The following is a 57,671-nucleotide window of genomic DNA, read 5'->3' on the forward strand; positions in this document are numbered from 1 at the left end:
GAGCGCAAAAAACGAGTGAAATCATAATCAGCCTCAGTGCCGACCTTGTTTGAAACCTTCAGGCCCATGTTCTGTAAATCACGAAAAGTAACCACGGAATCCATAAAGGAGTTGCGCCGCTTGCCCTGCATAGTTTCAACCGTTTCTTTCAGAGCTGTCAAAAAATCACGAGTCTGCTTGTCAACGCCAGCAGGAACAGCAGGCAGGTTGGCGGACTTCTTTCCTTTACTGGCCATACTGCAACTCCGCTATGCCGGGAGCCATGCGCACTTCAAAAACATCGGCAGTGCCTTCTAGTTGAAATTCCCAGTCACGTCCCTTCATGCCCGCAGATAACCGGAACGGTTCATCATCAGTGATAACGCAAGAATCAACCAGCTCACCATCCAGATAAGTCTTAAACCGAACAGGACTTGCCTCAGACTGTTCGCCCATAATCCGGGCCGCACCCATATTTACCGGACGAGAACAAAAGAAATCTTTCGACCTCCAAACAAAACTTAAAGTAGAACTTGAACCTTCCCATTTCTCAATGCGGTAGGCCGTGTCGTAGGTCAGCAAATACAAGGCATCGTCCTCAGTATCCACATGACCGCCGTAGACCTGCTTTCCAGTCAGCGACACATTAACAATATCCTGCATCTCAAAGTCAAAAATAATCCCCGGCCAAGTGCCTTCAAAAAAGGCGATGTACTGACCGTCCTGATAAAACCCGATCAGCTTTTCAGGATTAAGAGCCCGCCATTGTTCCTTAGTGTAGAGAGAGCTGGTAAGCATGGACATACCGTTAGGACCAATCAACACCAGTCCATCCGGCGAGGCATAGATCACACCTGCAGGAGAGTTGACCACGGAACGTTTAGATACGCAGGCCTCGTTGTAAGAAAACTTATCGATAGAAAAAGACTCAGGGTCAACACCATTAATCAAATGGGCATGACCTTTGGTCAGCACAACCACAGTCTGATCAAAATAACCCAGACCAACCACATCATGCGGAACATTAAAAGCAAGATTCCACGGGAAAGCGTAAGCAACAAAGGACTCACAAACGTAAATATCCTTGCCACGGAAGCAGAAGAACATGCCGTTGCCGGTATGGATCAGCCCGGAAACATCATCCTTGGGACGGTTCCAATTCTCAGTAGGCAGCACCTCTCCAGAAAGATCGGAGTCAGCCACATTGTCAGTGAATGTATCAGCACTTGAAGGCATCTCTGCTGTCTCATTGGAATAAGGCACAAGCTGAGATTCAGCAGAGTCATCACCAGCATTCAGTCTATAGACGCGAAAAGACTTAACCGTTACCCCGTCCAATGTAGGCAAACGGAAATTAGTCAGTACACATTCCTGACCAGTTTTAACGTCAATTGAGCCTGTAGGGTCAGAAGGTTCGGATTCCTCACCCCAATCAGTAACATAAGTATAAACGTAGGAGGTAGACCGCTCGATCTCGGCATCTTCATCAACAGAAGCAGGAGCAAGCTGCACAGTAAGCGGCTGATCAGGTTTCGGCAAACCAAAACGTCTGGTCTGAGTAGGATAGGTGAAAACAGAACCGGAAGTCGCCATCGCAGCGTCAGTCTGCTTAGGATAAACGTCGCCAGTAAAATGAATACGGCTGTTACTGTCCGTTGCCGCAGCTTCGCAAATATCCACCACATTGGGCCAGTAAAGCCAATCACCGGAACGCAGCTTGTAGATACTACGCAGATTCCCGGCCTTAGGGATTGGATTCGGAGCCTGCCCCTGCAAGTCCATGAGCGGAGAGAGTATCCCACGCTTCAGATTGCAGTTCATGGCAGTCTGAGAGTTTGTACTGTCTAAAAGCCTTGGAGAAATTCGAGGTTGAGTTCCACGAAAAATCGGGACGATGATGGACATTATTCGACCTCCAGCTTTGGAAATCTTCCTTTCACTTCCTGACACAATCGCACATACTCAGCTTTTTGTTCTTCATCTCCTTTAACTACCGCATCAAGATGCATTTCCATTGGCGGGTATGCTCCAGCGCGAAACATAGCGTAATTGTCATGTTTGAAATCAGTGATTTGCTCTTCACTGATTTCAGGCAGGGTGAAGTCTTCATCTTCCATCTGGCTTTTCAGCCACAGCGCAAAGCTCTGCTCGTCAAAGATCCCCTCTTCTTCAAGAGTTGTTTCGTACTGCTCACGCAGGCTCCGGCCCTGCAAATAACTGGTGATGAAAAGGTTCAAAACGTTGTCGGGCTTGCCGAAGGAAGCCACCATTTTTACATCATCGAATGATTTGAACATGAGTGGGCTCCTATGCTGCTACGGCTTGGCCTGTGTCATAGCCGTAACAACCGGCTAAAACGACATTGCCATTAAGATCAGTGGACGTGACTACGTTATCAACCACGTTGATTTTGCCATCATCGCCCCAGTCGGTGTCGTAGATGAGTTCTTTGGACCAGAGTGCTATGTGGTATGTTCCACCGGACTCGTAGAGACCCAAAAGGGCTACTGCCCCATTGGGCGAAGATGTAGTCAGCAGGCCATCAGATGTACCGTAGATGTAATACAAGAGCATTTCGGTAACCGGATTCTGCTTCTTGAAGAGTCCCCTCCGATTGAAGAACTGCGTACCTGTCGGGACAAAACATCCAAGCTCGTAAGCTAATGTAGCCCCTTGGCTTTCTACGTAAACATTGCTCAGCCAAACATCCCCCAAAACCTTCACACCACTAGGATTCGCAATCGGCCTTACCCTGCGCGCCTTGGTATTATAACGAACTTCAATTACACAATTTACCAGCATATCGGCTTCGGAGGTGTATCCAAGGATGTCGTAGGACTCAGAGACATTTACATAAAAAGCGTTCTCTGAGGCTATAAATCCGGCTCCAAGTGGTGCTGTCGCTCCTGTATTATTGTACTTTTGCCACAGACCGTCTGAGCGACGTACAGATACTACCCCTAGAGTAGATGATCCAAGAGCTGTACTTTTCCTGCCACCCTTTAAAACAATATACCCAGAAGTTACATCAACATCCCCCAACAACTGAGATTTCCAGCTCTTACCGTTCCAGTATCCGGGATTGTAAACAGCGTAATCCCCAACGTTAAAAATATCGGCAAGAGCAACATTGCTGCCTTTGAAGATTTCCACATGATCCAAATCGCCTTCCATCTGGTCTGCGGAGTCGGTGGATTCTTGAAAAACGATTACAGGATATGTGTTACCTGCGGTGAAGTCGGCGAGTACGTCTCCGTGTTTTGGATGGAGCCTCAATATAGGAGATGGGGAAGCTCTTTTTCCTAACACCTCATAGAACTCACCTGAGTTACCACCAACAAAACCTTTATGGCGGAGGTCAAACGTTTTTTGATCTCCAATATTTAAAGACCCAAAAGCTGTTTCCCCTATTAAATACGTGTTTTCAGTAACTCCACCTACCGTATTATACCCAATATATGATGGTACAATCGAAATACGTTCAACACACTTCCATCGTCCCTCAATCCCTTTAGTCACACCGGAAATAAGGTCATTAACGAACTTGCGAAGGATTGCTTCTTCATCGTTTGCAAACTCAGGCATGCCTTGAACTGCAGCGACAGCGGCATCCTTGGCACTGTTGACCGCATCAACAGCCAGTCCTTTCTCTGTATCAATAAGACCGGGGATAGAAACAACCTTGGCTTGCGCCTCATCCCGCGCGGCTTCAGCACCACCTTTTGCAAACACCGAAGCATCCCGCGCACTTTCAGCCGCAACCTTGGCAGTCTGAGCCTGACCAGCGGAAGTACTGGCATAAGTAGCAGAGGTAAGAGCTTCCCCTTTGCTCTGCTGTGCTACAGCTGCAAACTGAGAGGCATTATGTTCTGAAGCCAGTGAGTTGGCGGCAGATTGTGTGGCAACTTCTACAGAAGAAAGCACCTGATCTCTGGCTTCAAACACGGGCTTACTGAATGTATCGCCCACATATTCACGGGGATATGGCGGCACATTGGCGATCTCGAACAGATTGCAATCCAGATTTGGGATAACAGCAGGAAATTTGATTGATTTACCAGTTGAGGGATTCATTATCTTAAACTGATATTCGCTTCCTTCGCTTCCCAGTTCGTTAGGAAACAGAGCTAATACGGCAATCCCTGTACCATCAGAGACAGCATTCGTAGTAAGCGGAACCACAAACCCGTTGTATTTCTCGGCTGTACTGAGCTTGGCGGAAACCCTTGCGCCTTCAACCGGATTACCTTCTGAGTCGTTAATGGTGCAGGTCACGTTTACGGTAGGTACACTCATTAGAAAAAGCTCCTTGATCTGACACGCAGCGGTTTGTTCGTTCCGCCATGAAGTCGGGATAATCTGGCATCGGCAATGCCGTCATTAAACAGCTTCATTTTAATCTGCGCTCCGGTGAGATCTTCCCATTCCAGACCGCGCATCGCTTTAAGAGAGGCAATAGCCCCGTAGGCAATTTTAAGTCCCCAGTCTTCAATCAGTCCTTCGGGCATGCCGTCTGAAGACAAAGTCGGTTTAAGTAATGCTCTGACTTCATAGCTGGCATCAATTGACGGTTTCTCTCTCAAAGTAACAGTACTGGCAGTTGCATAATAATCGTGCCGTGGATCTAAAATACCATCCTTGCCTTTCAACTCAGTGACCAGAAAAACCCGTGCTCCGTGCGGTGCATCAAGGCCGGCGGTATCAAGTCCGGCAGGGAAAAAAAGCTGATCGAGCGACTCTTCCCATACAGAAGAACTTTCACAGAAAACTATAGCGGACCTGCGTATTTCATTAATTATGGTACCTTTAGGACATGTTGTGACCTCAGGCTGAACATACGGCACAAGAGTTTTCCATAATACATTGGCCATAAATTATCCTTTTACGAACTCAACCTGTTTCGGGTAGTAAAGATCGGCTTTAAGTTTCACGCCGAGAGCCTGATAAAATGCGGAGAAATGAAACTGTGCGGTACTCATATTTACCTCAGAACTGTCACCGGAAAGAATTTCATAAAGCATCCAGTGAACAACCGGACCACTGAATGTTGATGAAAGCGGAAGCTCATCGTCAGGCCCGGTTACAGCATCAGGTTCGGCAGAATAGGTCATAGAAACATAAACGCTTGCGCCGGCTTCTATGCCGGGCTGAACCCAGAATATTTCAGGATTTGTTCTGGCATCATAAGCGTAGTTGTCCACGTCATCGGAAGTTGTTGTCCACGGACCAAGACGCATGGAATCTTTAGAAGACAGAAATATGGGCTCACCGGGAACAGTTCCCAGCGACCCCATATTCTGAATTACTTCAATAAGCCTAAGAGCCTTCTTACTCGCTCCGCTCCCGTTGGAAGGATTTGGCAATAGCTGCTTAACCCCTTCCTGCAGTTTCACAGCTTCTGTCACCGCAGTGGCGTCAGGGCGCTGCAAGGCAATGTTGCGAATTGCCGAGTTGCAGACATCGGTCATGCTAAGCTTGCCCTCTGTAATTTCCCACGGCCAGCGGCGGCTATCTACTTTCATATCCTGCAGCTTGGCGGAAACCAGTTTAAAGACCTCTCTGGCTTTCATTTTTATTCAACAATCCTGAAGTTAAAACGCGGGACAAAGCGGGGAACGTATTCTACATCATCCCCTTCACCCACTTCATCATAAACAGTGTAACCAGCCGAGCTGAGCACCGAATACACAGACTCCGGTATTTCAACTTCCACACCACGTTTGATCTGATAAGCAACACCCTGAATCCCGATGAAAACATCACGTTTTCCATTCGGGCCATCTTCGGCAATAATAACTTTTCTGCGTTTTTCACTCTTCTGGCGCAGTTGTTCGGACTCCTCCATCTGCGCCGCATGCTCATCAAGTTTACGGTTTTCCAGAATAAGATCTTCACGGGCCTTTTTCTCTTCTTCAAGCCCTTGTTTAAGTTCTTGCTTCTCACGTTCAGAGCTGGTTAAAGCCTCCCTGCTTTCGGCAAGCAGTTTCTCAAGTTCAGCTACACGTTCAGGGTTGACTGATACGGCCTGATCTTTGGACAACTCTTTCTGTTCTTCACTATTTTTAGCCATCAGCGGTCTCCTTAGGCATCAGCAGGGGTTTCAGTTACACCTACTTCAACACGAACCATCCAGGCATCATTCAAAATGGCAGTGGCATAATAGGTTTTCCAGCCCACATGGCCCTTGCGGCCGAGCTTGTCACTTTTACTTGGTGTTTCAGGGTTAACCACCTTGGGGATAACAGAATCCTTGCCTTTGATGGCAACGTCACCATAAGCATCAGCACCTATGAAGTAGATGGGATAGACATCAGTCATAGTGCCGGACTGAGAAAGCATCTCTGCACCGGAAGCACCCTTGGCACCACCGGCATCAGCCATAGGCTCAATGGAAGTGGAAACCAGATAACGTACATCTTCCACTTTACCGATCTCATTTTCATACGGTGATATCTGTCCATATTTTTCAACCGGGACAAAACCCGGAATTTCCCTGATGTCGGATTCACAATCAGAATGAGTAATCCCGACATAAGCAGCTGCTACAGCTTCCGAACCATATTTGACATCAGATGAAAGCACTTTGGTGATCTTGCTGGCCTTCTGACGCTTTAAAGCCCTTGTTGCCAGCCGCTGAACACTTTTTGTAATCGGTTTTGTTACCGTGGCTCTGGTTGTTCCGCCAGAGTAGATGACATTTGTGCCACCACGCAGCCGGCCTTCCATAACCATATCCAGAGTCTGCCCGGCCTGATCGCCAAGAACTTCCATGGACTCGTTAAGAACCGGGTCTTCGTGTGTATCCACAATCACATCGGTGATTTCGATAAAGTCACCGAACACCTCAAGTTCTGCAGTAACATCCCGCCTGACCAGTTTTTTACCGGAAGGATTGACACCTTCAGCCAGCGGGGTTTTCGCCGGGGCAAGGGCTTCGTAGCCATGCCACTTGGCAACAGTGCTTTTATTTTTAGGCATCTTGATAGACTGCCCGAATTTACCGAAAATATTCCAGTTATCGGCCCGTCTCAGGAATCCCGGAACCACATAACCGGCAACATCGTCACTGATATCGCCATACATTGTTGTCGCCATTATCTTCTCCTGCGCTTTCTGTTTTCATCGGCTACAGCCGCATCAAAACCGGATTCAAAGGTTTTGCCCGTTGAAATGTCTCTGGCCGGCTTTCTTTTGCCGGGAACCGCTATGACATCCCTTGCCGACACGCGATTAACAGGGTTTTCCTTTGTCCGGGAAGTTGCTTCTTTATATCTGGTCAGCAAACCGGAAACTTCAGCGGATGTGCCTGATTTTATAATTCTGAAAGCCTCACTAGCCTCCCTGAAAGGAAGCTCTTCGGCCCACCCGGTCAGCTTAGTGCTGAATGATTTGAGTTCATCTGTTCTTTCCGGATCAAACAAAAGGTCAATATAATCAGGATGTTCTTTTCTTATCTCCGAATAGTGAGCTTTTAAACGCTCCCTTCTGCCGGAACTGACAACCGAATCAACACGGGAATCGGTCTGTCTGGAACGATATGCAGACTCCAGCTGACCGATTGCCGCTTCAGGACCGAATTCATAAAGATTGGCCCTGAAACGCTGTCCGTCCTCTGAATTTTCAAGAAGAAGGTTTTCATACTGAGGATTAACCTTGAGTATTTCTTTGGCTTCCGCCTTTATTTCCTCGGGTATTTCCACCAGCTCAAAAGCACTTTCAAGCTTTGAGGACTGAGGATCACTGCCGAAATACTGTTCTATAAAATCCCGGCTTCCATCTTTTTCCCCGGCGGGAGCTTCGGCGGCTTCACCCTGCGGCAGATCCGCATCGTCACCGGAATCCGAATCATCCTCATGATTATTTTCTTCGAAATCCGACTCGGAATCATTTTCAGAATTTTCATCTTCTAAATGCTGATCAGCTTCATCACCGCCGGCTTCAGCTCCCGAGTCTTCACTATCTTCGGCATCAGCTTCATTCATGGATTCCATCTCCGCATCATTTCCGGAGTCTCCAGCCTCAAATCCACGCTCAAAACCGCTTTTTTCCTGATCGCCATCAATCTGTGAATTTATCATTTCAACCTCCTCAATTATAAGGGTTCAGGCTTTCATGCTCTTCAACAACAGGGGTCAGGTCCGTTTTAAAATCACGAAAAGCCTTGATTCTGCCCTGCAACCGGGGAACATCATCCAGAGGAGCATTCACAAGATTTTCAGTTTCTTCCGTAATTTTGAGGTCCAGATACTCACGAATTTTGCTGAGTGTCTGACCACCGCTTTCCAGAAGTTCTCTGCATTTTTCGCTGCTAGTCATCATCAGCCTCTACTCCTGCGTTAAATCCATCCTCAAAACTTCCGCCTGAATCAATGCCCAGCTCCACAATCTGCAATTCAATGGACCTTTTCTTTCCACCGGGCTGGGCTCCGGCACTGCAAATAAATGCTTTTGCCTCCAGTCTTACAGTGGAGCCAACTTTAATATCCTTTGGTTTAAGTCCCAGTCTGGACACTGATTCATCATTAAAATGAAGACGCAGCCCCCACGGAAATTCTTCGTGTTCCGATTCGTCAACCGCTGTTATTTCTTTTGATTTCTTGTTTTTCTTCTCCGGCTTAAGCCGCATGTCCACCAGCTTCATCTGCCTGCCCTCCAGCCAGTTGAGTTGTCTGCTGTTTCAGGCTTTCAGAGAGAGCCTGCCGCACGTCCACGCCATTTTTTTCCAATTCTTCAACCAGCGCTTGAACATTTGCACGGGCCGAATCCAGCATTTTTTGATTATCCATTCGTTCCTTTTCCTTAGCCGAACGAAGAACACCTTCCGGCAGTTCAAGATTTTTGCTGATCTCCCGGATAAGTTTTTCATCATCAACCCAGCCCGCAAAACGCGGGTTGTCAGAAATGGCCAGAATAGTCTGCATACGTTCAAGCTGAACCTCCTTGGCCATCAGAACAGAAGTTCCGGTAGCGATAATTTCATAATCTCCCTTGATCTCAGACCGGGAGTTGAACTGCATATTCCAGAAATACATTTTACGGAAAAAAGGACGGGTGATGTTTTCGTCATGTGATTTGACAAGGTCTTTCAGAATCTGGTGGGCCGCACCGATGAGCATGGAAAGCCCTCTGGCGGTTTTACCTGCTCCGCGCATCTGCGAGCCGTCACCACCCATAAAACGGGGTACGGACATATCATCCACCATGTCATTGAAAACACGCACAAGAGCCATAAGCTCGTTGGTGTAGGAAGGCACTGAGAAAAATTTAAGAGCTTTGTTCATGTCTTCAACAGAGGAAAAAGCCCAGAGCTTGAAAGGATAGATATCTCTCGGATCTTCACCGGGCCGTATCGCACTCATGTTGACACCGACCTGCGGCCCGCATGAAACAGCAGCATTATCAAGCAGCATACGCATGGAAGCGTTGAGAGCCTTCTGAGGGTGCCGCAGCAGCTTTGGCAGACCGTCACCCCAGATTGAATCCTCATCCTTTACAAAGTAATCAAACTGATAAGGTATTGAAGAACCTTCAAGAGGATTGATAACCGCTTTAATTACCAGATCGCCGAGCATCCAGACATTGGCCGGAAAAACATCGGCGGCGTTTTCCTCCGGTATCTCAAGTCCCACACTGCTAAGCTGATTACCGCTGAGGCTTCCCCAGAATTCATACACACGGTAGCGTTTTTCAGTCCGGTGAGTGTTTTCGCCTGTTATGCCGTTTCCTTTAAAAGCTTTATATGAATCAAGGTCGCCGTCATTATGGTCTTCAAGATACCTGCGAATCAGTTTTTCCTTGAATCCGGGGTAAGCCAGCAGGTCCAGAACCTGCTGCCTGTTGTAAATATGATCCTGAATTATAAATTCGCAGTCACCGAGTGCAGTTGCATTAGGGTCGGGATAAATATTCCAGACAGAGACATCTTCAAAATACGGTTTCAGTTCTGTGGACTGCGATTTTTCAAGCCGCCATGAACCGTCCTGCTGAACGGCATAGGCTTCCCGGTATTCTTCCCGCACAAGCGGCCCTTTCAGAATTCCGGTTCCGTATTTAAGTTTCTGCTCCATTACGGACCGGCAGACACTGCGGTATGATTTTCTTCCACTGCCGCCCACAAGCTGGTCGGCAATTTCGTTACCCATCTCAGTGCATGATTCTTTCGCCTGTTTCTCAATATAATTTTCAAGTTCATCACTTGAAATCTGCTGTCCCTGCCCGGCGGCAAGCTGCTTGTAGTGGCTGACTATGGAAGGATGCAGTTCCGGTCGCGGAGATGGTTTCAAATCCCAGTTTCTTTCTCCGGTGGAAGGAAAAAGCAGGTCCATAACCTGAGTCATAACGGTATTCATTTTGACTCTTGTTGACGGAACATAAATTTTGGAGCGTTTAATCTTTTTAATCTCGCCCTGTTCATAGCGGCTTTTTACCTGCAGGTAGTCCTTGGTCCAGCTATCCTCCTTGGCACTGCGGGCTTCCTCAGCTTCGGTAAAAAGCTTTTTTATGAATACACCGAGATCAGCGCTCATTTTACAGCCCTGCCTTTGTTCAACGGACGGGATGAAAACCACCAGCCCACAGCAGAGCTGGACATAAAAACAGTGTTGGTCACGATATAGCGGACCATTTCGTTGGCGGTGCCGGGATCAACCAGCACATTTTCCGAGGCCAGATATCCGGTAAAATGCTGATATGTGGACCATGTTATCCAGCACAGAAAAGCTGTCATAAACGGCCTGGTTATTCCGCGCACAAAATCGGCAACAACAAGCAGAAAATCCGCCCATGTTTTTTCACTGCCTTTGGAATATGTCGCGGCATCGTGCAGCAGCGACTGCTGATAGTTCTGACCGTCGATTATAGTCTCGGTCATCGCCCTGTCTTCACGGGATTTCTGAACAGCGATATCCCCTTCCGCTTTGAGCATTTCTATCTGCTTGTCGGTCATCTCCATTTCCTGCTGATGCTGAAGGGTCAGAGTCTTGCGTTTCTGCCATTCACTTATCCAGCTGGAGATTCCACCAAAAATATTCTGAAAAATTGTAGCTACCCCACCGGTTCCGATTCCCAGCAGGGAAGAACCGACAAGATCAAATAATGCGGCATCAGCCATTATCGGCCTCCCTTATTTCAAGCAGCAGGTCACGCCCCTGCATGGCATTTAAAAATCTGCGGTAGGTATGTCTGGAGTTTCCAACAGCAAGCTGGCCCCACAATTTGCAGATGCAGGAGCCAAGCAGCACGCATCCCAGAGAATGGGAGCGGTAGCCCAGTGATTTATCCCCGGCTACGTTGCCGCTGTGTGATTGAATGGCGATGCGCTGAGGAACATTGCGAAACTGGTAGACAAAGCCGTTCCAGTGGGCGGACCAGCGGCGAAAAAGCAGATAAGTATCCGCCGGGATACAGGAGATGGAATTCTGGTTTTCACGCCACGGCAGCTCAATGGAAAAGCAGGTGAACCCTGCAAGGGGGATGGTCAGAACACCAAGTGTTCCCTGATCGGTATAAGGACGGCGCAGGATAGTTCCTTCAAACGGAGGATTTTTCATCAGCGCCCCATCCTGTTGAAATAATCCCAGCAGGCCATGCCCACAAAACCGATTCCGGCAGTGGCCATAATTTTAAAAAACATCAGCCAGAAAACACGCCGGCCTTCAAGCATGGCTCCCACAGCTTTGTGGTGCTCACGCATGCGCTCAATGCCTTTGGAGTGTTCACCGCCGCCGATATCACGCACCATGCCCATAAAATGCCCTACTTCTCTGGCGGCTTCGCCATCCAGACGGCAGGAGCAGGCTCCGTTTTCCAAAGCGCAGGCAACGCCTTTGCTGATACCTGCGGCAACAGCATCGGCAATTTCTTTGCTAAGCCGGGAATCAAAAACAGGTTCGCTCACATCAGACTCCGTATTAACCGCCCGTGTCCGGCCCAGTCAGACACGGACGGTCGGCGAGGTTATAAAGGCAAAAGGAAAGCCTCCATACATACGGATTTTAATAACACGGGTTTTTCAGCGAGGACGCGAGAGATCGCCACAGATCGGCACAGATCAGCAGAAAGGGGGTTGACAGGGATTAATTAGAGGGATGAAAAAGAAGAATAATGATGACAGACACAGACAAAAGTATAGCTATCCCACAGGAAGTGGTTGAAAACCATATTCTGCATGGCAAAACACTGGTCAAATCATGGCGGGAGCACCTAAACATGACCAAGAATGAAGTCGCCGCCAAGATGGGAATTACTCAGGCCAGCTTTTGCCAGATGGAGAATAACCCTAAATCATTGCGCCCAAGCACATTAAAAAGAATTGCTGATGCAATGGGGATTAGATGGGAGCAGTTGGAAGAGGAATAATACTATGTTAACCTCCTTAAATTACGAATCACAATTAAAAGGAGTTAATATGCAACTAGACTTCATAAAAACGATAAAATATCGAGACAAAGAAATTAGATTTTATGAAATAGAAAATGTCGTTTACTTCTGTCCTGCGGATATTTGTGCCGCCGCAGATATAAGTTTAAACGGGTGCCAATTTAACAAAGCCCCAGCATGGAGCAAAATTGAAGTTGTAAATTCAACATGTTCAAATGATGATTTTTCTGAATGGTTTATTTTAAATTTCAAAAACTATGGGGATGGAAAATTAATTATTTTCCCAAGTGATTTTGAATGGTAAAAAATAAAGCACCCCGCCACATGACGGGGTGCTTTATAATTTAACAACACTATAATTAATATTTATCTGGCTTCACAATCAGGAGTAGACAAAACCTTACGCACCATTTCAGGTTCCTGAGCAATAATTTTAAGATATGCTCTGGTTGAACCTTCAGGTGTACGGCGATTCTGTTCCCAATGGCGAACAGCAGATAAAGACAATCCGAAAGCTTTGGCAAAGCCTATTTGAGTCATATTAAGTTTTTCACGAATACTTCGGACATTAATTTCTTCAGGAATATTAACCCTGTATTCAGAATCTTCCATTTCACCTTTGGCTATGGATACAGCCTGTTCAAGACTTTTGAGGATACGCTCTCCAGCACTGGACATATTACATTTCCTCCTCGAGGCTCTGCACAAGAATCTGCACGAGCTTCTTCATCATATTGCGTTCAGCTTTAGTCAGGTTGGATTTTTCGTTTTTGGAGAAAAGATTCAAGGCAAATAGTGGCACCTTACAATCATGATAATAATAAACCACTCTGTATGCACCGCTCTTTCCTTGCCCACATCCTGCAAAGCGAACTTTCCTAATCCCGCCGGTTCCTTCCATAATGACACCGGCAGTTGGATTTGCTGCTAAAAAATTGACAAGCTCCCTATGTTCATCAGAATTCATATTTGAACGCTTGATGTCTTTTATAAATTCAGGAGTTTCAATTACAGTCATCAACCTAGTCATATGCATATAGTACTCCATTGGAGTAGTAAGTCAAGGTCTATCAATTACACAAACAGCACCCCGCCACATGACGGGGTGCTTTCTTTTTAATCCTATCTTCCGATTCCTTTTGCTTTATCCCATCTGGCTCTGGCGGCTTTGCGGGCTTTTTGGGAGCGGAGGGTTGCGGCTTCTATTTCTTCCGGTGTTTTTACTTCTGCTGATTTTCCGGTCAGGATTGCTATCTGGGTGTTGAGGTATTCTTTAGCGTAGTTCACCTCCTGCGGGGTGAGGGAATTGAGCGGGTCGGCCGATTTTCTGCCTAGTGCGCTCTGCATGGTGGTCACGGCCTTTTCCAAAGCGTCCTGCGGCTGCCAGACTTCCTTTTCCTTAAGCAGGATGCACCACTTGGTCAGCAGCGGATACAGTTCCTTATGCAGATCAAAATCTGCCGGAGCGTTATCCTGCCCCATTTCATATTTTCCGGTTCTGCGCAGGCTGGGTATTACTTCCGCTGTTATCCACTTGCGGAACTTTTTAGCCTCCGGCTTACGGCTTTTAAATATCAGAGCATAGAGGCCGGACTCGGAAAGCATTGTCATTTCCTGATTTCTTCCAAGCGAATCGACGATGTGGGTTTTACCCACCTCATCTTCATCAAGTCTGCGAGGAGTTTCTCTGTTATCTAAATCCAAAACTCTGCAAACATCCTTGGCCACAAACCATGTGCGGCCGTCCTGCTCCTGCTGAACACGCACAACTGTATCCCCGAAATCAAAAGGTATAATTTCAGACATGGCGAACCTCCGGCACATCGAGGCTGTCCACCAGCCCGTCAATGCGCTCCGAGAGGACTTCAAGCATGGTCAGCTGGCCGGGCAAAATCTGCCCTTCCCCCTGAATGGTTTCCAGAAAAGTGTGATGAAGTAAAAGTCTGGTGAGTTCCTGAATGTCCAAAGCCTGCTGATACGAGGTTTGAACAACGCTTTCAGGTGTTGTTGAAGAGTTAGGCATAATAGCCTCCTAGATTTTTTTGAGTGGTATTTTTGAAATTAAAAATACCGGGAGCTCAAAACCGCTCTAGGTGGGCGGCGAGAGGTTTTTCCCGTGAGGGTATTCTATAGCCTCCACACTCCCGGCAAATATCTTGGCGAAATTGGATAGGAATAAAGCACTGCATACAAGAACAGAAAGTCCTGTTCACTGGACACAAAAAAACCGCCAAACTATCGGGAGCGGATACCGACCTAGATTCTGAAGGCGTTTTGAGCACCTGAGCTGATAAAGCCAGAAAAGGATTCTGGTGTCAAGGGGGTTGTTAATTTAGGAATAACGGAATAAAGGATTAAGAAATATTCTCAATAAAAAGGACTGCGAAATGACTATACTTATTGGAATTGCTGAGACTATTCTTATTCTGGTTTTATTTCACTTCATAGTACCAGTTATTATCAACTCAACAACTGGCAACAGCTGGATTAAACTACCATTATTTTTAATAATGGGTGTTCTAGCAGGATGCTTTATGGTTTGGTTGTCGTATGTTCCATATTTTTTAATTTTCATTTGGATAGCATTGCAAAAAACCGCACTTGATCAGATCAAATCACCTGAATTTTCAATGAAAGTTGGATTCATCCCGAATAAAAAATTATTTTACATTTCATCATATAGTTACATAATTGTTGCATGTATTACGGCATACTTTTTTCAAATTGAAGTTCAGCCAGTAGCAGATGGCCAATTTATCCCGTTATGGAAGGCATTATTATCTAACTTTATATAATTTAAATTTAGGAGATAAATATGGCTATTTCTAACTATAATGCTGCCGCTACTATATTTGAAGATATTCCTCATACATTTGTAGCACTTCAAAAACTAGTCATGGCTATGGAAGATTATTGCAAAGCAAAAAATAAACGCATTTTTTGGGGAAAAGACAAGGGCCTTAAGGCATATCAAAAATTTGAAAAATGCTTAAAAGACACATTAGACAGTATGATTATAGATGGCTGTATATCACATTCAACAGAGATTTCAGAATGTAGAGATAACATTTTACAACTTATTAAAATATTTTCTCAATGTTTTCCAAACTGGCATAAAGCATATAACTTTGCTTACGAATATTTTTATATAAATAGTGAAATAGCTGAAAGTCACATTGCTAATTTATTATAATCATAGTCAACTAATGTAGAACAACTGTCAGTTTATAAAAATATGCAATTGTACATAACATGCCTCATCGGCATCATCTGTCTAATTTTGCTTTTAAAATCATCCAGACCACTATATAACTTGTATGACTACTCCGGTATACGCGCTATCTGGGAACGACTTACTCCACCAAGCCCTTGTGTTGCCAACATAAGACCAAAACCAAGTTCTTTTATGTTATGGTTGGTAGGTTTATATGTGGCATTATTTACCATTGCTTCCAATAGGTATGACAGAGCTGTTCACACTTACGAAGTTCAAATTTCAAACTTCCAGACTCAAATGGCCTCAGATTACAGAGCAGAAGCATGTGGGGATTTAGCCAGACTGCAAAGAATAGAAGTTCCGGTTAAACCTGATGTATTAAACCCTAAATTAACAATCAGTTCCTTTTTTTTAACTCAAAAATATTTAGAAGGACAAAAAATACTTATTTCAACTATACTTAGATATAAATCAAAATTAACTCATGCCAATTTAAGTAATGCCAATTTGAGTGAAATCGATTTGCGTGAAGCAAATCTTAATTGCTCTAATCTATCAAAGGCAAATTTATCAAAAACAAAACTTGACGATGCCAGTCTTAGATTTGCTGATCTAAAAGATGCAAATCTTGAAGGAGCCACATTACAACGAGCATGTCTGGTAGGAGCCAAATTAAACGGAGCTAACCTTAAATTCGCATTCTTGGTATCATCAGATCTCAGACTAGCAAACTATGCAAAAGCAAACCTTGCATTTGCATTTTTAAGTAAGGCTGACCTCAGAAGAGAACCACCCTTTTTTTTAAACAATTCTTCTGAAATATATAAAAAAATATTACTTAAACAACTTCCTGATGAAAAAAGTAATGCACTTGCATTGTCTAAAGTTGAAAATCTTCGGAACGCAAAATTTTCACCAAAATTAGAAAAAGAACTGAGAAAAACACACCCAGAGCTATTTGTTGAACCGAAAGGATACAAAGGTAATGACAACTAACAAACCGGAGAATCACCGCAATCAACCACGGTATTCTCCTTAACCCACTCCCACAGCTCCGCCTTTTCCGCCATGTATTTCCCCTCCACCTGTCGGATGGGCGAGTTATCCTTTCCGGCCCAGATGCGCACGGTATTGCGGCCTACTCCGAAGAGCTTGCCTATTTTGTCCAGTCCGGTCACGATTTCAACTGGTCTGACAACCATTTTAATACCCCCCTGTGGAATGAGTCATTCCTGAAAAGTAATTATCCTGAACAAATCCTGCGGCAGCGTTTTCCAGATCCAGCCCGGCAAGGGCATAAAGCACAGCGGCAACAGGTGGAAACTCTTCCAGCTTATGGCCCAGATCGTCACGTCCCAGAATATTATACTCCAGCACAGCCTGAGACTGACCGAAATGCAGGGTCTTTATATTTCTAGTTCTGCGATCCACAAGGCGGTCATAATCCCTGAAAGTCCGGCTCCCGTTCATTGCCGGCGGTGAAACAAGGTCCAGACACGGCAGTCTTAAACGCTGCCTGCGTTCATTGAACATCTGCACCAGCCTTGTCCCGGCATGATTAAGCGGTGTGCGCCAGACCTCCACCTGCAGCATGTCCTGAAGGTTCGCCATTTCCCGGCACAGAGTTTCGTGGTCCTCATGCAGAAATTCCGCCACAACCTCCACCCGGTGATGATCCGTCCCCCTGACAGGCTTAATATCCTCTGCCAGCACAGCAACAGCACCGGGTTTGATATCATAGGGCCATGCAACGCCACCGGAGACCCTGCGGTAGTTTCTGCCCGTCTCCACGTCCTTCAGAATGCGCTTTCCGCTCACAGGCGATATCACGGGTTTAAGCTTTTCAATCAGTCTCATTTTTCCACCTTCCATTACTTCCTGAGGTCATTGAGCAACCGTGCTGCGGCCTAGCTCATGTCGCGCCCTTCGGTCAGCCCGCCACGACGCAGGAAATATTCCAGAGCCTGAGTCATCACATCCACCTGATCCTTGAACTTTGAACCCGGAAAATGCTCCACCTCGTCCAGAAAATCATCCAGCCACTCTGCGGACTCCGGCAGCCAGACATTGCCGCCCTCGATGGTATCGGCAACAGCCTTGGCCCTGTTTTCCTTGTCGCCTCCGGTAACGGCCCACGCAACCACCGGAAGCCTTGTTGATTCCTGTAAATCCTGAATAACGCTTATCCCGCTGGACTTATCTTCAATCACAATGGCGGAAGGCCTGTTAATGGCGTAGCGGTCTTTGATGGCCTTTTTAAGGGCCGGATATTCAACCTTTTTGCGGTACACATCCAGCAGATAAAATCCGTTGTAGGCTTCACCCCATATCTGGCCGCAGGAATATGCGCTGGAGACTTTGGTTTTCTGGGCCGTATCCCAGTGTTCAACGATGCGGTTGAAGCGCGGCAGCTTTGTGTAACGCTTGAACCAGTCCAGCTTGAAGATAGCTCCGCCCTTGGGAACAGGACGCTGCTGGAGCTGTCCTGCCGCCTCGGTGGGAGATGAAAATGAATTTTCAATGTGAGTCAGGGTTTCCTCGTCAAAACGCTCCGGCCAGAGAAGTTCGCCCTCTTCGGTGCGGGGATCTTCAAAACCCAGAACAGTGTGATACTTGTTGCCCTCATATCTGGCCGGCAGGCAGAGATGCACATAACCGCCCTTATCCAGAATATGGCCGCTTAAATCCTGCTGGTGGCCTCGCTGCATGATAACAACGAATGCTCCGGTTTTAGGATCATTGAGGCGGGTCTGCATGGTGTTGTCCCACCAGTCCAGAACCTCGTTGCGCTTGGCATCGGAATTGACCTCGGACATATTGTGCGGGTCGTCAGCAACAATACGGTCGCCGCCTTCACCGGTTGCCCTGCCGCCGACTGAAGTGGAAAAACGGAATCCTCCGGCCATGTTCTCAAACTTATCCTTGGCGTTCTGATCTTTTTTCAGCTGCACATGCGGCCATGAATCCCGATACCAGTTCGAGGTCACAATCTCACGGGTCTTCATGTTGTCACGGGTTGAAAGCATAGCGGAATAGGAGCTGAAGAAAAATTGAATCCACGGATTGAAGGTCCACTCCCACGCAGGCCAGCAGACAGACACGGATAACGATTTCATGTGGCGCGGAGGCATGTTTATCAGCAGTTTTGGAATCTGTCCGGTGCTGACAGCCTCAAGATGTTCCACAATTGCGCCAATGTGCCAGCCGTCCACAAATGTCCGGCCCGGCTCGATAACATGCCAGGCATTGCGGATGAAATCTTTGAGCGAGATATCCGGCTTTCCGGTTCCGAGCCAGTTGGACCCGGTCTGTGGAACCTGCTCTTTCAGATTCATAAGCAGATTCCCCATAAGACCGCTTGCTTTCAGTGATTTACTCATATTTCGTTCATGTAGATATTCCTGATTTCCTCAGGCTGAATGCAGAGGTAATCAAGAGTCTGTTTTGGGCTTGAATGGTTGAAAACTTCCATCAGCTGGGCAACGCTGACATTGTGAACCACACGCTGCTGGTAACCGAAAGTCTTTCGCAATGAATGGGAGCCGTAATTGCCCTTCAGATTGATTTTCTCGCACCACTTCTTCACCAGCTTGTTGACGTAGTTCGGAGCCATTGGCGCACCATCCCTGCCCGTAAAAAGATACTTCTGTTCCATATCCCGGCACTGAATGGCCCAAGGTTTGACCGTTTGAAGAACAGCATTGTTGATCGTAATTCTGCGCTGCTTGCCGGTTTTGCTTTCTTTCAGCACCAGCTCGTCACCCACCTTTGCATCAACAAACTGGTCCACTCGAAGCTGAACCAGATCCACGGCCCGGAGATTCGTGTTGATTCCGACAACGAACAAAGCTAAATCACGAGGACTGTCATCGAGCAGCTTTTTCAGGCTGGCAATGTCCTTGCGTGAAATGATAGGATCAACCCTTGTTGAGCTTCCTTTTTTCGGATGATTCGGATTATTCGTCATTTTCGACCTCCTTTTGTTAAAGTCTAACTTTTGTTACTATAATCACACTTATTAAACTTTTGCAAAAGTTTTTCTAACTTTATTTTGACCAAAAACAATGTAACTATCTAAAATAAAAGTACTTAAAGCGTTTTTTACAACTCTAATCTTTATATTAAAGTTAGACTTTTCCTATTTTTTAAAAACTAAAAGTTAGACTTTTCCGCTCCACCGATTCCGCCGCCGATTCCAAAATCTAAAGCCGATCTTGCAGCATTGATTTCTGTCAGTCTGGCAACAATTCGCTGCTGAACTTCAGGAGCCGCATTCTGAATTTCCTCCAGAACGATGGATTGAAATTCTTCGACCTTCTTGAGCGAATAAATCTCACTTTGCATTTTGAAAACGAACTCAAGCTGTTTGCGCAGCTCGGCCTGCAGCTGAATCAAAAAGCCGCCAAGATCACGTTTGGAGCCGGCAAGACGGCGCAGCTTGCTCTGGCAGTCACGATATTCCTGCGAAGACTGATCTCCGTGAAGGACAACGTGAACCATTTCGAGCAATTCCCGGCATTGTTTTCCAAGAGCTTCGAGCTGATCGGCAAGTGAAAGCTTGGCACTGATCATTTTTGGAGCTGAAAACAATGCAACATCCTTTGAAACAGCTAGGTCAATACGCTTTTTAGCCTTTGAGACAGCAGCTTGAGACACACCGAAGAAATCAGCAGATGCACTTTGCTTCCATCCAAGCTCAACTAACTGTTTAATTAACATTTCCTGATCTATTTTACCACTTTTATACGATGGATGATTCTTTAATTCTTCAAGCATAACAATCAACTCACACTGTTATATTTCAACACTGCATTAATTTTATAACTCAGTAACTTTACTCTGACTCGGTTAAAATTAACTTCCGCTTAACCTTCCCCAACGGCAAGTTTTCTTGCATATTCCTCCTCGCTCATGCCTTGAGACCCTGCCTGACCGGAAGTTAATCCGTTAACCTCCATTTCCTCCCGGCTTTGATACTCACCTCCAAGAACTCTGGACATTTTTTCAGGATTAATCAGCCATGGAAGACTGGCTTTCCATTCCGGATTAACTTCACCCAGCAAAAATGGAAAATCTCTGACCTGTTCAAAGTACCAACGCCACCACAAAATGCCTTTCTCATTCGGTCCACCTTCACACCTGCACTTTCGGACTTTTCCCATCAGCTTTTCAGTCACTGCTTTCGGCTTTGGCAACTCCGGAAGAACTTCGCAAAAAACTTCCACCAACTCGTCACCCTCCGGGGGACTATAGGGGGTATTTACGTAGAGAGTAGGAGAAGGAGAAGGGGCATTGCTAAAATCGCCGTTTTGCATTTTTTTAGCTTTGCCGGATTTATGCTCGTGCAATGCACTGGCATCATCTTTTTTTTCCTCTATTTCAGAACTCTTTTTCATCTCTTTAACAGGCTGTTTTTTCTCTTTTTTCCATCTTGCGGCCGCAGCTTTTTTAGCCTTCTCTGATCTTTCCCTTGCCTCAGCTGCCCAAGGCTGCATTTCATCCCACTCGCAGATATAAAAATGACCATCTTCTTTACCAATCATTTCAAGCTGTAATAGCATTTCAACATAGTCATGACGGTCAAGATCAACCTTGCAGGCAAAAAGCAGGTCTTCTTCATCAAAATATCTAGGAAAATGACCGGAATCACTGGGAAAATGTTTGGCACAATAGCACCATAACAGAATCACTCCCAACACACCCTCAGTCCCGAACCGTCTCATTATCTTCTGGAACCTGAAGTCCTCAAAAAATTCAACGTCCAGCCGGATGTCAGTCACATTTTTTACTCGCCCAGCCATGACCGCACTCCTTAAAATTTTTTCTGCTTTGCGGGTTCAATGCAGTGGCAATGCACTGGCATTACTCAAGCAAATTTTTCTCTATAACACTTTAAAAAGATTCAAAAAAAACAGGGAAGGCCCTGAGAACAAGAGCACTTTCACCCAAAATCAAAAAATTTCAGGCTGTGCTTTATTTATGCGGATGCAATGCCAATGCACTGCATCCGCATAACAACCGTTAACCATCCCTGTTCCTAACGCCGGAATCTTTGATGATGAAAACCTGCTGGTCATGTTCCACATCTTCCGGACATTTACAGAGCTTGTCGCACATCGGGCAGCAGATCCTGTCGCCAATCTGTCTGGCCCTGACATAAGAACCTTTCAATTTACATTTCTCAGCTCCCACAACCAGTAATCTCCAGGGAGAATGTTCAGACTGCCTGACAACGGCGTGGCGTAAAAAAGACATTACTCACCCTCCTCGGCCGGAAAAAAGTCCAGCCAGTTCCAATCCTGTTCCTTATCATTTAAAAATTGCAGTCTCCTGCGGCGGTAAACGGTCTCAAGACTTCCGGTATTCGAGTTCCTGCTTTTGGCCACATCAAGGGTGACCGTAACCAGATCATCAATTGTTTTTGGATTCCACGGACGGATAAAAATAACCTGATCAGCGTCCTGCTCAATCGCACCGGACTCACGCAGATCAGAAAGCAGAGGAATTTTATTTTTGCGAGATTCAACCTCACGGTTGAGCTGTGCCAGCACAAGCAGAGTTATTCCGCATTCGGTTGCGGTTTCTTTCATAATTCGAGAAATCTCGGCAACTTCTCTTTCTCTGGAACCGCCTTTTGAATCAGGCCGTACAAGCTGAATGTAATCAACAACTGCCAGCCTCAATCCGAATTCACGTTTCCAGCGTCTACACTGCGATCTAAGCTCCGAAGCAGAAAGCGAAGGCCTGTCCCATATTCGCAAACTAGAATCCAGCCCCTCAAAATACTGGGCAAAGTCATATATATTGCTCCAATCTTTCTCAGAAAATTTCCCATCACGAAATCGCATACTGTTAATGCCGTGAGTTGACGCCAAAAAGCGGTTCACCAGCAGATAGCGCATCATTTCAAGTGAAAATATGCCAACAGGAACTTCCTTAACTATTGAATACAAAGAGAAATTAAGAGCAAGTGCGGTCTTGCCGTTGGAGGGACGGCCTGCAAGAATAACAATTTCACCAGGCAGAAAGCCCCCGGTGATACTGTTAAGTTTATAAAGATGGGTTTTAATTCCGTCACCACCTCGGGCTTCAAGGCCTTCAAGATAACTCACATAGTCATGTATTATCTCCGAAGGTTTCTGGGCAGAGACTTCAATCCTGTCCTCAAGAACGGAATCAACAATCTCCTGAGCCTTTGCGGCAAAAGTGGACGGGTCAGTATCATTTGAATAAGCGTTTTCAATCAGCTGCTGACCCATAGCGGCCATGGCCCTGCGGCGTGCATAGCCTTGAAGATCTCTGGCCCAACTTTCAGCATGGCTGACAGGTTGAGGATCTTCCAGCAGTCCAGCAAGATAAACAGGCCCACCACAAGCATCGGAACGGCCGTTTTTTATAAGACGGTCATTTAATGTTACCAGATCAATAGGAATCTGATCTCTGTGCATGGCCATCATCGTCTGCCATAGAGCCTGATGGACAGGACTGTAAAAATAATCAGGGGATTTTAATATGGAAAGCAGAGAATCAAGATTGCGTCCATTAAGCCTGATGACGGCACTGAGAACGGCCCTTTCCAATTCAGGATTGTTAGGTGGAGCGGTGATACTCATGACCACCTACCACGACGAGCGGGGACAAATAGGGGACAAAAACCAAAAAAAACCCCTTTAAAACAACTATGGAGATGTTGTTGTAAAGGGGTGTTTATATTGACATTGGTGCGAAAGGAGAGACTCGAACTCTCACGGCTAGGCCGCTGGATCCTAAATCCAGTGCGTCTACCAATTCCGCCACTCTCGCACTCTGAAATATTCAATCAAACGCAGACATTTGTAAAGATACGAAATGTCGTATGCCGTTGGCTTATTATAAAGCCTTGGCCTACGTGTCAACCAAAATCGTTAAAATTTAATTCATTAATGTATGAATATTAATTCAAGGAATTTAAAATAAGACCAAGTTTTCTTTCCAGATCATTCAAATCTTTTGCCATGATCCGTATCAAAGGCTCGTGCCCGTCACTTCCATTGTCACAAACAGCGTCCACAACACTATTGGGCTCACATTCGGACAATGCTTCGGAAACACCCCATTCCAGCGTAGAGGTTTCATCTCTGCGATTTTTATCAGGTTCATTATTGCGGTCAAACCACTTCAGGAGCATCCCACAATCAGTCATAGCTTTCAAGATTGCATCATCGAGACGAATATTAATCATGCAATTGATATCAGGGACTTTTTTTCGAGCTGCAATAATTATTTTTGACATTCTTTCGGATGCTCCGAATTTAGGCATTCCTGAAATCAGGACTTCCCCATCTTCAGCAACGCAAAATCCGCCTGAAAAGGCAGCAACATCTTCTGTCAACCCGGCATAGGGCAACGCCAGCGCTACATTCATTCTGGATTCAGGAGCAATCCTTAATAAATTATGCTTGCATTTTATTTTCTTACCAAAATCATAAAGCTCATTTAGAACATTTACTTTGAGTCTTTCAATAAGCATAGGTGCAAGGTGATTCGGCGGCCCGCTTCCTTCCCCTAAACTGAAAGAAGACCTAAGTGCCAGATTAAGAAACTGTTGGGCATGACGAATGGCGGTGACCAAATTCTCACCCTTTGCAAGTCCTGAGGCGATTGCTGCAGAAAGAGTACATCCTGTGCCATGATTATTATTACACTTTACTCTCTGCTGCATAAGAGGAATAGGCTCCTGTCCTTTTATGCCCAGCCAGTCTGTAGCCGCAACTGAATCAAAATGTCCGCCCTTGATCAATACGGCCTTGGGTCCCATACCCAATAAAATTTCTATAGCTTTAAAGAAATCTTCACGGCATTTGATTTCAATACCTGTAAAAAGTTCTGCTTCAGGAACATTGGGAGTAAGCAGGTCAGCAAGCGGAAACATCTCCATCATAGCTTCTACAGCATCTTCCCTAAGAAGCCTTGAACCACTCTGGGCTACACATACGGGATCGACAACCAGAGGAAACTTCTTGTCTGCCAGCACCCCGGCTACGGTTCTGATTATAGGTGCGGAAAAAAGCATACCGGTTTTAGCAGCATCAATTTTTATATCACTGGTAACAGTCTCAATCTGGAGAGCCACAAAATCAGGAGTAAGTCCTTCAATACCGGAAACAGTGCATGTATTTTGAGCCGTTACTGCTGTTATTGCACTTGCTCCGTATGCTCCCATCATAGAAATAGTTTTCAGGTCCGCCTGAATACCAGCCCCACCACCGGAGTCAGATCCGGCTATGGTTAAAACATTTGGAAGAGCTTCCATCATTCCTCCATCTATATGAATAAAATTAATTTATTTTAATATACAACATGGTTTTGTACCCACGAAGAAGTATATGGTCAACACGAAGACTACAAAAGAAAAAAACTGTTGAACATATATAAAATTTCCCAGAACTAATAACACCGATATATTTTATCTTTCTTGCCTGTGACAGACTGCGTCTATATAGTCCAGCTTATGAGCAAAGCAACCATTATCGCCAACGGACAACAACCTGATTTTCTGCCGATGACTCCAGAAGAAATAAAAAAGCTTAGCTGGGAACGCCCGGACATTCTGCTTATTTCAGGAGACAGTTATATTGATCACCCCAGTTTCGGTATCCCGCTGCTAGGCAGAGTTCTAGCTGCAAACGGATTCAAAGTAGCGCTTATCTGTCAGCCGGATTGGACTGACCCGGACTCTGTAAAAGCACTGGGCCGCCCTAAACTCTATGCTGGAATTTCCGCAGGTGCCTTGGATTCGATGGTTGCACATTACACCGCTTTCAGAAAAAAACGCAGTGATGATGCCTATACTCCCGGAGGAAAAGCCGGAGCACGCCCCAATAGAGCCTGTATTGTCTATACTAATCTGATAAAAAAAGCTTTTCCCGGTCTTCCTGTTATTCTCGGGGGTATAGAGGCTTCACTTCGCAGAATATCCCATTATGATTTCTGGACTGATAAACTTAGAAAACCAATTCTTTTTGACAGCAAAGCTGATCTGGTTGTTTATGGCATGGGTGAAAGGGCCATGCTCGAAGCTGCTGTAAAATTAAATCAGAACGGTTCATCAGAAGTTCTAAAAGGTATACGCGGGACTGCTTACATAGGAAAAGCACAGGACCTTCCCAATAAAGCAGACAGTTATTATCTTCCATCACATCAGGAAATGCTCGATTCTCCACAAAAATTGATGGAAGCCACAATGTTGCTTGAAGAACAGGTTCATGGCGGCAAAAAAAACGCTGTCCAGCCTGTAGATTCAAGATTTGTTATTCTTACTCCACCGGCGGAATATCTTGAAACTGAAGAGCTGGACTGGCTTTATTCATTACCTTTTAAACGCAGGTCACACCCCTCATATACCCAAAAAATTCCTGCTGAAACAATGATCAGATTCAGCATTACTTCACATCGCGGCTGCGGGGGTGGATGTTCTTTCTGTTCAATAGCACTGCATCAGGGCAGGCATATAAGGTCCAGAAGCAAAAATTCAATACTTTCTGAAGCAGAATCAATGGCTTCACTTCCGTTTTTTGACGGTTCAATATCCGATGTCGGTGGCCCCAGTGCCAATATGTGGATGGCCGACTGTGTTCTTGAAAGAGGAAAATGCAACCGTAAAAGCTGCCTAGTTCCAAATGTATGCCCACAGTTTAAATTCAATCAGGGCAAAAACCTTGAGATGCTCAGGGACGTAAACAAAGTAAAAGGAATAAAGCATGTCAGGGTGGCAAGCGGTGTACGTTTTGATCTTGGCCTCAAAGACCGCAAGAGTCTGTCTGCCCTTTTCGGTGAATTTGTTGGAGGGCAGTTAAAAGTTGCACCGGAACATATTTCTCCACCTGTTCTTAAATTAATGAGAAAGCCTAATCTTCCGGTTTTTGAAGATTTTTTAAAAATGTTCCAGACCGAATCAGATAAATACAACAAGGAACAATATGTAATTCCTTACCTTATGAGTGCTTTCCCCGGATGTACGGATAAAGACATGCAGAGAGTTGGAGAATGGTTCGGCAGCAGAGGTTGGAAACCACGGCAGGTGCAATGCTTCATTCCTACTCCGGGAACTGTAGCCACGGCCATGTTTTATAGCGAAACTGATCCTTCCGGTAACAAAATTTTTGTAGCCCGCAGCGATGCACAGAGATTGCGGCAGCATGCCATTCTTGTTCCTGATATCGGCAGCCGACCTGATAAACATAAAAACTCAAATCATCATTCAAGATTTAAAAACAGCTCAAAACAAAAAAATGTAAAACAATCAGCTAATACCAGCAATTCTTACTCTAAAAAGAAAAATAAAGGCGAAAAAAAACGTAAAAAATAAAATTAAACCTTGTTACACTTGGAATGAGCTAATAAATGAACTATTGTATTTAAAACAATAAACTCTTCCGCAAGGATCCAATATTATGTGTTCCAACTCTTTCGCCAATTTATGCATATTTCATATTATGGATGGATTAAGAGACGGCCTTTCACATTTCTCACATCCAAGCCGAACGGCCCTATTGTATGCAATCAATCCTGATGATCCTATAAGAATTTATGATCCTCAGGATCTTCTGCGTGGTCATGAACCGGTCCTTGAAAAAATCTTTCTTGAATCGGAAGACTGGAAACCGGGATCAGGCCACAAGGAACAAAGCCGGCTTATTAAAGTTGTAAAAAACAAAAATCTGGAACTATCAGGCCTTATTACCTGTGGAGCACGCTCTAACAGTATTTTCTATCAACGCTGGTTTACAGAGCACCATCCGGATCTCTGCTCTACAGGACCGACTGAAAGCTGGCTTGAATACGCAGCTCTTCTGCTTTCTGAAGACTTTGCGACACAAAATATTTTACGCATAGACAGTTCCGGCCACCTGCTCAGAGAATATGCAACACACGCGGTCCGCGACTATATTGTTGATCAGAGAAATATGGTTATGGGCTGGGATACACAGATAAGGGTCTATCCTATTCTTGATGCAATTCTAGGTATTTCAAAAACAAAAGAAGAAGGAGCATGGGCTAAAGGAGATTTAATCTTTATTGAACCCTCAGAACTCAACGGGATAAATTTCATAGCCAAATTTCCTAAAAATGAAAGGCCAGAGTTAAAAAATCATAAGCACGTACGAAAACTTCTGCAATCAGTTGAATTTTCAGGAAGAAAACTTGTTTCAGACGGTAAGGAAGTTGTTGGAATTGCCAATTGCGCACCGACTGACAATTCAATAACCGCTCATTTCAGAGGAGAATTCGGATTCCTTTACCTTTCTAAAAATCCTGTATGCAGCTTCTCGGACGCTAAGTTCTCTTCCACAAATTATCATCCGAACCTCGTTCAACTTGAGGAAGTTCTGATTGAACTTAATATTGATCCCAATGACCGCCATGAAATGTTCAAGATAGTCAACAAGCTGGTGAGCAGTGCAGGACATAGGAGTCATGGCTGCACACTCGTGCTTGATTTTAATGATGAGCCTGTAGACATTGCCGGGCAGACTCTTGAAGAACCGATTGATTTGCGGGAACCTGAAATGGAATCACTGGCGCGCTCACTTACTAAACTTGACGGAGCAGTTCACATCGGGAAAGACCTTCACCTCCACGGTTTTGCCTGTCTTCTTGACGGACGCAGTGTTTCTGGTGAAAACCGGGCCAGAGGAGCAAGATTCAATTCCGCCCTACGCTTCACAGCTGAGCGTGACAATATTGTTATTATCGTAGTTTCTTCAGATAAACCTGTATCAATAATTCAGCATGGTATTGAGCTGACAGCACAATGTAACTGGCAGCAGCAATTTGCATGTGTAACTACTCCACCTGAACTTGAAGAGTGGATAAATCCATAATGATTGTAACGGTCTGCTTCCACAATGGATGCAGACCGTTTATAATAACTAACCTGCTTTAAGCATGGAATTTTCGTATTCAGGTGAATCTTTAAGCCCGGAAAGAAGTTCTTTGACGGAATTATCATCATCCCGGCTGACTTCAAGCACGTCATAAAGCTTCTGCAACTGCAGAAGAATCTGTTCAAGTTTGGAATCACTGGCCACCGTAAGATACATTCTGCTTCTTCCACCATCTCCAACAGGACCACAGACTATTCCTTCAAGGTTAAAATTTCTGCGGGAGAAAAGTCCCGTAATCTGACTCATTACACCGGCATGGTTTCTAACCAGAAGATTGATCACATAGTTATGCATTTTCTTAACCTCCAATCATTTCACGATTAGCACATTCAGGGGGAACCATAGGGAAAACATTATTTTCAAAGCCTATGGGTATATTTATGAGACATGGGCCATCAAACGAAAGCAGTCTGCCAAGAGCTGCTTCAGGGTCATCTTCACTGCCGAGGTCAGCTGAAACAATTCCGAATCCGGCAGCAACAGAAGCAAAATCAGGATTAGACTTGAAAGTTGAGGCAACATACCTTCCTTCAAAAAAGAGTTCCTGCTGTTGTCTAACAAGCCCTAATCTATTGTTATTCATTATTAAAATTTTAATATTCAACTGCTGTTCCGCAAGAGTGGCAAGCTCCTGAATATTCATTAAAATAGAACCGTCACCACTGACACAAACAACTTTCCTTTCTTTATCAGCTAAAGCTGCTCCTATTGCGCTGGGGAGACCGAATCCCATTGTACCAAGCCCACCAGAAGTAAGCAGAGTTCTGGGCCCGCAAAACGGATAATGCTGTGCAACCCACATCTGATGCTGTCCGACATCGGTACAGATAACCGTATTATCTGGAACAAATTCTGATATCTTATGGATCACGTTGATGGGATGAAAGAAGTCTTCACTGTCAGGGAGCTGTCTGGGATTACTTGAGCGTATTTCTGCAACCCGGTTATTCCACTCTAAACGGGATGATTCTGGAACAGATTTACACAAATCCTGAAGAACCAATTTAACATCACCAACAACTGAAAGATTGGAGCTTTTTATTTTTCCAATTTCGGAACGATCAATATCAACATGGATTATATCAGCGTGGCAGCAAAATTCATTTGATTTACCTACAGCACGATCATCAAATCTCACCCCGAGGGCTATAAGCAGATCTGCTTCTTCCATAACCATGTTGGTGTATCTGGCCCCATGCATACCAAGCATTCCAAGGAATCCGGGGTCCGAATCCTTAAAAACCCCGAGCCCCATAAGAGTCGAGACCGCAGGGATAGAATTACGTTTTGAAAACTCCTGAACTTCTTTAACAGCATCCCCGGCGATAACTCCCCCGCCGACATATAAAACCGGACGTTCGGCCTTATTTATCATTTCGAGAGCACGTTCCATATTATCTTCATTGAACATCACCGGTTCGTCCTTGATATAAGGCTCAGGCCAGCTCTTTATTTCAATAACTTCATTCTGAATATTTTTAGGTACATCAATAACTACCGGACCGGGCCTCCCTGACTCTGCAATCCGAAAAGCTTCCGGTATAACTTCAAGAAGATCTTCACAGCTCTGGACTAAAAAATTATGTTTGGTGATTGGTATTGTCAGGCCGTATGTATCAACTTCCTGAAAAGCATCAGTTCCAATGAGGGAATTGGTAACCTGACCTGTGATGGCGATAATAGGAATGGAATCAAGACATGCATCGGCTATGGCCGTTAAAAGATTTGTAACACCGGGACCGGATGTGGCTAAACATACTGCCGCTTTGCCCGTGGTCCTTGCCATCCCCTGCGCGATGAATCCGGCACCTTGTTCATGTCGCGAGAGGATATGTTTTATAGAACTTTTTCCAAGGGCATCGTAAATAGGCAGAGTAGATCCCCCCGGAATGCCGGCAACGGTTGTAATACCCTGCCGTTCCAGCATGTTGATGATAATTTCCGCACCACTCAATTTCATTATCACACCTTCCTGTTTCCTTTTTTCCATTCCAAAAAGAAACCCCCCGCCGGCTAAGCCGGCGGGGGGTTGAAAAGTCTGCAAGAATTTACACTTACAAGATTACAACCTTCCCTCCGGCTTGATGAAGCTCACGACGACCACAATAGAAACCACGACCACTGCAACAAATGCAGGGCTTACTAGGTTTCTTAGTGATAGAGTGAGGGAAGCTGTATTCATCTTTTAAAGTATTTTCCTGTTTTTCCTTAAATTCCTTAAAATTTGATTAAAACTATTTCAGGAAAAAATAATTAGCAAGCACTTTTTAAAAAAACATCTAATAAACTTTATATAATCCAATCCACCCTGTTTTATGTCCCAACAGACCACAACTAATTTTAAAAAAGAAGGCACTCATTAAATTAATTAACAGCATAGGGAGGTCGTTTTTTTTCAACAAAAGAGCTCTTGAAAGCTTTACTTTATATGGTCCTCTACGAAATCTGATATCAATAAGTTTTAACTTATACGGAAGCCTAAGCTGGACCTGCTCGTCATCGGAGCCAAAAAAATTTTTTATTCCATGAGGATAATAAGGTTTAACATGGTCCAGATCCAGCCAGAAATGTTCATGTAAAACGGGAGTAGCAATGAGCAGTCGGCCCCCCGGTTTAAGATGTTTTAAGTACCCACTCATAAATTCAATAAGGTCTTTAAAATCAAAATGCTCTATAATATGTGATAAAATCAGCAGATCAAACTGCTCATCCTTAAATTCACGTTCAAAGCTATCCACATCAACTACATTGAAACCTTCAGAAACAGCCATATTCACAAGGTTTAAATTTTTCTCAACCCCGAGAATATTATGGAAACCAAACTTTTTTAATAAAACAGTCTTGGAGCATCTTCCACAACCGACTTCAAGAATGCGGACATTTCTGTTTTCTGAATCTAAGATTCTTTTCCATTGTCTCTTTTCGTAAACAGACAAAACACTAGTGATTTTCTTTATTTTTTTACGTTTTTTTTTCGAAGGTGTTAAATTCATAGTTCTCCCAGAAAGGAATGAATATACCGAGCAGCTTCAGCAGCTCCATCAAGATTAATGTTAGAACTTTTTTTAAGACCTGAACCATGAGCCGCTGCCAACGCTTTATAAATTCTGTCGGAGCCGACCTCTTCACTCCCGATAACATCAACAATGAGAGGAGAAGTTTCAGACAACATTCTGGCATGTTTTTCCTGTTCACCATCTTTCATGCCTCTCAACATGACAACAGCAGGAATCCCGGCAGCCAGAACATCTGTAAGACTGTTATACCCGCCGTAAACCAGAGCACAGTCAGCCCTTAAAAGATCACTTAAAAATCCCGGACCAACACTATTCATTTCTATTTCCACACCGGGATCAATCTCATTCAATAAAGACTGTCTTTCATACTCGGTACAGCCACCAAGGTAAAAGCTCCACTTTCCACGCCCCATCCTGTTGACCGCAGTAATGATATTTAAAAGCAGTTCTTTTGAACCGGACATCGTCCATGGAACGGAAACAACCCCGTCGAGACGCTCTGAAGTTTTACCCCTTGGAGACTTGTCCCAAAGTTTTTTAAGCTCATTAAGTCTCGAAACATATCCTGCTGTAAATGGATTAGCGTTGAAATGATCTCTAAGACGATTCAACTCTCCCTGCCCTGAAACCTTTTGATCTCCGTACCAGATCAAACCATGATAATGGCGCGAATATAAATCAGAGGCAAAATCGGACCAGACTTTTCCGACTTCACCTACAACACCACGAATTCCCAAAAGCCATCTGGTATCTGAACCATGGTTCTCTTCAAGAGCTTTAACAAGCTCACGATGCTTTCCCTGAGGAGTATGATCCGCCAGAACTACAGCCGGTTTGAAATTCTTAACTATATCATCGATCATTACAGATCGTAATAAGCCTAGATCATTATCTGCAAAACCTGATGGACCAGAAACACCGGCCGAAACACCGGAGACTATGCTTGTTTCATAAGAAGGAAGTTTCAGCCAATCAACTCTTCCTTCGGTTAAATCTGTTGTTTTAGAACATCCAGTCATCAAAAGGACGGATCTATCAGCATAAAGGCGTTTAAAAGCCATAGCCACTGCAGCACTTCTGCTCACATGTCCCAGCCCTCTGCCGTCATGGGCATATACCAGCAAATCCAATCTTGAATTCATTTAATTTTCCCGAACAGTTATTTTTTATATTTTGAACTGATAGTGTATTTCTCCGCAAGTAAAAAGATTGTAACTGAAAGAAGTATTTTAAAAATTGCAAGAATATTCAAAAAGGAATAATTCTGTAGAGACGCCTTTATGGATACTTTTTTGTCAAGGGATTTACATGGGTTCACCTTTCAGCTAGGAACACTACTTTATTATGGCCCGCCTTGCGCAAAAATCAAAAACTTCGATTATAAAAGATATTCCGGAACAGAGGATGGATAAAAAATATAATATTCTGATGTACTCCCACGACACTTACGGTCTTGGACACATTCGGAGAACAATGGCCATTGCATCCCAGCTGAAGGCCGAAGGCGTAAACATCCTGATAATGACCGGATCACCACTGGTCGGGCGCTTTGAATTCCCTGAACAGATTGATTTTGTAAGAATCCCGGGAATGATTAAAAAATCTAACGACGTTTATGTACCCCACTCCATAAAAATTGATCCTATTCATGCAATGACAATCAGGCAATCCATTATAGATGCCACAGCCAGAAGCTTTAAACCGGATCTTTTTATTGTTGATAAGGCTCCGAGAGGACTGAAAAGCGAGATAATGCCCACGCTTGAATGGATGAAAGCCGAGGGCAAAACAAAAACGGTCCTTGGTCTCAGAGACATTATGGATGACTCCAAAAGCACAATTGAAGACTGGCAGCAGAAAGGAATCTATGATGTCCTTGAAAACCTGTATTCTGAAATATGGGTATACGGTCATAAAGAATTTTATAATCCGGTTACTGAGTACGCCATCCCGGACTCAGTAAGTAAAAAAATGATTTTTACCGGATATATTCCACGCCGCAAGCATTCAAAAAACAAAGTCTGCAAAGCGCGCAACTGCAAAAAAACAGTTGTAATTACTGCTGGAGGCGGCGGAGACGGATATCCACTTATGGATACCTTTTTAAAAGCTATGGAAAACCATGGTGAACAGGAATTCAACGCTGTGATGGTAACAGGCCCGTTTATGCCAAAAGAGCAAAGGCTTGATCTCGCCAGACGTGCCAAAAAACTTTCTGTTACTTTCTATCATTTTTACAGACGAATGGAAAAACTGTTCAGCAATGCTGATCTTGTTGTCAGTATGGGTGGTTACAACACCATATGTGAAATTCTTAGTCATAAACAGGTCAGCCTTATTGTCCCCCGTGAGACACCACGACTTGAGCAGACAATAAGAGCTAATGTTCTTAAAGAACAGAAACTGGCCGATTTTCTACCGTGGCATGATCTGGAGCAGGAAGCTCTTCTGGAAAAAATCCACCATCTGTTAAATAACTCCATGGAAATCAGACAGGCTGTAAATTCATTCAAATTTACAGGCCTTGATGTGATGCATGAAAGAGTAAAACTTTTTAAAAAATCAATATGACAAATACTTCAAAACCTGTTCTGGGAATGATTTTAAAGGGTTACCCAAGAATATCAGAGACATTTATTTCCAATGAAATCAGATTATTGGAAAAACGCGGTGTTAAAATTCATATTATTTCAATGCGTAAGCCCCGCGAAAATTTTACCCATAAGTCAGTTAAAGAAATTCAGGCTGAGGTTTCCTATCTTCCTTCGGAATTAGACCTTCTAATGAAAGAATTATTCAACTCTACTGAAGCTGAAGCGTGGCTGAAATGTGCAAATTATAAAACAGATCCTGAATACAAGAAACGTGCTGATCTGATTCAGAAAAAATACTGCGCCAATAAATCAGATGCGTCACTCAAGCATTTATTGCAGGCAGAATACATAGTTGAAAAAATTCTTCCAGATTCAGGGATAAACCACATCCATGCTCACTTTGCACATTCACCAACATCCGTAGCCCGTAACACCAGCCTTCTTTCAGGGCTTCCATTCAGTTTTACGGCCCATGCCAAAGATATCTATACGCAGGCTCCTGAAAAAATTACTGACAAAATCAGCGCAGCATCCTTTGCAGTTACCTGCACCGGTTATAACTGCAAATATCTGCAAAGCATTGCTCCTGAAGGAAAACCGATACATAAAGTATACCATGGTATAGACCTGAGTCTGTTTTCTTCTAAACGCAGTCCTGAGGCTAAAGCTCCTTACAATATTTTAACAGTAGCCAGATTTACAACAAAAAAAGGATTGCCAACTGTATTTAAGGCTTTAAAAGAACTGGATAAACGTGGACTTGACTTCAAATACCGCATTGTCGGTGAAGGTGATGAACGGGAACAGACTCTAGCCCTTATTGATGAGCTGAACCTGACACACCGCGTTGAATGGCTGGGCACCAGACCGCATGAAGAAGTCCTTGAAGAATACAAAAAAGCTGACGTATTTACACTTGGCTGCGAAATAGCTCCAAATGGCGATAGAGACGGGATTCCAAATGTTCTTGCAGAAAGTATGGCGATGTCGGTCCCTGTAGTGACTACTAATATTTCAGGCATCCCTGAATTAATAGAAAACGGCAAAAGCGGACTGCTTGTTGATCCTAAAGATCCGAAAGCAATGGCTGATGCTCTTGAAAGAATTCTTACGGATCAGGAATTGAGGGGAAAAATTATCCCGGAAGCTTTAAAAAGAGTCCATGAAGTTTTCGACAATACTTACTGGATTGAAAAACTTTTTGAAGTTTATGCTCAGCATGGTATTAAAGCCTGCTGATAAAGCATGATTTAAATACTGGTTTCCAATGGCGGTTGCATATTTAATTGTGCAACCGCCTGCTTTTATCCAACGCATCTTATGGAGAATCAAAATGCGGATAGCCTTTTATGCGCCACATAAGACGATAGACCATCCGACTCCGTCAGGTGACCTGTTTATTGGTAAAAGTCTTTTTGATTCACTTAAATCACAAAGGCATGATATCCGCATCATCAGCAGATTCAGAGCACGAAATATTTCAAAAAAGCCACTTAGATTTATAACTTTTTTAAAAGAATACCGTGATACCCTAAAATTACTTTTAGATTTCAATCCTGATCTCTGGCTGACATATCACAGTTATTATAAATCTCCTGATATTTTAGGACCGCTGCTGTCACAAAAACTTAATGTTCCCTATGTTATATATCAGGGAGTTTTCTCCACTAAAAGAAGGAGGGAGTTTATAAACTGGCCCGGCTATATTTTAAATAAAAAAGCTCTGTTGAATGCAGATCATATCTTTGCAAACAAGAGCATAGATTATAAGAATCTCTCGCGTATTATTCTACCGGAAAAGCTCAGCTTTCAGCGTCCCGGTATTCAAATTTCGCAATTTCAATTCTCCGCAGCAGCGAGAAAGGAAATAAGAAACAAACTTGAAGTAGATGCTAAAACCGTTATTCTTTCCGTGGCGATGTTCAGAAAAGGCGTAAAACAAAGAAGTCTTTTAACGCTGCTTGAAGCCTACAAAAAAGTCGAAACTAATTTTTCAAATAAGACACAGCTGATTCTTGCCGGAGATGGTGAATGCCGTGAAGAACTGGTTAATGCAGCTCAAAAGCTTGGCATAAGCAGCATCAATTTTATCGGCGCAATCAGTAGAAATGAATTATACAAATATTACAGCGCGGCTGATATTTTTGCTTATCCAGGAATAGGTGAAGCTTTGGGTATGGTTTATCTTGAAGCACAGGCTACGGGTCTTCCTGCTGTGGCCTTCAACACAAGAGGACCATCTGAAGCCATTGAAAGCGGCTCTACAGGGATACTAACAGAAGAAGGAAATATTGAATTGTTTGCATCAGCAATCTGTGACCTTGTAAAAAATAAAAAACTTCGTAAAGCCATGTCATTGAACTCAAGACAAAGAATAGCAGAACTATTCGATATCAATACAAATTTTAAAGAAATTGAACAGAAGTTGTTAACAGTATGCAAGCGGAGACAAAAATGGGAACAGCCCGTATAGCACTAATTCGTCATTCGATAACAGAATGGAATGAAATTGATCGTATTCAGGGGCAGTTCAATTCCCCACTGACTGAAAATGGAATCAATCTGGCTAAGAGCTGGATAGCAAAGCTTAATCCTCAGCAATTTGATGCCGTCATCTGTAGTGATCTGGGCAGAGCAATCCAGACCGCCGAAATAGTAACAGCAGGAATAAACATTCCTTTTTTCATGACTGAAGGACTGCGTGAAGAAGATTGGGGAATATGGAGTGGAATGCTACTCGCAGACATAAAAAATGATTACCATGAAGAACTCGAAAAGCAGGTAATGAAAGGTTGGGATTTCAGGCCTCCCAATGGAGAAAGCAGAACTGAAGTAGCTGACAGAGCTGAGAAGTCCTTATACTCTGAGATTAATAAAGTTATTAAAACTACTGGAAATAATTCACCAAAAATACTTGCTGTATCCCATGAAGGGGTATTAAAAGCTTTAATCTACAGACTTCTTGGTCATGATTTTATGCCAACCCCTAAAAAAAGTCTTAAAAAACGCAGGCTGCACTGGCTTGATTTTAACGGAAAACTTTCCATTGCAAGCCTTAATAATAAGATATGAAAATTTTTTACTACTGCCAGCATGTACTCGGGATGGGTCACTTTTTCAGAAGTCTTGAAATATGCAAGGCTTTGAAGGGAGAAGATATACTCTTTCTCTCAGGTGGTCCTGAACCTCCAGAGCAGATGCCAGACTATGTTAACTATCTTCCCCTGCCTGCGCTCTGTATGGATGAAAATTTCGGAGGCTTAAAACCTCTTGATGAAAAACGTGATCTGGAAGAAATAAAAGCTGAAAGAACAACTAAAATTCATACTGCTTTCAAAAACTTTAACCCCGATATTTTTCTGGTAGAGCTATTCCCCTTTGGACGCAAAGCTTTTCGTTTTGAACTTCTTCCTTTAATGAAGGACATTAAAAATGGTCTTCTGCCAAAATCAAAAATAGTATGCTCCCTTAGAGACATACTAGTAGAACGTGATGATGGCGGCAAACATGAAAGAATGAGTGTAAAGACACTTAATGATTTTTTTGATCTAGTTCTTGTCCACTCAGACGAAAAAGTAATTAAGCTTGATGAAACATTTTCCAGAGTTCAGGAGATTAAACCGGAAATAAAATATACCGGTTTTGTCGCCCGCACTCATAGTACAAAAACTGATATCGATATCAGGTCGGAATTAAAACTCGCAGTAAACGACAAATTACTTGTAGCTTCGGCCGGTGGCGGTAAAATCGGCGGCCCTTTGCTTAATTCAGTTGTCGACGCATTTATCAAGCTAAATTCCAGTAATGGTCTTATAGTTTACACAGGCCCTTTCCTTGATGAACAGGAATATAATAATCTTAAGCACAAAGCTTCAAATTCTTCTGCCAAAATTATCATCAGACGTTTTACCTCAGAATTTGTTCCACTGTTAAAAATGGCTGACGGGCTTATATCCATGGGTGGCTATAACACCATGATGGATATTGTCAGCACCGGCATACCTGCTCTCATTCATCCTTTTGCCCAGAACAGAGAGCAAAAAATGCGTATTGATAAAATGTCAGGCTATATAAACATTGATATTATAGAAGAAAATGAAATAAATTCCAGAACAATGCTGTCAGGAATTAAGAAACTGCTAAAAGCCAAGCGCAACACTATACCCCGAATCAAAATTGACGGGGCAAATGTTTCAGCTGAGATACTCAAAAATTTCAAAGGATAATCCCTGATGCCATATCGTACTGTCTCCCCTGTCTGGAAGAATAAGAGCACTGTTTTACAATCCGCATTGGAAAATTGGATTACAGACATTGAAAAAGTAATCCCTGACACCGGAACGGATGTTTTTTTCAGGGCTGACGACATCGGTTATCCCGGCAGACAGTTCTCAGCCATGATCAATGTATTCAAAAAACATAATATTCCGCTGGCACTGGCTGTCGTTCCATGCTGGCTGAATGATGCCAGAACTGAAAAGATACTTGCTGAGCTTGGTCCGCAATATTCACTATGGTGCCTGCATCTTCATGGATACCGTCATATGAATACCGAACCTGAAGGTAAAAAATTTGAATTCGGATCATCACTTGATAAACAGACTATCCTGAAACGTCTTGCAGCCGGTAAAAACAAACTTGAAAATAATTTTAAAGATAAGTTTGTTCCTATATTTACCCCGCCATGGAACAGGTGCTCTCTGGCAACCATGGAAAGTCTTCTTGAACTGGGATTTACTGCAATTTCACGCAGCACGAATGTAAAGCCAACTCCACCTGAAAAACTTCTCGATCTCCCTGTAAATATTGACCTGCACACAAGAAAGGAAGATTCACCTGAAGAATCATTGCGAGAACTTCTCAAACAGATGTCTGAAGCATTAATGAGTGGTCAATCCGGATTCATGCTGCACCACCAGCGCATGAATGAAAAAGCTTTCTTTTTTATAGACCAACTTCTGCCAATGCTTGCCTCAGTAAAAAATGTTAGAATTAAAACTCTTGATTCATTTTGCCCAAATCAGATTTAACTCTATTTCGTTTTTTTAACTTTGCTTTAAGCGAGTTATTATATAGTTTATTTAAATGAAATACTTAAACGGCTGATAAAGAGTACTTAGAATGTCCGAAAATGATCGTATTCCTTTTCAGGAAAACTTTTCCAAAAAAGATATCGAAGCGCAAATAGTTCTGCCATTCGGTAAATCTTTCGAAATCAGTATTAAAAGTCTTAAATCAAGATTTTTAAGGAATATGGTCACTGTGACCAGCCTGATGCTGGCGGTGTCTTTTCTGGCTTATGTCCTTACAGGCGGAGATATTGCCGGAGGTATTTTTAAATCCAATGACCAGCATCTGATAAAAATTCTGGATCAGGCCGGGTATGAAGCCGGTGGCAGCCCTAAGGAACGCTGGATAGTCATACTGTCTCTACTTGTCTGCACAGTGGGTATTATAAATGCCCAGCTTATGGCGGTGACAGAAAGATTCAGAGAAATTGGAACAATGAAGTGTCTGGGAGCACTGGATAGCTTTGTGCTGCGACTATTTTTGATCGAATCATCAATGCAGGGAGTTGCAGGATCAATTTTCGGAGCAATCGCCGGAGCTCTAATATCAATTTTGACAGGACTGCTCCGCTTCGGTTTTGACGCTCTGAAATATCTCAACATTACAGACGTAATGTTTTCAATTTTAATTTCAATTGCCGTTGGATTCGGACTAAGTATACTCGGTGTATTGTATCCTGCTTTCATAGCAGCGAAAATGCGCCCTATCGAAGCTCTCAGAGTCGAAGAATAATTTAAACATACTGGATTAAAAGCGAGTCAACATGCCAGACAATCACACAATTGTCCGTGTTACCGGCGTAAAAAAAGAATTCAAACTCGGCAAAGTCAATGTTCAGGCTTTGAAAGGAGTTGATCTTGAAATTTATGCAGGCGAATATCTGTCTATAATGGGTCCTTCAGGATCAGGTAAGTCAACACTTTTCAATATGATTGGCGGACTTGATAAACCGACTGAAGGCAAAGTTTTCATTGATGAAGTAGACATAGCCCAACTTGACGCATACGAACTGGCATGGCTTAGAAATCGTCAGATAGGATATATATTTCAAACTTTTAACCTAATACAGGTAATGACAGCTCTGGAAAATATAACTCTGCCGATGATTTTCGCCGGAGTACACAATGATACAGCTGTCGCAAAAGGTATAGAACTATTAGACCTCGTTGGTCTGCATAAGAGATACAACCACAAACCTCAGGAACTTTCAGGGGGCCAGCAGCAGCGTGTTGCCATTGCAAGATCGCTTGCCAATGATCCAGCAATCATTCTGGCAGATGAACCAACAGGAAACCTTGATTTGAGTACAGGAGAAGAAATAATTAAATTAATGAGCGAATTGAGCAAAGAACGCGGAGTGACGATCATCACAGCTACCCATGATTATAAAATGCTCAACGCTTCGGACAGGGTTGTATGGATAGAAGACGGCGCAATTAAAAAAATAGAAAACCGCGATCAACTCAATATTGAAGTTGGCGGAATACGCACAATGTAATAATGGGAGACAGTTTAAACATGTCTGCAACCCTCCCGGCCGGTAAAAAATTTTGCAATTCATTCTGCATACTGTTTCAGGCAGTAATACTTCTACTTATTTTTTCTTTAAAACAGGCAGACTGTGCCGTCATTTCCGATAATATTTCTCCCAAATGCCCTGCATGTGATATGCCCGTATATGGCCAGAAATATCAATCAAAGCTTAGAGATTCGATCGCTGAGCTAACTTCATTGGGTGACAGATCTTCATGGTCACCTGAGATAGACGCAGCAGCAGACTATATCGAAAAAAAATTTCAATCATACGGAAACTACAAGGTTGGAAGACAGGAATTTGTTTTACCGGCAATAAAATCATCCACTGCCACGCTGACCCTTCATAGCAGCGGCCGGACTATCAAGCTCAACCCTGCACTTTTAAATGCCATCACGCCTCCTGCTACTCCCGAAAATGGACTTAGCGGACCAGTAATCTATGTAGGCAAAGGCAAACTTGAAAATTTCAACGGATTACAGGTTAAAAATTCTATTGTCCTGATGGACATGGACTCTGGTAAACACTGGCTGAATGCAGCGAGTTTAGGCGCATCAGCACTGATCTATATCAACAGAGGTCCTTCTGTAAGAGGATTTTTTAAAGAAAAGCTTGAACTTTCTCCATTAAATTTTCCCCGCTACTATATGACGGCTGAGCAGGCGCAAAACCTGTTCGGTATATCAAGCGGAGATGCCAGTTCTGAAATTGAAAAATCAGCAACACTGTACTGTACAAGCCACTGGGAAAGGACAACAGCCCAGAATATATTCTGCCTGATTCCGGGCAGTGACCCGCAGTTGTCTAATGAACTGGTTCTGGTGGAAGCTTTCTATGACAGTTCCGTATACATAAGCGGAAAGTCACCGGGAGCTGATGAAGCAGTTTCCATAGCCTCACTTCTGGACCTAGGCAAAAAGCTTTCGGTCACCCCTGCAAAACGCTCTGTTCTTCTTGTCGCTACAGCGGGCCATTCTCTATCACTGGCAGGAATGCGTGAATTTATCAAAGCCGTTTCCGGTAAAAACAAAATACTTAAGAACTTAAAAAAGGATGCGGACAAACAACTAAAAGATGTCAGACATCTTATAGAAGCTCTTTCGGCTAAAAATCCACTTTCAGCCAATACCAATTCCCATAATCCACAGCTTGCAGAACTTATTCATGACAGCTTTGAAAATATGATCAAAGACAAAGTCAGCGAATTAAGTAACAAGCTGATGAAATTACGGTTGCAGAATTCCGGAGCACACCCGGAAATTATCCAGCTGGCCAAAACAAGATCGATACTGCGCAAAGCTTCATGGAAGATGGATTATTCACAGCTTCCAGAAGAAGAACATGAAGCAGTCATGAATTTACTGCCTGAAATAAGACAACGGGCGGAATTAAAAGCACAAGACCTTTCCAGAAAACTTACTATTCTTAAAAGTACTACGAAATTAAGAAAACTCATTAAAAAGTATAAAATAGCGGCATCATTTTCACTTCATCTTTCCAGTCACGGTAGTGGAATAGGAGCCTTTAACCGAGGCTGGATGTATGATTTAAGACCGAGAATAAATCTTACAAGAAGTTTTTCAAAAATTAACGACATACTTAGCGATACGGCCCTAAAAATTCAAAAAGATATGGGAGTTAAAGGCCTGTATGTTGATTCCCTGCGCCCTAACCACACCAGACCATGGCAGACATGGTTTATTGATAAACCGCAACTTGGCGGAGAAGTGGCAACACTGGCAGGCTTACCCGGAATAACATTTGTAACAGTTGATGACGGCCGCCAATACTGGGGAACCCCGTTTGACTCACTGAAAAATGTTAACTGGGAGAATTTAGACCCTCAGGTTGATCTGATTGAAGGCCTCATAAAAGGTATTGCTTCTGAACGGGAATCACTAAGTGAAAAAGAACCTAAAAACGGATTTTCAATAGTTCATGGTAAAGGTCGTTTTATAAGGCAGGGAGAGCTCTTTGCCGATCAGCCGGCACCGGGTGCTGTCTTTATGGCTTTTCAGGGAAACTCTAGATTCTACGCCATGACAGATGAAGCAGGTAATTTTGATTATTCCGGGATAGCTTCCAAAAAGCTCGTTCAGCATAAACTTATTATCGAAGGATATAAGTTTAATAGAGACGGAAAAATTATCTGGGCTATTGATAAGCAGCAGACAGGCAAAAATGCTTACAGGTTGAAAATGAACCGGCTGGACATGGAAACAAAAATGATCATGTTCGCCTGTAAGCAGACAACTCTTTTCGACCTGCTGACACCGAGAACTTTCAGATATATGACTAAAATTGAAGTCCTTGACGGTAACAGGGATTCAGAACCGTTGCACTACTGGTACAGCCGTATTGATACAAGATCTTCGACAATTGCAAGCATATTTCTGGAACCGCAGACGCCGCTAAAGGCTACTCTTTCGGATACGGTGTTAAACCGTAAAATGATTCTTATAAATTCCAATCCCATAGCACCAAGCGGATTTGGATATAAACTCAGTGACTGGCCTTTAATCCCGGCCACAGATTTCCGTGCAGCCTATGATATGTGGACCTTGCTTAAACCACGAATTTCAAATCTTGAGACCCACGGTATAGTTAACAACCTTATCCGCACTCAGGAAAAAAGAGGACTGGAAAACCTTGAGCAGGCCCAAAACGCATGGAAAGAAAAGAAATATGATACATTCATGGAAAAAGCCCGGGATTCATGGGCAATGGCTTCAAAGGTCTACCTTGATGTAGAAAGCACCCAAAAAGATGTTCTTATCGGAGTTCTATTCTATATAGCCCTCTTCATTCCTTTTTCATACTGCATGGAAAGGCTTCTATTTTCTTTTGCTGATATCCACAAAAGGATTCTTGCCTTCCTCGGCATACTGACTGTTGTTATCGCCCTAATCTATAAAGTTCATCCGGCTTTTCAGCTAACGTACAGTCCTATGGTCGTTATTCTTGCATTTTTTATTCTAGGATTGTCAGTAATGGTTTCATTGATCATCTTTTTCAGGTTTGAAAAAGAAATGATTTTACTGCAACAGAGAGCCTATAAAACAAGCACTCCTGAAATCAGTAAATGGAAAGCCTTTACCGCCGCTTTCGTTATAGGCGTTAGCAATCTGCGCAGAAGAAAATTGAGAACATTCCTGACATGTCTTACGCTGACCATACTTACTTTTACGATTATGAGCTTTACGGCAGTAAAGTCGCTGCGCAAACAGACCTATCTTCATTTCAGTTATAACACCCCATACCCCGGTATTTTTATGAAAAATATCGGCTGGAACGATCTGCCCAGAGAGACTGAAAATATAATTGCAAATGACTTTGCCGGTAAAGGTACTGTCGCCCCGAGAGGCTGGATAGAGCTTGAGGATAAGACAAGCCCGGCTGTAACTCCAGTCGAATTTAAAGGAAGAAAAGAGGAAGTCAAAGGACTGGTTGGACTTTCATATATTGAACCTGAAATCAGCAATATAAACAAGATTCTTAAATCAGGCAGCTGGCTTTCAAAAGGACATTCAAGGCAGATTTTACTTTCAGACTCCATGGCTGAAAGACTGAAGGCAAAACCTGGTGACCTGCTGAAAGTATGGGGCCAGCCATTTACACTCTGCGGGACTTTCAGTGGAGAACAGCTGTTTCAGCACACTGACCTCGATGGAGAACCACTTACTCCTGTAATCTTTCCATCCTCAACGGCTCAGGAGTTAACCGAAGTTGAGGCTGAAGCCATTGAATCAGGTGATGATATTGATACGTTTCACGGCAGATACACGCACATCCCCGGAGATGTCACAGCTATCATTCCTTATGAAACACTTATGGCGATGGGTGGCAATCTTAAATCAATTGCAATCTCTCCGATTAAAGGAGAATTCAGCAAAGCTACAGTCAATTCACTGGTCGACAGATATGGTCTGCCGATTTTCAGTTGTGACTCAAGTGGAACATATCTTTGCCAGTCATCGGATTCTATGAACTATTCCGGTGTGCCGAACATTCTTATCCCGCTCATTATTTCGGCCCTTATAGTACTGAATACGATGATCACAAGTGTGTATGAACGTAAAAAAGAGATAGGTGTATATACATCAATAGGTATGGCCCCATTGCATGTATCCTTCCTATTCATAGCCGAAGCCATTGCCTTTGCCGTTATCAGTGTTGTCGCCGGATATCTTGTGGCACAGTCTGCCTCGGAACTGCTTGCCGGCACAGCTTTATGGCATGGAATGACAGCCAACTACTCTTCCATGGCAGGAGTTGCAGCCATGCTGCTGGTTATAGCCATCACTCTCATTTCAGTAATATACCCATCAAAAGTTGCGGCAAACATTGCAATTCCGGATGTTAACAGATCATGGAAAATGCCGGATGCCGATACCAACTCAATTACCGCAACACTGCCTTTTCTGCTTAAAAATTATGAGCAGAAAGATATCGGCGGATTTATGCTGGAATATCTTGAAGCCCACACCGAAGTTTCACACGGACTGTTTTCAACATCTGAGATAGAAGTAAACTTTAATAAATACCAACTACCTGAAAAAACTATAAACCAATCTCCAGACAGTTCAGATCATCTGATCTGCTTTCAGTTTGACGTGCGCGTATGGCTGGCTCCTTTTGATTTCGGAGTTAAACAAATGGTTAAACTTGAATTCAGGCCGTCTAAACAGTTTTCAGGATTCCTTGAGGCTGTCCTCACAATAGAACGTGAATCTGGTGAACTTGGAGCATGGAAGCGGCTTAACAAAAATTTTATAAACGCAATCCGTAAACAATTTCTGGTCTGGCGTTCTCTTGATTCAGAAAGCCAGAAATCATTCAGAGAAAAGATTCCTGAAATGATGGCTTTCGGATTCACCGGACTTAATACAGAAAAAACTCTGGAAGACTTGTAAAAGACAGGAAAGCATACTGATGCATGGAAAAATAAGATTAAGGTCCATTGTACTGGGAATATTTTTCGGACTTTTAATATGTGCTTTAACACCTTACAATAATACATTTCTTGGTGCCACACCGCTGGCAGGAGGACATTTTCCTCTTGCCCCCTTCTTCATTCTGGCCTGGATGACAACTATATCAGCACTCCACCACCATATATTTAGAACACACCCTCTTATGACAGGTCTTGAGCTTCTATGTATGTGGGTGCTTTCGGTAATAGTTTCGGGAATAGCCTACACAGGGCTGGCCAGAACCTTTTTCATAAACCTTACCGCGCCGGTCAGATATGCAACTGTAGGAAACAGATGGAATGAAATCCTTGAACCTTTAATTCCCTCAGGCCTGCGACCCACCGATACAAAAGCTATTGAAAGCCTTTATAACGGAATCCACGGAGGTTCTTCCATGCCGACAGGAGAACTGCTGGGCAAAATCCCGTGGTCGGCATGGCTTACTCCCTTGATAAGCTGGGGCATTTTTATACTGCTATGCTATTTTATAATGATCTGCATAACCAACCTCTTCAGCAGGCAATGGATTGAAAATGAAAGAATAAACTTTCCGCTGCTCCAGCTGCCACGCTTTATGGAACAGTCCCTTGATCAGAACCTCTTCGGATCATTTTTAAAAAACAAATTTTTTATAACCGGAATGCTTTTTTGCATCTGCCTGCATACATTAAACGGTCTGCATTTTTACATACCTTCAGTTCCTGAAATGCCAACTCTTTATCTTGCTGGAAAATATTTTGCAAAAACAGGTTTATTTTCAGGATTTTACAAATTAAAAATATACTTTTATCCTGCATTTATAGGCTTTGCTTTTCTTGCAGCAAGACAGATTTCATTCAGTTTCTGGTTCTTCTTTTTGCTGAGCGGACTGTTCTACGGAATTCTGGAAATATCTGGTCTCAACATACCGGCTTCAGCCCTTGGTGTTACTTTCGGACCTACTATTACAAGACCGGAAGAAACCCAGATGATAGGAGCCTATTTTGTTTTTTTCCTTTTTATTATCTGGCTTTCCAGACAACATCTTCTTGAAGTAATTAAAGAATCATTGTTGATTAAAAATCCCACAACCGGGGTCGCAGAATGGATGTCACTGCGATTTTCATTCTGGGGAATGATTATAGGCTGGGCTCTACTCACCTTATGGTGTGTACACTTCGGTATCCCCATTTTAATCGCTCTGATAACTCTAGCTGCTTTTTTTATTTTTACGATTGTTGCATCAAAAATCATAACTCAGGGAGGACTTGGCTACTTCACCCTGACCGCTGCTCCAATAGATGGAGTTACAGCTCTATTCGGCACAAAAATTTTCGGAGGAGTAGGCATTCTCATCGCGGCCATGTGTCAAAAAATTCTTTTTGTCGACCTCAGAGAATCATTAATGCCATCCCTTGTGCACAGCTCTAAAATTACAGAATGGGTCCGCAACAAAAAACTATTTTTTACCGGAATTGGTATTGTTCTGCTTCTCAGCGTTTTCGTTTCCTTCGCGGCAATGCTTATTGTCTGCTATAAATACGGAATACGCGAACTGTCACTGGACTGGGCAACACGCACAACTTTATCCGTTTATGACAGTGTAGTTAGAACAATTCAGGAACCGCGCGGACCGAATAACTGGGTTGTAACTTTCTCCATACTTGGCGCCTGCATAATGGTAGGACTTGTTGCAGCATACAACAGGCTCCCATGGTGGCCTCTGCATCCCATCGGATACCTTACAGCATACAGCTCGGCCATGCGCATTCTCTGGTTCAGCTTCTTTCTCGGATGGCTCTGCAATCAGCTGACAATGAGATACGGCGGAGTTGGACTCTACAAAAAAATACGTTTCCTGTTCTTCGGATTCATAATGGGTGATTTCCTTATGGGAGGAGCCTGGGCGATCTACGGAATTTGGGCCGGACAAAGTTATCAGGTTCTTCCGGGATAAGTCATTAATACTCTAGAATTTAAACTGCCGCGGAGCAGAAAATGTACGAAGATAAAGAGCTGCAAGAATATAGGGATTTACTGAAGACTCCCAAAAAATTCGAAGAAGGTTTTGACTGGAAAACTATAGTCGGAGCTGTATTCATCGGATTTCTGATGATGCCCGGGAGCATGTACCTGCAACTGGTAATCGGTCAGGGTATTGGACCGGCCGCACGCTGGGTAACTATCATCCTTTTTGCTGAAATAGCTAAAAGATCATACACCGAGTTAAAACAGCAGGAAATTTTCCTATTATATTATATGGCCGGAGCAGCCCTTGCGTCTCCATTTTCAGGGCTTTTGTGGCAACAATACATAGTTCAATCCGATGCAGCCAGAATGCTCGGGCTCACGGAATTTATTCCTTCATGGGTTGCCCCTCAACCCGGTTCCGAGTCTCTCATTCAGAGAACCTTTTTTCATCGGGACTGGCTTATTCCAATACTGCTCCTCATCGGGGCTCAAATTATTCAACGTATTGACCATTTCGGACTGGGATACGCTCTTTACCGCATTACCTCGGATGTTGAAAAACTGCCCTTTCCCATGGCTCCTGTTGGTGCATTGGGAACTATGGCTCTTGCCGAATCCACCGAAGAAAAGAAAGCCAGCTGGAAATGGCGGGTATTTTCCATAGGAGGTGTCATAGGTCTCGCTTTCGGGGCGGTATACGTTCTACTACCCGCGGTTTCAGGATTACTTTTTACAGAACCGATAAGACTTATCCCCATACCTTGGGTTGAGCTTACGCCGTATACTGAAAAAGCTTTACCGGCAGTCGCAACCGGTATCCAGCTTGATCTGGGATTGCTTTTTGTAGGAATGGTACTCCCCTTCTGGGCCGTTATAGGCGGGCTTATTGGAGTCATTATCACTTTTGTTTCCAACCCTGTCCTCTACAGTCATGGAATTCTGCACAGATGGCATCCGGGCATGGAAACAGTTGAAACTGTTTTTGCCAATAATTTTGATTTCTATATGAGTTTCAGCATAGGGCTGGGCCTTGCAATAGGTCTTGTGGGAATATGGTATGTTATAAAATCTTTTCGCGGTGAACATGCCAAGAACAGAGAGTCCTGGAGCAAACTGTTTCAGCCGCCGCCGGGCAGAGGTGATATAAATTTCTGGGTTTCGATAGGAATTTATGTTTTCTCTACTCTAGCATACGTCGGTATATGCCTTTTTCTGGTACCCAATTTTCCGTGGCTGTTCTTTATTCTTTACGGTTTCATATATACTCCGATCATTTCATATATTACCGCAAGGATGGAAGGTATCGCCGGACAGTTTGTCAGCCTTCCGCTTGTAAGAGAAGCCAGCTTTATAGCAGGGGCAAAATTTTTCGGATATCACGGCATAGAAATCTGGTATGCTCCCATACCAATTCACAACTACGGTGAAGCAACTGTCCATTTCCGAGAAATTGAATTAACCGGAACATCAATCAGAGGTATTATCAAAGCTGAGATCGTAGTTTTCCCGGTCGTTATGATCTCCAGTCTGCTTTTTTCGCAATTTATATGGCAACTGGCTCCTATACCGTCTTCCAGTTATCCATACGCTCAGGAATTATGGCACCTTCAGGCTCTTAATACTCTGCTTATGCAGACCTCGACACTTGAGGGAAACTCACTATTTTTCCAAGCATTAAGCGCACCTATAATTTTTTCAGGCATAGGACTCGGGCTGCTGCTTTATGCGGTGCTAAACGTCCTTGGTCTCCCGGTACTTCTTGTTTATGGCGTAGTCCGTGGTCTGGGTCAGAGCACTCCGCATGGTTTTATTCTTGAAGTAACCGGAGCCTTACTGGGAAGGTTCTTTTTCCAAAAAAAATATGGCAAAATGTGGCGACAATATGCTCCTGTTCTCTTAGCTGGTTTTTCATGTGGAATGGGACTGACAGGTATGTTTGCAATGGGCTGCACATTAATACTTAAGTCTCTTGGAAAGTTAGCCTACTAATTGACTCACTACTTAATTTTATTTAAAAAACCTCGATTTTAAAGGGTTTCTTTTTATCTGCGAATAATTATAATGGTTAATTGAAGCTAAAGGTAACAGCCCTGCATTACATGATTTTTCAAGGAAACGGCATAAATGGAATATAAAAAAATAGCCTGGGATGGAATAAGTTTTAATGTCCCAGTTGCTCACGAAGTCAGCGGGATAGATAAAAAATTTATCCAATTAGATGATGGTGATAAACCATGCATTGAAATCCGCTGGTATAAAACAGATAATAAATATAATGAAAAGAACTTCTTCCGTCAGTTAACTAAAAAAGTTGAAAACGCCTCTGGAGTAAAAATAGAATCAACTGTAATGCCGGCAAGCTGGAAAGAGCCTCTTTCACAGTATGACCCCACAGCCTTTTACTGGAAATCAGATTTGACTATGGGACATGGAGTGATGTTCAACTGTCCTGAAGCCTCTCAGGTAGCTTTAATTCAATTTATCGGAAACGATGGAGAAAAACTAAATACAGCCGCTCTCAGTATTTTTGAATCTTTCAAATTCCATAATGATGAAGAAAAAACACCATGGTGTATTTACGATATTTCTGCCCTGCTCCCCGGCAACCTTAATCTTGACTCTTATGAGTTCAAGCCCGGTCGGTTCAATATAACGGTCAAAGACGATTTGGACACTATATCGCTTTACAGGTTCAGCCCGGCTGAAACTATTTTAAAAAATAAGAGTCTTGGTGATTTTGCCCGTGATGCTTTCAAAAACGAAATCAAATCACTAGGACTTTCCGTTGCTGAATTTGAATTTGATTCAGGATCAACAAGTATTTTCGGTCAGGATAAAGAACCGTCAACGACAGCAAAAACTCTTTCTAAAATCAGCTCAAGGAAAAGACCTTTCGGACGCATTGAAATAAGATATTTAAAAAATTCGAGTAGAATTACAGCTGTTCTGGTAAAATCCAGAAAACCTTTGCCAGCTGATATAACACAAAATATTTTCGAGAATTATGGCATTATTTCGTAAAAAGAAATCCAGTGCGCCGGAACTTTCAAGAACTCAGGCATTATCGTTTAAGCCCGTAAAGAATCAGGATGTTAAAGAAGAGAGAAACAATACTGAGAATCTTCTACTGGTATATCCGCTACAGTTGAAACCGTTGCTTGCTGACGTGGCAAAGAGGTTTGGAATGTGGAAAGATAACCACGCCCCTCTGAAAAAACTGGAATTGGATGAAATGGGTAAATTTGTATGGGAAAGGATAGACGGGAATAAATCAGTAAAAAAAATAGCTACAGAATTTGCTATGGAATATAATGTGCTGCAACGAGAGGCAGAGGTTGCAACCGCATCGTTTTTAAAAGATCTTGGCAAGCGTGGGCTGATAGCTTTTACAGAAAATCAAATCAGGAACAGGTAAGCTTTATATACTCATCAAAGGAAACTCCGTTCCAGACTTTGCTGACCCAGAATGCGTTCGCCCAAATCATTATTGCTGTAGACTGAACGTCAGATAATCTTTTTAGTTTACTTTCCAAACTTACTTTACTTGCTCCAAACTGCACATGAACTTCATCCACATCGCAGGCCTCTTCGACCCTCAACGAGAGATATGCTCCCTTACTTTGATTAGGAAGAATTTTTATCCCCTTATACGCCTCAAGAATTGTTTTCAGTTCAGGAATATTAAATTCTTTAGATGCCGACCTTAATGATTTAAAGAACATATCCACAGCCCAGGGAAGAATAAATTCAGCCCCTGCACTTTTGGTTTTAAAATAATTTTTCAACCATTGCTCATGATCATTCGTAATTCTGGCCGCAACTTGAGGCATCCTGATCCTCCTGAAACTATATACATTAAACTATTATTTTAATAAGTCCATTTCAGGTAAATATCAAGATTTTATCTAGAGAATCACTTTAAATCAAAATTATGCAAAACTATCCTTTATTTGCTTGAAAAGACTAAGCAAAAGAGCTTGTGGTACTTCCTTTTCATTGATAGACATCTCGACTATTTGGGTTACAATATTGTCACTTGGTGTTTTTACTTTCCTAGTAGACAAAATTATTTCCTTATCTTCTCCAGAATCATTATCTCTGGCAACAATAACCAGTTTCCAAGAATCGTGTCCCTTCTTCCAGTTTATATCCACACTTCTTCTTGAAGTTATACTGCTTTCGAGAAGGTCAACAAAATTTTCCAGAGAAAAGTGCCGCTTCTCTCTCCCCAGCACACCTAGATAATCTCCGTGGGAATTTCTTATTACCAAAGGATTCTCAAGGTATTTTTCGTCCGGAAACATTGAAACATCCTGATCTTCAAACTTATGTGAACCATTCAGTCTTGAAAAAAGATTATCGCGATCTTTATTCAATTTCTCCACTTCAAGTGAGAGAGTCTGAATTTTGCTTGTAAGCCTGCTTTCAAGAGATCTTTTTTCTTTTCTCATCTCGGCAACTTCATCCCGGAGATCTCTGATTTCAGACTGAAAAAGAGTCTGGTTTGCCAGCATATCTGAAATTTTACCTAAAACTGCTGATAAACTGCTGACGATGGCATGCACATCACTTGAGTGATCAAGTCCGGCATCATTGATCACTTGTTGATCATTATTTATTCTATCAACTAACAGACTAAATTTTAAAGATAATTCTTTTTCAATTTGATCAGTTGTCCAATTCATTCCATACATTTCTCTAATCCTCCTAAAAATTTCCAAAACTTCCATTGGATATTTCTGACGACGCCCACTACCGCAAGAGCTAGGTATATACCTGTTATACCTATCTTTATAATATACAATAGTAGAAGGAGGAATACCAAGCCTTCTACCTATTTCTCTTAGACTTAAAAGCTGATCGCCCATATTGTTGATCACCTGTTGTTTATTTTTAATATGATCAATATATATAAAAAATAATTACCTTTGTAAAGCTAATTTAAACATTTTATTACTTTGTTTAATTGTTCAATTAAATGTTTTGATCAATATGATATCCATATTTGAGCAAACCAAAATTCTAAAATTGATTTAAATAAGGATCGATAAATTTTTGACAGGAATATTATTTGAAAAAATGGAATCTTTTTTCAGGAATGATACTTGACTGTGAAAACCGAATGATTATTTCTAAGATAAGAGAGAGAAGAACCTTAACGGAGGGTTATAAAAAATAGAATTTAAATACAATAAATCTGGCGAATTGAGTCGCCCAAAAGAAAAAAATTAATGCGCCATACGCAGACGGTGGAAACACCCTGCTCCTCATAACGGGGAAAGGCGCATATCTCTTTTAAAAAGCTGCCAAATCAGTCTACAAACTCAACAACAACATTTTCAAGATAATCCTTAAAATCATTCAAAAGCCCCTCTAGCTCAACATCATTCTCACCTGCAGCAGATATTTCAATTTTTCTGCCAAGTTCTCCCATCAGCAGAAAACCGTAATTTAGTGAGGAGCCTTTGATATTGTGACCAATCCGCTGAACCTCAGTGTAATTCTTTTTAGAATAAGCATTCTGCATAATTTCAAAATCAGACCATGAATTTTTCATAAATTTTTCAATCAATGGTTCTAATTCACAATCAATTTTTTCAATAGGCTTATTCATAAAATTCTCCAGAATAAAAAAGGACGCTGTTTTTGCAGCGTCCTTTTAATTTAGTCTTCCAATTGTTGAAGCCCGTCAAGTCTCCACATTCCGTTAGACGTATTGTCTTTCATAAAGTGCCAGACCTCTCGAACCTGTGAAGGTTGTGACTGGCTTGGGTCTTCACGCAGCAGAACATCATAATAAACCGTTGCCACAGTATCCTTTCCTTCATCCTTAACTTCCAGAAGTCTCGCATTTACCAAAAGGATTTCTGTAGTCGACGGACCTGGGTCTTCGGATGCCTGCCTAGCTATTTCCGTATAAACATCGTTTGTCGTAAAAGCTTTTATATCTTCAAGGTTTCTATCATCCCAAGAGTTTTGAAGCCTTGTATACATGGCTTTAGCTCCCTTGAGGAAATCCTCCTGATCAAAATCAGGCGGGACAGCTCCTTCAGGGGCTTGCTGATCGTGAGAAGCATTCCCTGAAGGTTTTGATGACAGATGATCCCATGCCGAATCTGATCGGCGTTCAAAAGTCGTTTTTGAATAATTATTTCTATCAGAGTAATCCTGATCAGGCCCTCTCCTATAGTAACCGTCCTGCATTCCGGAAGAGCCGCGGCCACGATTTCTAAAAAATTTCAAAGCAAAGAATATGACAATACCTATTAAAACAAAATCGAGCAGTCCCGGTCCCATGCCCATGCCTCCTCTGCCAAAAAACATGGAGCCAAGCAAAGATCCGGCAAGCAGTCCGCCCATTAAGCCCATTCCACCACGGCCGAAGCCCGTACGGGAAGAAGTTTGAGAACTTCTGGAACTGGAACCAAAGCTTCTTGAAGAAGAAGGTGCAGACCTGCTGAAACTATTTGAATAAGAAGAGCGACCACCGAAAGAGCGTCCTCCTCCAAATCTTTTTGCACTTGCTTCAGCCGCGACAAAAGCGACTATGCAAAAAACAGTGAGCAACAAAATCAAAATTCTTGAAAGTTTCATTAATCTCCTCAAAAAATATGTTATAACTATTACTATAACTTACATAATTACAATTTAATATCACTTAATTTAGAACACAGAATTCATTCGCCGGGAAAGCGTGGATAATTAAACTCTAAGGATTTATTTTCTAAAGTCCACAAAGTTTATTAATTGTTTATCTGCAAAAAACCGAGTTCAGACATAACGCCTTCAACCGACTCAATACTTATAGGCTTAGGCAGATATGAAGTTGCTCCACCCTGATAATATGCTTCAACTACATTTTTAGGATCACTTAAAGCTGTTGTCATTATAACTTTAACTTCATCTTTAGGTTTGATTCCATTTGCTTTTTCAACCTTACGCAACATCTTGAGGGCTTCATGCCCATCCATTCTGGGCATCATTATATCCATGCAAACCAAGTCAAACGGATCATTATCCAATAAGGCCTGTTTAAACATGGTAACAGCTTCTGCTCCATCCGTCGCAAAAAGACATTCACCATACCGGCCCATCACATGGGTCATAAATTTTCTGCTGGCAAGTTCATCTTCCACAACAAGAATGCGCATAAATATCTCCTAAATAATTTTCGTTGAATTAATCCTTTGTAGATTTAGCAATAAAAAGTCCGGTTCGTCTACAATAACCGCTAAATCATACAGTTGGTAACCTTGCGAAGCTTTTAAATGACGAGTAGTACTCTTTTCAAAAAAGAGGACCACAAATATGCTCGATATTACAGCTTTAATTTCTGAACTGAACAACCTTGCAAACGATCCTCAGTGGAGGGGCTGGCCGTTTGGACCCGGTTTTGGAGGAACATGGTCGGCAGTTGCCAGATTTGCCTTCGTAGCCCTCATTCTAGGCTTCATAGTGCTTTTCTTAAGAGTCCTGTTCGGCCCTAAAGGTATTTTTCGTGACCATGAGCTGGACAGGGAAGCAGAAGAAATGAGAAAAGCTGAACTTGAAGAGTTGGAAAATAAATTTAAATCAGGTAAAATTTCAGAACTTGAATATAAGTTTAAAAAAAGAGAAATAGAGAGCTGACAATGTTTGATCTAGACATTTTAGTCAGGAAATTTGAAATTTTCACCCAAAATTACTTAAATTCCGACTCTGAATTCCCAGAAAATTTCAATCTAAAATACAGCCACACTTTCAACGTTCTTGAAAACTGCTTTAATTTGACAAAAGCAACAGAGCTTGAAGAAAAAATCATCAACAGTGCTTTAACAGCCTGTCTCTTCCATGATATTGGGAGATTTCCACAATTCAAAAAATACGGCACATTCAATGACAATGAGTCAGTGAACCATGCCAGACTCGGAGTAGGTGTACTTTGCTCCCAAAAATTTCTCACAGATCTGCCTGATCAAATGAGAAGAACCGTTTACGGGGCCATTGCCCTGCATAACCGAAGATCAATCCCTGAAAATATCAGGCAGGAGCTAAAGACTGTTACTGAAATTGTCAGAGATTGCGATAAAATTGATATAATGAGAGTCCTGCTGGACTCAATTTCTTCTCCGGATGAAAACGGTAATGTACCCTTCCTAGGGTTAAAAGAGATCCCGGAGATGTTAAGCGAAAATATATTGCTAAGTATTAATAAACATCAGTCTGCTCTTTATTCAGATATGAAATGTGTAAATGATTTCAGATTGATGCTACTAAGTTGGTCCTACGACCTGAACTTCAGATGGAGCAGGCAGGAAATTATCAGGAGAGGATATATAAACAAAATTTTTGGGAGTCTGCCGGACGTTCGTCAAATAAAGGAATTGCGCCCGGAAATCTTAAAAGTTTTAAACCAGTAATGCTCCCCTACTTGCCTTTCATAAAAAACAGTATACTTTTATTAGTGAAAGGTTTCTTAACCACGACTCAAAATCTTAGCGAATTTAAAATACGAAATAAAACTATAAGGTACAGGATTTAAAATGAGTGATACCAATTATGATGTTGTTATTTTAGGAACAGGACCTGCCGGCCTTCAGGCTGCCATTCATTCTGCCAGAAAAAATGTATCTGTCCTCATTCTCGGCAAGCAGGACAAAAGCAGCCTGAAATGGGCGCATATTGAAAATTTCTGCTGCATGAGCAGTATTGAAGGATCAAAGATACTTAAAACAGGTATGGAGCAGGCCCAGACATTCGGAGCAGTTTTTCTTGATGAAGATGTACTTAAAATTGCAGCTCCAGATCAGGCAGAATCTGAAGGTGCTACCTTCACTATCACTACTGAAAGTAAAGAAATTAAAGCAAAATCAGTTATTATAGCAACAGGCACAACCCGCAACAAACTTGGAGTCCCCGGAGAAAAAGAATACCTTGGAAAAGGTGTCAGCTATTGCGTAGATTGCGATGGTAACTTTTTCAGAAATGAACCGGTTGCAGTTGTGGGTGATGAAAGTGCCGCAGCTGGTGGAGCTCTTCACATGGCTGCGCTGACTGAAAATGTTCATTTAATATGCAAAGAAATTAATTTTTCAAATGATCTTCTGGAAAAACTGACAGATAAAAATGTCAAAATTCATAAAAATGTTGAAGTAACTGAGATTGAGGGAAATGGTCAGGTTAATGGGCTGGTTCTCGATAACGGAGTTACTCTTCCTGTCAATGGAGTCTTCATCGAACTGGGAGCCAAAGGCGTAATGTCTTTAGCAGGAACATTGGGTGTAGCACTTGATGACAGCATGAAATTTATACAGACCGACAAACAGCAAAAAACAAACGTGCCGGGAATTTTTGCAGCTGGCGACATTTGCGGACCGCCGCTTCAAATGGCAAAAGCAATAGGAGAAGGTTGCGTTGCCGGAATAAATTCAGCTAATTATGCTAAAAAACATTAATTATATTGTATCATAAACAATTAAAACGGCTGTGAATATTTTCATGGCCGTTTTTCTTTATATGAAAGCAAAAAATCCTCGAGGACTTCTGCGACCTGCTCAACTTTTCCTTCACGGATAAACAGGCAGACCTCATCCCCTACAGTCGTAACATCCTGATAACCATACCCGGAACCTGTGCCTTTCCAATCATGTGCGATGCTGAAAACAGTATCCCAATCTCCAGAAGGTATTAACTTGTTAAGAATTCTTTCACAGCCTTCAACCACATACTCATAGAACTCCAGCTTTAGTTTAGAAATCTTCATATCCGCCTGAGATGGAGTAGAAATATCCTCGCCGCCCTTTTTAAAACAATATTCCCTAAATACATCAATCAACTGAGAGTATGAGGCTGGCTTAGATAAAGTACTGTCAAAACCAGCTTCAAAATAGCTGTCTATGTCTTCTTTAAAAACATTTGCTGTAAAAGCTACCACTGGAGTTCTGTGAAGCTGTTTCTCTTTTTCATAGCTACGAATCCTGCCTATAGCTTCAACTCCATCCATTACCGGCATTTTTACGTCCATCAAAACAATACTGAAAGTTCTAACCTTAAA

The 57,671-nt window shown here is 42.9% G+C and carries 61 protein-coding genes and 1 tRNA gene (1 of these 62 running past the window's edge); 23 read left to right on the forward strand and 39 right to left on the reverse strand.

Annotated features, from left to right (window positions below):
- From G496_RS19555 to G496_RS0111775, 15 genes are all read right to left on the reverse strand, one after another.
- Positions 1–236, reverse strand: a 236-nt coding sequence (locus G496_RS19555) for a hypothetical protein (RefSeq protein ID WP_034633121.1), incomplete at its 3' end; no start/stop codon positions are given.
- The gene (locus G496_RS0111710; RefSeq protein ID WP_027179449.1) at positions 226–1,884 is read right to left on the reverse strand and encodes a hypothetical protein; all 1,659 of its coding nucleotides are present in this window, start codon (positions 1,882–1,884) and stop codon (positions 226–228) included. The genes G496_RS19555 and G496_RS0111710, both read right to left, overlap by 11 nt.
- Positions 1,884–2,276, reverse strand: a complete 393-nt coding sequence (locus G496_RS0111715) for a hypothetical protein (RefSeq protein WP_027179450.1) — start codon at positions 2,274–2,276, stop codon at positions 1,884–1,886. Before G496_RS0111715 ends, G496_RS0111710 begins: the two co-directional genes overlap by 1 nt.
- 10 nt (positions 2,277–2,286) lie before the next feature.
- A complete protein-coding gene (locus G496_RS0111720; RefSeq protein ID WP_027179451.1) occupies positions 2,287–4,275 on the reverse strand; it encodes a cell envelope integrity TolA family protein in 1,989 nt (662 codons plus the stop codon).
- Positions 4,275–4,850, reverse strand: coding sequence for a hypothetical protein (locus tag G496_RS0111725; protein ID WP_027179452.1), 576 nt, complete (start codon positions 4,848–4,850; stop codon positions 4,275–4,277). The genes G496_RS0111720 and G496_RS0111725 overlap by 1 nt, the downstream gene beginning before the upstream one ends.
- A 3-nt stretch (positions 4,851–4,853) precedes the next feature.
- Complete coding sequence (locus G496_RS0111730) at positions 4,854–5,549, reverse strand: phage adaptor protein (RefSeq protein ID WP_027179453.1); 696 nt, start codon at positions 5,547–5,549, stop codon at positions 4,854–4,856.
- Positions 5,550–5,551: 2 nt separating this feature from the next.
- Positions 5,552–6,049 (reverse strand): hypothetical protein, encoded by a 498-nt coding sequence (locus G496_RS19560; protein ID WP_034633123.1) that lies wholly within the window; start codon positions 6,047–6,049, stop codon positions 5,552–5,554.
- Between the two features lie 11 nt (positions 6,050–6,060).
- Positions 6,061–7,074 carry a N4-gp56 family major capsid protein gene (locus G496_RS0111740; RefSeq protein ID WP_027179454.1) on the reverse strand — a complete coding sequence of 338 codons (1,014 nt, stop codon included), beginning with the start codon at positions 7,072–7,074 and terminating at the stop codon, positions 6,061–6,063.
- Complete coding sequence (locus G496_RS0111745; protein WP_027179455.1) at positions 7,074–8,057, reverse strand: hypothetical protein; 984 nt, start codon at positions 8,055–8,057, stop codon at positions 7,074–7,076. The genes G496_RS0111740 and G496_RS0111745 overlap by 1 nt, the downstream gene beginning before the upstream one ends.
- Positions 8,058–8,067: 10 nt before the next feature.
- Positions 8,068–8,298 carry a hypothetical protein gene (locus tag G496_RS0111750; protein ID WP_027179456.1) on the reverse strand — a complete coding sequence of 77 codons (231 nt, stop codon included), beginning with the start codon at positions 8,296–8,298 and terminating at the stop codon, positions 8,068–8,070.
- Entirely contained in the window at positions 8,288–8,620 is a 333-nt protein-coding gene (gene gp10 / locus G496_RS0111755; protein WP_027179457.1) for a capsid staple protein, read from the reverse strand. The genes G496_RS0111750 and gp10 overlap by 11 nt, the downstream gene beginning before the upstream one ends.
- A complete protein-coding gene (locus G496_RS0111760) occupies positions 8,595–10,505 on the reverse strand; it encodes a portal protein (RefSeq protein WP_027179458.1) in 1,911 nt (636 codons plus the stop codon). Before G496_RS0111760 ends, gp10 begins: the two co-directional genes overlap by 26 nt.
- Positions 10,502–11,089 carry a hypothetical protein gene (locus G496_RS0111765; RefSeq protein WP_027179459.1) on the reverse strand — a complete coding sequence of 196 codons (588 nt, stop codon included), beginning with the start codon at positions 11,087–11,089 and terminating at the stop codon, positions 10,502–10,504. Before G496_RS0111765 ends, G496_RS0111760 begins: the two co-directional genes overlap by 4 nt.
- Positions 11,082–11,528, reverse strand: coding sequence for a DUF5675 family protein (locus tag G496_RS19565; RefSeq protein WP_051295002.1), 447 nt, complete (start codon positions 11,526–11,528; stop codon positions 11,082–11,084). Before G496_RS19565 ends, G496_RS0111765 begins: the two co-directional genes overlap by 8 nt.
- Positions 11,528–11,875: a hypothetical protein gene (locus tag G496_RS0111775; RefSeq protein ID WP_027179460.1), complete on the reverse strand. Its 348-nt coding sequence runs from the start codon at positions 11,873–11,875 to the stop codon at positions 11,528–11,530. The genes G496_RS19565 and G496_RS0111775 overlap by 1 nt, the downstream gene beginning before the upstream one ends.
- A gap of 206 nt (positions 11,876–12,081) precedes the next feature.
- On the opposite strand from G496_RS0111775, the gene G496_RS0111780 reads away from it, so the two are divergent.
- Both G496_RS0111780 and G496_RS0111785 read left to right on the forward strand, forming a co-directional pair.
- Complete coding sequence (locus tag G496_RS0111780; RefSeq protein ID WP_051295003.1) at positions 12,082–12,336, forward strand: helix-turn-helix domain-containing protein; 255 nt, start codon at positions 12,082–12,084, stop codon at positions 12,334–12,336.
- Between the two features lie 4 nt (positions 12,337–12,340).
- Positions 12,341–12,661 carry a BRO-N domain-containing protein gene (locus G496_RS0111785; RefSeq protein WP_156900646.1) on the forward strand — a complete coding sequence of 107 codons (321 nt, stop codon included), beginning with the start codon at positions 12,341–12,343 and terminating at the stop codon, positions 12,659–12,661.
- Between the two features lie 62 nt (positions 12,662–12,723).
- On the opposite strand, the gene G496_RS0111790 is transcribed toward G496_RS0111785, so the two are convergent.
- The 4 genes from G496_RS0111790 to G496_RS0111805 all read right to left on the reverse strand — a co-directional run bounded on the left by G496_RS0111790 (position 12,724) and on the right by G496_RS0111805 (position 14,380).
- Positions 12,724–13,035, reverse strand: a complete 312-nt coding sequence (locus G496_RS0111790; RefSeq protein ID WP_027179463.1) for a helix-turn-helix domain-containing protein — start codon at positions 13,033–13,035, stop codon at positions 12,724–12,726.
- A 1-nt stretch (position 13,036) separates the two neighbouring features.
- Positions 13,037–13,393 (reverse strand): type II toxin-antitoxin system RelE/ParE family toxin, encoded by a 357-nt coding sequence (locus tag G496_RS21475; protein ID WP_245577911.1) that lies wholly within the window; start codon positions 13,391–13,393, stop codon positions 13,037–13,039.
- A gap of 86 nt (positions 13,394–13,479) precedes the next feature.
- Positions 13,480–14,163: a BRO-N domain-containing protein gene (locus G496_RS20920; RefSeq protein ID WP_211233844.1), complete on the reverse strand. Its 684-nt coding sequence runs from the start codon at positions 14,161–14,163 to the stop codon at positions 13,480–13,482.
- On the reverse strand, positions 14,156–14,380 hold the full coding sequence (locus G496_RS0111805) for a hypothetical protein (protein WP_027179465.1): 225 nt from the start codon (positions 14,378–14,380) through the stop codon (positions 14,156–14,158). Before G496_RS0111805 ends, G496_RS20920 begins: the two co-directional genes overlap by 8 nt.
- Positions 14,381–14,744: 364 nt before the next feature.
- On the opposite strand from G496_RS0111805, the gene G496_RS0111810 reads away from it, so the two are divergent.
- From G496_RS0111810 to G496_RS20610, 3 genes are all read left to right on the forward strand, one after another.
- Positions 14,745–15,152, forward strand: a complete 408-nt coding sequence (locus G496_RS0111810) for a hypothetical protein (protein ID WP_027179466.1) — start codon at positions 14,745–14,747, stop codon at positions 15,150–15,152.
- 20 nt (positions 15,153–15,172) lie between these two features.
- Positions 15,173–15,550, forward strand: a complete 378-nt coding sequence (locus G496_RS0111815) for a hypothetical protein (RefSeq protein ID WP_027179467.1) — start codon at positions 15,173–15,175, stop codon at positions 15,548–15,550.
- A 237-nt stretch (positions 15,551–15,787) separates the two neighbouring features.
- Positions 15,788–16,570, forward strand: coding sequence for a pentapeptide repeat-containing protein (locus tag G496_RS20610; RefSeq protein WP_051295004.1), 783 nt, complete (start codon positions 15,788–15,790; stop codon positions 16,568–16,570).
- Here the strand turns inward: G496_RS20610 and G496_RS0111825 are convergent.
- The 10 genes from G496_RS0111825 to thiD all read right to left on the reverse strand — a co-directional run bounded on the left by G496_RS0111825 (position 16,567) and on the right by thiD (position 24,866).
- Complete coding sequence (locus G496_RS0111825; RefSeq protein ID WP_027179468.1) at positions 16,567–16,776, reverse strand: hypothetical protein; 210 nt, start codon at positions 16,774–16,776, stop codon at positions 16,567–16,569. The genes G496_RS20610 and G496_RS0111825 overlap by 4 nt on opposite strands.
- A gap of 1 nt (position 16,777) precedes the next feature.
- The gene (locus G496_RS0111830) at positions 16,778–17,431 is read right to left on the reverse strand and encodes a hypothetical protein (protein ID WP_156900647.1); all 654 of its coding nucleotides are present in this window, start codon (positions 17,429–17,431) and stop codon (positions 16,778–16,780) included.
- 50 nt (positions 17,432–17,481) lie between these two features.
- Complete coding sequence (gene terL, locus G496_RS19580) at positions 17,482–18,954, reverse strand: phage terminase large subunit (RefSeq protein ID WP_051295005.1); 1,473 nt, start codon at positions 18,952–18,954, stop codon at positions 17,482–17,484.
- Entirely contained in the window at positions 18,951–19,541 is a 591-nt protein-coding gene (locus tag G496_RS0111840; protein ID WP_027179470.1) for a tyrosine-type recombinase/integrase, read from the reverse strand. The genes terL and G496_RS0111840 overlap by 4 nt, the downstream gene beginning before the upstream one ends.
- Before the next feature lie 185 nt (positions 19,542–19,726).
- Positions 19,727–20,350 (reverse strand): hypothetical protein, encoded by a 624-nt coding sequence (locus G496_RS0111845; protein ID WP_027179471.1) that lies wholly within the window; start codon positions 20,348–20,350, stop codon positions 19,727–19,729.
- Between the two features lie 89 nt (positions 20,351–20,439).
- Positions 20,440–21,375 (reverse strand): hypothetical protein, encoded by a 936-nt coding sequence (locus tag G496_RS0111850; protein WP_027179472.1) that lies wholly within the window; start codon positions 21,373–21,375, stop codon positions 20,440–20,442.
- 220 nt (positions 21,376–21,595) lie between these two features.
- Positions 21,596–21,829 carry a hypothetical protein gene (locus G496_RS0111860; protein WP_027179474.1) on the reverse strand — a complete coding sequence of 78 codons (234 nt, stop codon included), beginning with the start codon at positions 21,827–21,829 and terminating at the stop codon, positions 21,596–21,598.
- Positions 21,829–23,187, reverse strand: coding sequence for a replicative DNA helicase (locus tag G496_RS19585; protein ID WP_051295006.1), 1,359 nt, complete (start codon positions 23,185–23,187; stop codon positions 21,829–21,831). Before G496_RS19585 ends, G496_RS0111860 begins: the two co-directional genes overlap by 1 nt.
- A gap of 106 nt (positions 23,188–23,293) precedes the next feature.
- Positions 23,294–23,377 (reverse strand) — tRNA-Leu (locus tag G496_RS0111870).
- A 130-nt stretch (positions 23,378–23,507) separates the two neighbouring features.
- Positions 23,508–24,866: a bifunctional hydroxymethylpyrimidine kinase/phosphomethylpyrimidine kinase gene (thiD, locus tag G496_RS0111875; RefSeq protein ID WP_027179475.1), complete on the reverse strand. Its 1,359-nt coding sequence runs from the start codon at positions 24,864–24,866 to the stop codon at positions 23,508–23,510.
- Between the two features lie 198 nt (positions 24,867–25,064).
- Here thiD and G496_RS19590 point away from each other — a divergent pair, with 198 nt between their 5' ends.
- Positions 25,065–26,921 carry a YgiQ family radical SAM protein gene (locus tag G496_RS19590; RefSeq protein WP_084407559.1) on the forward strand — a complete coding sequence of 619 codons (1,857 nt, stop codon included), beginning with the start codon at positions 25,065–25,067 and terminating at the stop codon, positions 26,919–26,921.
- Between the two features lie 85 nt (positions 26,922–27,006).
- The gene (locus tag G496_RS0111885; protein WP_027179476.1) at positions 27,007–28,437 is read left to right on the forward strand and encodes a DNA integrity scanning protein DisA nucleotide-binding domain protein; all 1,431 of its coding nucleotides are present in this window, start codon (positions 27,007–27,009) and stop codon (positions 28,435–28,437) included.
- 48 nt (positions 28,438–28,485) lie between these two features.
- On the opposite strand, the gene ilvN is transcribed toward G496_RS0111885, so the two are convergent.
- The 4 genes from ilvN to G496_RS0111905 all read right to left on the reverse strand — a co-directional run bounded on the left by ilvN (position 28,486) and on the right by G496_RS0111905 (position 32,659).
- Positions 28,486–28,794, reverse strand: coding sequence for an acetolactate synthase small subunit (gene ilvN / locus G496_RS0111890; protein WP_027179477.1), 309 nt, complete (start codon positions 28,792–28,794; stop codon positions 28,486–28,488).
- A gap of 4 nt (positions 28,795–28,798) precedes the next feature.
- On the reverse strand, positions 28,799–30,490 hold the full coding sequence (gene ilvB, locus G496_RS0111895; protein WP_245577912.1) for a biosynthetic-type acetolactate synthase large subunit: 1,692 nt from the start codon (positions 30,488–30,490) through the stop codon (positions 28,799–28,801).
- A gap of 289 nt (positions 30,491–30,779) precedes the next feature.
- Positions 30,780–31,493 carry a class I SAM-dependent methyltransferase gene (locus tag G496_RS0111900; protein WP_051295007.1) on the reverse strand — a complete coding sequence of 238 codons (714 nt, stop codon included), beginning with the start codon at positions 31,491–31,493 and terminating at the stop codon, positions 30,780–30,782.
- Positions 31,490–32,659 (reverse strand): hypothetical protein, encoded by a 1,170-nt coding sequence (locus tag G496_RS0111905; protein ID WP_027179480.1) that lies wholly within the window; start codon positions 32,657–32,659, stop codon positions 31,490–31,492. Before G496_RS0111905 ends, G496_RS0111900 begins: the two co-directional genes overlap by 4 nt.
- 262 nt (positions 32,660–32,921) lie before the next feature.
- Here G496_RS0111905 and G496_RS0111910 point away from each other — a divergent pair, with 262 nt between their 5' ends.
- From G496_RS0111910 to G496_RS0111970, 13 genes are all read left to right on the forward strand, one after another.
- Complete coding sequence (locus tag G496_RS0111910) at positions 32,922–34,088, forward strand: glycosyltransferase family protein (RefSeq protein WP_027179481.1); 1,167 nt, start codon at positions 32,922–32,924, stop codon at positions 34,086–34,088.
- Complete coding sequence (locus G496_RS0111915) at positions 34,085–35,350, forward strand: glycosyltransferase family 4 protein (RefSeq protein WP_027179482.1); 1,266 nt, start codon at positions 34,085–34,087, stop codon at positions 35,348–35,350. The genes G496_RS0111910 and G496_RS0111915 overlap by 4 nt, the downstream gene beginning before the upstream one ends.
- Positions 35,351–35,444: 94 nt before the next feature.
- Positions 35,445–36,584: a glycosyltransferase family 4 protein gene (locus G496_RS0111920; RefSeq protein ID WP_027179483.1), complete on the forward strand. Its 1,140-nt coding sequence runs from the start codon at positions 35,445–35,447 to the stop codon at positions 36,582–36,584.
- A complete protein-coding gene (locus tag G496_RS0111925) occupies positions 36,566–37,183 on the forward strand; it encodes a histidine phosphatase family protein (RefSeq protein ID WP_027179484.1) in 618 nt (205 codons plus the stop codon). Before G496_RS0111920 ends, G496_RS0111925 begins: the two co-directional genes overlap by 19 nt.
- Before the next feature lie 32 nt (positions 37,184–37,215).
- A complete protein-coding gene (locus tag G496_RS0111930) occupies positions 37,216–38,337 on the forward strand; it encodes a glycosyltransferase family protein (protein WP_245577913.1) in 1,122 nt (373 codons plus the stop codon).
- Positions 38,338–38,343: 6 nt separating this feature from the next.
- Entirely contained in the window at positions 38,344–39,141 is a 798-nt protein-coding gene (locus G496_RS0111935; protein WP_027179486.1) for a polysaccharide deacetylase family protein, read from the forward strand.
- 91 nt (positions 39,142–39,232) lie between these two features.
- Positions 39,233–39,913, forward strand: coding sequence for an ABC transporter permease (locus tag G496_RS0111940; RefSeq protein ID WP_027179487.1), 681 nt, complete (start codon positions 39,233–39,235; stop codon positions 39,911–39,913).
- A gap of 31 nt (positions 39,914–39,944) precedes the next feature.
- On the forward strand, positions 39,945–40,679 hold the full coding sequence (locus G496_RS0111945) for an ABC transporter ATP-binding protein (protein ID WP_027179488.1): 735 nt from the start codon (positions 39,945–39,947) through the stop codon (positions 40,677–40,679).
- Positions 40,680–40,699: 20 nt separating this feature from the next.
- A complete protein-coding gene (locus G496_RS19595) occupies positions 40,700–45,628 on the forward strand; it encodes an FtsX-like permease family protein (RefSeq protein WP_169725755.1) in 4,929 nt (1,642 codons plus the stop codon).
- A 19-nt stretch (positions 45,629–45,647) separates the two neighbouring features.
- Positions 45,648–47,624 (forward strand): DUF6785 family protein, encoded by a 1,977-nt coding sequence (locus tag G496_RS0111955; protein WP_027179489.1) that lies wholly within the window; start codon positions 45,648–45,650, stop codon positions 47,622–47,624.
- A gap of 41 nt (positions 47,625–47,665) precedes the next feature.
- The gene (locus tag G496_RS0111960; RefSeq protein ID WP_027179490.1) at positions 47,666–49,627 is read left to right on the forward strand and encodes an OPT family oligopeptide transporter; all 1,962 of its coding nucleotides are present in this window, start codon (positions 47,666–47,668) and stop codon (positions 49,625–49,627) included.
- A gap of 135 nt (positions 49,628–49,762) precedes the next feature.
- Entirely contained in the window at positions 49,763–50,659 is an 897-nt protein-coding gene (locus tag G496_RS0111965) for a hypothetical protein (RefSeq protein ID WP_027179491.1), read from the forward strand.
- Complete coding sequence (locus G496_RS0111970) at positions 50,643–51,053, forward strand: PqqD family protein (protein ID WP_027179492.1); 411 nt, start codon at positions 50,643–50,645, stop codon at positions 51,051–51,053. The genes G496_RS0111965 and G496_RS0111970 overlap by 17 nt, the downstream gene beginning before the upstream one ends.
- Here the strand turns inward: G496_RS0111970 and G496_RS0111975 are convergent.
- From G496_RS0111975 to G496_RS0112000, 5 genes are all read right to left on the reverse strand, one after another.
- Positions 51,040–51,468, reverse strand: coding sequence for a hypothetical protein (locus G496_RS0111975; RefSeq protein WP_027179493.1), 429 nt, complete (start codon positions 51,466–51,468; stop codon positions 51,040–51,042). The two genes, G496_RS0111970 and G496_RS0111975, sit on opposite strands and share 14 nt — an antisense overlap.
- Before the next feature lie 99 nt (positions 51,469–51,567).
- The gene (locus G496_RS0111980) at positions 51,568–52,506 is read right to left on the reverse strand and encodes a MerR family transcriptional regulator (RefSeq protein ID WP_027179494.1); all 939 of its coding nucleotides are present in this window, start codon (positions 52,504–52,506) and stop codon (positions 51,568–51,570) included.
- 443 nt (positions 52,507–52,949) lie between these two features.
- On the reverse strand, positions 52,950–53,252 hold the full coding sequence (locus tag G496_RS0111990) for an Hpt domain-containing protein (RefSeq protein WP_034633126.1): 303 nt from the start codon (positions 53,250–53,252) through the stop codon (positions 52,950–52,952).
- A gap of 50 nt (positions 53,253–53,302) precedes the next feature.
- On the reverse strand, positions 53,303–54,232 hold the full coding sequence (locus tag G496_RS0111995) for a Tim44 domain-containing protein (RefSeq protein ID WP_027179496.1): 930 nt from the start codon (positions 54,230–54,232) through the stop codon (positions 53,303–53,305).
- A 149-nt stretch (positions 54,233–54,381) separates the two neighbouring features.
- Positions 54,382–54,789 carry a response regulator gene (locus tag G496_RS0112000; RefSeq protein ID WP_027179497.1) on the reverse strand — a complete coding sequence of 136 codons (408 nt, stop codon included), beginning with the start codon at positions 54,787–54,789 and terminating at the stop codon, positions 54,382–54,384.
- Positions 54,790–54,946: 157 nt separating this feature from the next.
- Between G496_RS0112000 and G496_RS0112005 the strand changes: the two genes are divergently transcribed.
- From G496_RS0112005 to G496_RS0112015, 3 genes are all read left to right on the forward strand, one after another.
- Complete coding sequence (locus tag G496_RS0112005) at positions 54,947–55,267, forward strand: hypothetical protein (protein ID WP_027179498.1); 321 nt, start codon at positions 54,947–54,949, stop codon at positions 55,265–55,267.
- Between the two features lie 2 nt (positions 55,268–55,269).
- Positions 55,270–56,037, forward strand: a complete 768-nt coding sequence (locus G496_RS0112010) for an HD domain-containing protein (RefSeq protein ID WP_051295009.1) — start codon at positions 55,270–55,272, stop codon at positions 56,035–56,037.
- A 123-nt stretch (positions 56,038–56,160) separates the two neighbouring features.
- Positions 56,161–57,072 carry an NAD(P)/FAD-dependent oxidoreductase gene (locus G496_RS0112015; RefSeq protein WP_027179500.1) on the forward strand — a complete coding sequence of 304 codons (912 nt, stop codon included), beginning with the start codon at positions 56,161–56,163 and terminating at the stop codon, positions 57,070–57,072.
- Between the two features lie 41 nt (positions 57,073–57,113).
- Here G496_RS0112015 and G496_RS0112020 read toward each other — a convergent pair whose 3' ends face one another.
- Positions 57,114–57,671: the final stretch of a response regulator gene (locus G496_RS0112020; RefSeq protein ID WP_027179501.1), read on the reverse strand. 1,962 nt of this gene lie beyond the right edge of the window; the window shows 558 of its 2,520 coding nt (coding positions 1,963–2,520); its start codon lies beyond the right edge, outside the window; the stop codon is at positions 57,114–57,116.

Source organism: Maridesulfovibrio bastinii DSM 16055, from assembly GCF_000429985.1.
GTDB classification, from domain to species: domain Bacteria; phylum Desulfobacterota; class Desulfovibrionia; order Desulfovibrionales; family Desulfovibrionaceae; genus Maridesulfovibrio; species Maridesulfovibrio bastinii.

Bases quoted from the DNA above. Each gene is read 5' to 3' on its own strand.
- G496_RS0111765 (WP_027179459.1), bottom strand. From the start codon at position 11,089: ATGGCTGATGCCGCATTATTTGATCTTGTCGGTTCTTCCCTGCTGGGA.
- G496_RS0111845 (WP_027179471.1), bottom strand. From the start codon at position 20,350: ATGCTTGAAGAATTAAAGAATCATCCATCGTATAAAAGTGGTAAAATA.
- G496_RS0111725 (WP_027179452.1), bottom strand. From the start codon at position 4,850: ATGGCCAATGTATTATGGAAAACTCTTGTGCCGTATGTTCAGCCTGAG.
- G496_RS0111830 (WP_156900647.1), bottom strand. From the start codon at position 17,431: ATGAGACTGATTGAAAAGCTTAAACCCGTGATATCGCCTGTGAGCGGA.
- G496_RS19560 (WP_034633123.1), bottom strand. From the start codon at position 6,049: ATGGCTAAAAATAGTGAAGAACAGAAAGAGTTGTCCAAAGATCAGGCC.
- G496_RS19595 (WP_169725755.1), top strand. From the start codon at position 40,700: ATGTCTGCAACCCTCCCGGCCGGTAAAAAATTTTGCAATTCATTCTGC.
- G496_RS0111720 (WP_027179451.1), bottom strand. From the start codon at position 4,275: ATGAGTGTACCTACCGTAAACGTGACCTGCACCATTAACGACTCAGAA.
- G496_RS0111915 (WP_027179482.1), top strand. From the start codon at position 34,085: ATGACAAATACTTCAAAACCTGTTCTGGGAATGATTTTAAAGGGTTAC.
- G496_RS0111850 (WP_027179472.1), bottom strand. From the start codon at position 21,375: ATGGCTGGGCGAGTAAAAAATGTGACTGACATCCGGCTGGACGTTGAA.
- gp10 (WP_027179457.1), bottom strand. From the start codon at position 8,620: ATGAAGCTGGTGGACATGCGGCTTAAGCCGGAGAAGAAAAACAAGAAA.
- G496_RS21475 (WP_245577911.1), bottom strand. From the start codon at position 13,393: ATGCATATGACTAGGTTGATGACTGTAATTGAAACTCCTGAATTTATA.
- G496_RS0111790 (WP_027179463.1), bottom strand. From the start codon at position 13,035: ATGTCCAGTGCTGGAGAGCGTATCCTCAAAAGTCTTGAACAGGCTGTA.
- G496_RS0112005 (WP_027179498.1), top strand. From the start codon at position 54,947: ATGCTCGATATTACAGCTTTAATTTCTGAACTGAACAACCTTGCAAAC.
- G496_RS0111975 (WP_027179493.1), bottom strand. From the start codon at position 51,468: ATGCCTCAAGTTGCGGCCAGAATTACGAATGATCATGAGCAATGGTTG.
- G496_RS0111710 (WP_027179449.1), bottom strand. From the start codon at position 1,884: ATGTCCATCATCGTCCCGATTTTTCGTGGAACTCAACCTCGAATTTCT.
- G496_RS0111900 (WP_051295007.1), bottom strand. From the start codon at position 31,493: ATGAATTTAACACCTTCGAAAAAAAAACGTAAAAAAATAAAGAAAATC.
- G496_RS0112015 (WP_027179500.1), top strand. From the start codon at position 56,161: ATGAGTGATACCAATTATGATGTTGTTATTTTAGGAACAGGACCTGCC.
- ilvN (WP_027179477.1), bottom strand. From the start codon at position 28,794: ATGCATAACTATGTGATCAATCTTCTGGTTAGAAACCATGCCGGTGTA.
- G496_RS0111940 (WP_027179487.1), top strand. From the start codon at position 39,233: ATGTCCGAAAATGATCGTATTCCTTTTCAGGAAAACTTTTCCAAAAAA.
- G496_RS0111910 (WP_027179481.1), top strand. From the start codon at position 32,922: ATGGATAAAAAATATAATATTCTGATGTACTCCCACGACACTTACGGT.
- G496_RS0111930 (WP_245577913.1), top strand. From the start codon at position 37,216: ATGGGTCACTTTTTCAGAAGTCTTGAAATATGCAAGGCTTTGAAGGGA.
- G496_RS0111925 (WP_027179484.1), top strand. From the start codon at position 36,566: ATGGGAACAGCCCGTATAGCACTAATTCGTCATTCGATAACAGAATGG.
- G496_RS0111905 (WP_027179480.1), bottom strand. From the start codon at position 32,659: ATGAATTCAAGATTGGATTTGCTGGTATATGCCCATGACGGCAGAGGG.
- G496_RS0111780 (WP_051295003.1), top strand. From the start codon at position 12,082: ATGATGACAGACACAGACAAAAGTATAGCTATCCCACAGGAAGTGGTT.
- G496_RS0111960 (WP_027179490.1), top strand. From the start codon at position 47,666: ATGTACGAAGATAAAGAGCTGCAAGAATATAGGGATTTACTGAAGACT.
- G496_RS0111760 (WP_027179458.1), bottom strand. From the start codon at position 10,505: ATGAGCGCTGATCTCGGTGTATTCATAAAAAAGCTTTTTACCGAAGCT.
- G496_RS0111955 (WP_027179489.1), top strand. From the start codon at position 45,648: ATGCATGGAAAAATAAGATTAAGGTCCATTGTACTGGGAATATTTTTC.
- G496_RS0111860 (WP_027179474.1), bottom strand. From the start codon at position 21,829: ATGTCTTTTTTACGCCACGCCGTTGTCAGGCAGTCTGAACATTCTCCC.
- G496_RS0112010 (WP_051295009.1), top strand. From the start codon at position 55,270: ATGTTTGATCTAGACATTTTAGTCAGGAAATTTGAAATTTTCACCCAA.
- G496_RS0111815 (WP_027179467.1), top strand. From the start codon at position 15,173: ATGGCTATTTCTAACTATAATGCTGCCGCTACTATATTTGAAGATATT.
- G496_RS0111945 (WP_027179488.1), top strand. From the start codon at position 39,945: ATGCCAGACAATCACACAATTGTCCGTGTTACCGGCGTAAAAAAAGAA.
- G496_RS0111810 (WP_027179466.1), top strand. From the start codon at position 14,745: ATGACTATACTTATTGGAATTGCTGAGACTATTCTTATTCTGGTTTTA.
- G496_RS0111990 (WP_034633126.1), bottom strand. From the start codon at position 53,252: ATGAATAAGCCTATTGAAAAAATTGATTGTGAATTAGAACCATTGATT.
- G496_RS0111715 (WP_027179450.1), bottom strand. From the start codon at position 2,276: ATGTTCAAATCATTCGATGATGTAAAAATGGTGGCTTCCTTCGGCAAG.
- ilvB (WP_245577912.1), bottom strand. From the start codon at position 30,490: ATGGAAAAAAGGAAACAGGAAGGTGTGATAATGAAATTGAGTGGTGCG.
- G496_RS19565 (WP_051295002.1), bottom strand. From the start codon at position 11,528: ATGAAAAATCCTCCGTTTGAAGGAACTATCCTGCGCCGTCCTTATACC.
- G496_RS0111805 (WP_027179465.1), bottom strand. From the start codon at position 14,380: ATGCCTAACTCTTCAACAACACCTGAAAGCGTTGTTCAAACCTCGTAT.
- G496_RS0111995 (WP_027179496.1), bottom strand. From the start codon at position 54,232: ATGAAACTTTCAAGAATTTTGATTTTGTTGCTCACTGTTTTTTGCATA.
- G496_RS0111740 (WP_027179454.1), bottom strand. From the start codon at position 7,074: ATGGCGACAACAATGTATGGCGATATCAGTGACGATGTTGCCGGTTAT.
- G496_RS0111745 (WP_027179455.1), bottom strand. From the start codon at position 8,057: ATGATAAATTCACAGATTGATGGCGATCAGGAAAAAAGCGGTTTTGAG.
- G496_RS19585 (WP_051295006.1), bottom strand. From the start codon at position 23,187: ATGAGTATCACCGCTCCACCTAACAATCCTGAATTGGAAAGGGCCGTT.
- G496_RS0111885 (WP_027179476.1), top strand. From the start codon at position 27,007: ATGTGTTCCAACTCTTTCGCCAATTTATGCATATTTCATATTATGGAT.
- G496_RS0111785 (WP_156900646.1), top strand. From the start codon at position 12,341: ATGTTAACCTCCTTAAATTACGAATCACAATTAAAAGGAGTTAATATG.
- G496_RS0111965 (WP_027179491.1), top strand. From the start codon at position 49,763: ATGGAATATAAAAAAATAGCCTGGGATGGAATAAGTTTTAATGTCCCA.
- G496_RS0111825 (WP_027179468.1), bottom strand. From the start codon at position 16,776: ATGGTTGTCAGACCAGTTGAAATCGTGACCGGACTGGACAAAATAGGC.
- G496_RS0111920 (WP_027179483.1), top strand. From the start codon at position 35,445: ATGCGGATAGCCTTTTATGCGCCACATAAGACGATAGACCATCCGACT.
- G496_RS19590 (WP_084407559.1), top strand. From the start codon at position 25,065: ATGAGCAAAGCAACCATTATCGCCAACGGACAACAACCTGATTTTCTG.
- G496_RS0111730 (WP_027179453.1), bottom strand. From the start codon at position 5,549: ATGAAAGCCAGAGAGGTCTTTAAACTGGTTTCCGCCAAGCTGCAGGAT.
- G496_RS0112000 (WP_027179497.1), bottom strand. From the start codon at position 54,789: ATGCGCATTCTTGTTGTGGAAGATGAACTTGCCAGCAGAAAATTTATG.
- G496_RS0111840 (WP_027179470.1), bottom strand. From the start codon at position 19,541: ATGACGAATAATCCGAATCATCCGAAAAAAGGAAGCTCAACAAGGGTT.
- G496_RS0111970 (WP_027179492.1), top strand. From the start codon at position 50,643: ATGGCATTATTTCGTAAAAAGAAATCCAGTGCGCCGGAACTTTCAAGA.
- G496_RS0111980 (WP_027179494.1), bottom strand. From the start codon at position 52,506: ATGGGCGATCAGCTTTTAAGTCTAAGAGAAATAGGTAGAAGGCTTGGT.
- G496_RS0111750 (WP_027179456.1), bottom strand. From the start codon at position 8,298: ATGATGACTAGCAGCGAAAAATGCAGAGAACTTCTGGAAAGCGGTGGT.
- G496_RS20920 (WP_211233844.1), bottom strand. From the start codon at position 14,163: ATGTCTGAAATTATACCTTTTGATTTCGGGGATACAGTTGTGCGTGTT.
- terL (WP_051295005.1), bottom strand. From the start codon at position 18,954: ATGAGTAAATCACTGAAAGCAAGCGGTCTTATGGGGAATCTGCTTATG.
- G496_RS0111935 (WP_027179486.1), top strand. From the start codon at position 38,344: ATGCCATATCGTACTGTCTCCCCTGTCTGGAAGAATAAGAGCACTGTT.
- thiD (WP_027179475.1), bottom strand. From the start codon at position 24,866: ATGGAAGCTCTTCCAAATGTTTTAACCATAGCCGGATCTGACTCCGGT.